Genomic DNA, 57671 nt, shown 5'->3' with positions numbered 1-57671 from the left:
CGAAAGCTTATATTGAGATAGAACTGCTTGAAAAGCATGGTTCCCAATTAAGGGAACCCTATGTAAAACTGATGAAGGGTACACGATATAAAGGAATTTTTGAACTGCGAGTTAAATTTGCATCGGATATCAGCAGAATATTTTATTTCACCTACCACGAAAAAACCTTTGTGCTGCTTCATGGTTTTACAAAAAAAACCGAAAAAACGCCGCAAAGAGAACTTGAACGAGCACTGCGTTATAAAGAAGATTATGAAAGAAGGTGTAAGGATGAGTAAAGCAGGAGTAAAGTTTTCCGAAGTGAAAGAGCTTTTAATGAAGGATGATGAATTTAAAGCAGAGTACGAAAAGCTAAAACCGCGTTATGATGTGATTTCCCAAATTATCGAAGCAAGAACAAGCCAGAACATTACCCAGGAAGAATTGGCGCTCCGGGTTGGAACTCAGAAATCGAATATCAGCCGCCTGGAAAGTGGAACATATAATCCATCCCTTGAGTTTCTGGCTAAAGTTGCCCGCTGTCTTGGGAAAGAGGTACAGGTCACTTTAAAATAAAGCATTGCAGGGAGCTATTCAAAAAATAATAGCACTATTGGATGATGAAGGCACTAAAAAATTAGTGCCTTTTTCTTTGCTCAAAATCAGGAAAGGATGCTTTGCTATTCAAAGAAGTTTCAGAACTTGGTTTAATGGTGTTTTTTGCAAGTGAAAATTCTTCACTTTTGCTCGAGTCGGAATTGCAAATAACAAAAAGCGTTATTTACAATTCCTCCCTGGAGTCTGCCCGTGCGCCAAGTAAAGGGCGTATCATGAAGTGGGTGAGAATCCCACTAGAAACATCTTTGAACTAAGTAAGGATATAGGCTATATTATGTAAATGGTAGTATGAAGAGCCGGATGCGGGAAAACTGCATGTCCGGTTGTATGTCCAGCAAAGGCTGGTGTATTCAGCAGGGGAGAAACCTGCCGAGGTAAAAGTCAGAAACCTTGTAGCTAGGATAGCAGGGTTAAAGGAAACTGAGATTCTGGAGTCTATCGACAATATTATCCAAGGGATGATAGCGAGTTGCCAGGCCGTAGCGAAAGCGAACGCATAGGTGGCCTCGAAAGTGCGTAGTCCCGAAGGCTGAGCCCGCAACCGTAGGGTGAAAGCAGCATGGACAGTTGAAAACTGACTGATACAACTGTTCCACTTCGGCGGGGTGGTAGCGACAGCATGGTAACAAGGATACACTGAGCAACTGGAGAAGCCCTCCTTGCCCTAAAAAGAAATTTTTAGAAAAAGGTAGATTCTATAACCAGAAACACTGGGAAATGAATTGAAGGCAAGAGGGTGGTGGATGGGTTCGTAGGAGCAATGAACCTGGGTAATACCGGGGAAGCAAAGGAACCCTACTGTTAGCAATTCTTCCAACAAGATGGGGGGTAAGGACGAGATGATAAAGGCGTCCATAAACATACAGGACCTGAGAAGGAAGATATACATCAAGGCGAAGGCCGATAAAACCTGGAGATTTTGGGGATTGTACGTTCACGTATGTAAGATAGAAACACTCCAAGAAGCTTACAAAATGGCCAAAAATAAAAATGGAGCACCCGGAATTGATGGTATAACCTTTGACAATATTGAGGCAAGCGGGATAGAAATATTTCTGCAACAAATACAAAAGGAACTTATCTCTGGTACGTATTGGCCGACCCAGAACCGTAGAAAAGAAATTCCTAAGGATGATGGTAAATATAGGATATTGGGTATACCAACAATTCGCGATCGGGTAGTTCAGGGAGCACTCAAGCTTATACTTGAGCCAATATTCGAGGCTGATTTCCAAGAAGGGTCATATGGATACCGACCTAAGCGGAATCCCCACCAAGCAATTGACAGAGTAGCAAAAGCAGTTGTGGAAAATAAAACACGTGTTATCGATCTTGATTTAAGGTCTTATTTTGATACAGTTCGCCATGACTTATTACTCAAGAAGGTAGCAAAAAGAGTCAACGACGAAAACGTGATGCGGCTGCTGAAGCTTATACTCAAAGCTAGTGGCAAACGGGGCGTTCCTCAAGGGGGTGTTATTTCTCCGCTCTTAGCAAATTTATATCTCAATGAGGTAGATAAAATGCTTGAAAAGGCAAAAGAAGTAACACGGCATGAACAATACACATACATTGAATATGCTCGGTTTGCCGATGATAGTGCGCCACGAAGGCGTAGGGCTAGCTAAAAGCCCGTAAGCTATGCTTAACCAAAGATGAGGGAAGGCCCCTCGGAGCCGCTATGCAGGTAGAGGCTCCAAACCACCGTAAGCTGCTGTGGTCAAAAGCCATGGTGGTGAGCGTTACGGAAAAGGCGAAGCATGACTTTGTCAGGTAAGTGCCAATGGAGACGAACACCCGTGAACCGCTGATAAAGTGTCGAAAGCGTAGGGATGTCATCAAAACCGGAGGGTAGTCGTTAACCCGGGATAAATCTGGAGGAAACCTGTTTACTGTCCAGGTGGTGGCCGGCATGAAGGCGGCGTGAACGTGGCACAGGCTTTGGTTAGGAACGTGGGAACCTGCCCTCCGATGCTAAGAGAAAACTCCAAGTGGAAGACCCGCAAGGACGAAAGTATCGATGCGGAGAGCAGGGGCGGAACAGCCTGTAGTAGTGATGAAGCTCCGTAATGGGAGTGGAACGAAGGGGCTGTGTTATCCAGTTTTGAACAAAGGTCAACCATAAGGGAGGAGCCAATGAACAAAACAAAGCCGTACGAAATCTCCAAGCACGTAGTGCTGGAGGCATTTCAACGAGTGAAAGCAAATAAGGGGGCAGCCGGAATAGACGACGAAAGTCTGGAAGCATTTGAAGCAAACTTGAAGAACAACCTATATAAGATTTGGAACAGGATGTCTTCTGGTAGCTATTTTCCCCCGCCCGTTAAAGCTGTGGAAATACCCAAGAAAACCGGTGGTAAGAGAATACTCGGGGTACCCACTGTGGCAGACCGGGTAGCACAGATGGTGGCCAAAATATATTTTGAGCCGCTTGTGGAGCCACATTTCCACCCGGACTCTTATGGGTATCGGCCAGGAAAATCAGCAGTTGATGCGCTAGCTGTTACCCGGCAGCGATGCTGGAAGTATGACTGGGTGCTGGAGTTCGATATCAAAGGTCTGTTCGATAATATTAACCATGACTTATTGATGAAAGCTGTCCGCAAACATACCGATAACCCATGGGTTATACTCTACATTCAGAGATGGCTCAAAGCACCTTTTCAAATGCCAGATGGCATGCTCAAGGAACGTACAAAAGGTACTCCGCAGGGAGGCGTCATTAGTCCCGTTCTAGCTAATTTGTTCCTGCACTATGCGTATGATGTATGGATGGCACGGAATCATCCCGACAAGCCATTCGCTCGTTATGCCGATGATAGTGTAGCACACTGCCGCAGCAAGAAAGATGCGGAAAAACTTCATGACAGCTTAAAGGAGCGGTTTGCGGAATGTGAGTTAGAACTCCATCCGGACAAGACCCGCATTGTCTATTGCAAAGACGACGATCGGCGAGGTGAACATCAAGAAACCAAATTCGACTTTCTGGGCTACACCTTCCGGCCGCGCAGGTCTAAGAACAAATACGGAAAGCACTTTGTCAACTTCACCCCGGCAGCTAGTAATAAAGCGAAAAAGGCTATGCGTCAAACCATTCATGATTGGCGTGTACATCTGAAACCGGACAAGGCACTTGAAGACTTATCGCGTATGTTTAATCCGGTAATCAGAGGCTGGGTAAACTATTACGGGCGCTTTTACAAGTCGGAACTGTATTCTGTACTCAGGCACATGGACCGGGCCTTAGTCCGCTGGGTGCAACGAAAGTTTAAGAAATTCGCTACTCACAAACGGCGGGCGACTTATTGGCTCGGCAAGATTGCCAGGCGTGAACCGAAGCTGTTCATACATTGGCAAATGGGGATTTGTCCTGCGGCTGGATAATGGGAGCCGGATGAGCTAAGAGGTTCAAGTCCGGTTCTGAGAGGGCCTCGTGGTGAGATTCCCTGGGGCTACTCACCTTGTGATTCTAATTGATGCTTACCCTAAATGGAATTGGTTGGAAAAGGCTGTCTATCAGCGCTTACTTGAAGAGTTAACAAAACTTGGCGTGCAACTTAATGAAGAGAAAACCCGGATAGTAAACCTAGCCAACGGAGAAAGTTTTGGCTTCTTAGGCTTTGACTTTCGAAGGAGCCGAACTCGCAAAGGTAAATGGGGAGTACTATTTACACCAAAAATGAAAGCACGCACCAAAATATTGACCGAACTAAAAGAAACATTTCGTCGTTTTCAATCACAACCAGTGAGCAGAGTTATTGAACTCATTAACCCTGTTCTACGTGGATGGGTGAATTACTATCGAGTTGGGAACTCCGGTCGCTGCTTTGGCTATGTAAAGGACTGGATTGAGAAGAAAGTACGGCGACATCTAATGCGAGCCCGTAATCTCAAAGGCTTTGGCTGGGACAGGTGGAGTAGGAATTGGCTGTATCAGAACTTAGGTTTATACTCGGATTATAAGATACGGCACTACAAAAATCCGAAAGCGCTGCCAGCACAATAGGTCACATAACCCTTGATGTGAAGTTAGCAGGAAAGCGCAGTGCGGGAAATCTGCACGCTGCGTTTGACGAGGCGGGGGTTGGAAACGGGGCAGATGACCCGCTTGAGGGGGACACTCGCCCGAAAGGAGAGAACCGGATTGGCCTCACAAGGTCTAGAACTGCTACCGCGCCTGTCCTCGACCCTACCTGAGAGGGCCTCGGGGTGAGATTCCCTGGGGCTACTCACCGGGTTCTGATAACCGATACAAAACTAAATGCAGAAAAATGGAAGAAACAACTGTAACAGTATCTACAGGATCAACTTAAGCTTACACTGTCTGAAGATAAAACGCAAATCACCAATATTAAAAAGAAGCCCATTGAGTTTCTCGGATTTACTTACAAAGTTATTCCATCAGGAAAAGCCAGAAAGGGACACGTATCAAAGACCCGACCCAACCCTAACCGGCTGAAGCAAAAAGTATTCGAAATCCGAAAACAGATAAAACGGATTGGAAGATGTGTAAACATAGATCTGGCAATCTGTCAGATCTATAAAGTCAATAGCATAATTCGTGGACTTATTAATTACTATCAACCTGCAACGCAGCTCTGCTCGGATCTTAGTAAATACTCCTGGGTAATAAAACGCTTGGCCTTTCGGGAAATCAAGAAATATGGGGGAAGGCTTGTCCTGGCAAATGAGGTAAACAACCTGACAACAGTTCACAACATGTATGCATCTATGATCCCTGCTGTCAAATATGGTAATCAGATCATTGGAGTTACCTCATTGTAATATTGTAAATGGAGAAAAACCAAACAAAAGAACCAGGATGAAACTCCATATACCCCAGTCGGAAGGGAATTATACCGGAAACGTACCGATAAATTCCGAAGGCTGCCAAGAGATGACGAATTGCTCAGCAGTCATTTCATCAATAAAATTACACACAGTTCGAGCATCCACCCAAAGTATAATTTTGAGTACTTTCTCAACCGGGGATACGTATTAAATCGGGACAGAGGTAATTGCAAAATATGTGGTGTAAAACTTAATGGAATCACCATCGAATTCCATCATATTAATGAACGCTTACCTTTGAAACTTATAAATCGTGTACCTAATCTAGCCAGTGTCTGCAAAACATGTCACGAATTAGTTCATAGCAATGAAATTAAGCTAAATCTATCTAAGCCTATATTACGTAAACTAAACAGGATGAGAGAAAAGTTGAACAAAGTTAGCAAGTAAGGTTGATGGAGCGCCGGATGACGCGAAAGTGTCAAGTCCGGTGCGAAACGGGGGAAAAGGGCTTCCGAACGGCATAACCATTTCCGGTAATGTGCGAGGAAGACCCTTACCTATCGTTGTTTGAGTCCAATCAGGTCATGGAGCATATATTGTGACACTCCCAGAGGAAACGGGGAGAAACAGGGAACACAAAGCGTCTCCTAAAGTTTGAGAGGCTCACTTCTACTCGACCCAGTAAAAAACTGTCAAGACATGCTTACATTTCCTAGGGCCTGGCCCCGTAAATGACTACCAATTATTCTCCCCCCAAGACTCAGATGCAACACGATTTAATTTGATAATTCAAGAAAGGCCAATCATCGGAAAGGTGGTTGGCCTTTCATAATGCTTTTTATCGGAGCTTAATTTAATGGATCGCCGGAATAAAATTTCATCGCTCTGGTATGATTATGTAGTAAAATAAACATAAGGAAAATAATTTAGAAATTGGAGCAGAGCATGTTTCATGGGAAAAATATAAAAATTAGCAAAGAAACAGTTGATTTGATTAACAAATTATTTTTGTCAAAGAAATATGAACTTACTGACCATGCAATTCTTAAAATGTCCGATAGAAATATTTCTGATTTTGATGTCTATGGGTGTGGTTGTTATGGTAAAGATATTGAGTGTCAATTTCATGGTAGAGATTTTAAAGTGTTATTACATAAAATTATTAATAGTAGACAGATATATATTGTAACAACGGTTGATGAACCATTTACGGTTATTACTGTATGTTTAATGTTTGAATAAATATGGGATGATATGGGTAAATTGGGGTTTAAGAGAAAATAAACTAATTTGCTTAACAGGAGGTGTCAATTATGAAGCCTTGTACTTTTTGTGGTGGAAAAGTTATTGAAATAAAACAAGACGTCAAAAGAATAATTAGCGGAATTACTATAATCCGTAAAAATATAAAAGTAAAGAAATGTACATCATGTGGGCAGCGGTTTTATCCTGGAGGATTGATGTTGGATATTGCAGAAGAAGCACAAAAACTGCTTAAGAGACGGTTTGATCCCGCCACGGGTTGATTTCATGCTCGAAAAAATTAAAAAAAGGAAAAATGTTTTTTTAACTAAAACAAGGCCGCCATTCATCCCACCTCTAAGGTGGTGGGATGAATGGCGGCCTTGTTTTGTGTACTAATAAAATGTGCTCGTAAAAATTTAAAAGTAAGCGCTTAACTTACGGGTGCATCATAAATTAAAATCCCGAAACAACTTAGGTGCCGGGATTCTGAGACATAATACTTAATTTTTTCTGTTGCGGTAATTATCCGGAATCTTTTGTGACCAGGGCATCAAATTGAAAAGGAAATCTATGATCACCTTAACCCGATCCCACAAAGTGTTGAACATTTGGCCGGTATATTAGGGAGTAATCCGTCAGCATTACTAAGAATCCTCTGTACCATGGAGTTAGAAGGAAAAATAGGGTTGCTTGCTGGTGGAATGGTGAGGAGAACAGTAATTTTTTCAAATAGATCGGACCCAATAATAGAATAGGATAAAGTTGCGGAGGTAATTATCCACTTTTACAACAAAAGGATTTCATAATGCTATGACCATTTACTGGCAGTCTGTGATATAATAATTACGAAGGGAGTGATCCCATGACGGAAAGTGGCCAACCTAACCTAAAACATCCACACCATCCCCATGACAAGGGTTATAAGCAACTTCTCAGCAATAAAAAGATATTTCTGGAATTAATCAAAACCTTTGTGCAAGAGGATTGGGTGAACGAAATAGAAGAAGATGGGTTGCTCCTGGTTGATAAGTCATTCGTGCTGGAAGATTTCAGTGAAAAAGAGGCAGATGTGGTGTATCGGCTCCGGACGAAGGAAAAGGATGTCATATTCTACGTACTGCTGGAGTTACAATCTACTGTAGATTTTCTGATGCCCTTTCGTTTACTACAGTACATGGTGCAGATATGGAGAGAAACGTACAATAACACACAGAAAGAAGAAAGGGATCGTAAAGACTTTAGGCTGCCGGCTATAGTACCGGCGGTATTGTACAATGGCAAGAACAACTGGACGGCAAAGATGAATTTCAGGGAAATGCTGTCTGACTATCAAATATTCGGTGGGCGGGTATTGGACTTTAGTTACATATTGTTTGATGTCAACAGATACAAAGATGAGGAACTGTACGAAATGGCAAACCTGATAGCCAGCGTATTTGTTCTGGACCAGACAATGAACCATAAGGAATTAATTAGACGCCTGAGGAAATTAATCATGGTATTGAGAAAACTAACTCAGGATGAATTCAGGCAAATTATGATTTGGCTCAAAAATGTCATCAAGCCGAGAATGCCGGTCCATTTGCATAAGGAAGTTGACCGTATTATGGAGGAAGCCAACCAGTTGGAGGTGGAATTTATGATTATGAACCTCGAGGTAACACTAGATGAGATGCAGCAGCAGGCGAAAAAAGAGGGTATAAAAGAGGGGATTAAGGAAGGCATAAAAGAAGGCGAGTTGAAAAAGGCTTTGGAAACAGCAAGGGCGGCCTTGAAAGAAGGTATATCGGTTGATGTTATATGTAAAATAACTGCACTGGATAAAGAAATTGTACAGAAAATTAAAAACGAGTTGCATTGAGAATAGTACATTCCTTGGGATTAATAAAACCAAAGCCAAAGCTAATGCCGTGGCGTACGAGCGACTCATTGTCAAGAAAAAGGGAGCAACCGTGAAGTTGAAGGAGTTGTTTAACACACGCGCAGCGGAGTTTCTGCTCGAAAAAATTTAAAAAGAGAAAATCGTTCTTTTTTAATTTTTAACAGAGGCCTGGCCCTAGTAAAATAGTTCCAATTGCTGACTCTCATTCATAAGGGTCAGGCCCTTGTTAAATAATGACAGTTTGTTGTGGCTTTATTAGCAAACCCGTATCACTTTAACAGCGATACGGGTTTCTTTTAGAATTTTATTAACTGTTCATACTCTTTAGGATTAGCCTATATCCTGCCAGCCCAGGCTTAAGTGATAACGACGGATTTGAGCGGTATCCTTCTCTTCCGCTCCGGTATGATGCAGTATAATGTGAGTGTGTTTCATTATATATTGCTTCCTTCCACCAGCCGCCTGGCCTCCTCGTAGTCAACTTCACCCTGCCTGGCCACCACTACAGTCAGTAGGGAGATTGACTTTTGCAGATCCTTAATCACCGGTTCCAGGCGCACTAAAAGGTATCCCGCCACAACCATGGGAAAGCCGTAATTGGCTGCCAGTTTGACTACTTCGTCCATTCTGATGCTTCACCCCCGGATTATATCGTACAAAAAACTATGGTCAGGAGCCTGCAACTGTGATACTATCTAATCAGCTAATATTTTGGCGGGGATGTGTGGTTAACATCCCCTTTTTTTATGAACCGGCGATGATTTCTGTGGTAGTGGTATCAATAACAGCAGCACTGTCAATGGAAACCAGATCGCCGCCGGAAGTAGTAAAAACTTTCTTAGTGATAACGGTATTCATAGCAGCCTCTACCTCTGACTGGGTGAGGTTATCTCTGGGATTGTCCAGGCTGATAGAGACACGGTTGCCGGCTGCGTTGAGAAAAGTCATTCTGAGCGTTTGGGTCATTTATGTTTCACCTCCTCTGTCATAGATTGCCGGTTAAACTAATTACACTTGACTTGCTCTTACTGGTTAACTAACTCGGAATTGTCCGCACGGTTGACTGCTGTAAGTGTGTACTCCTGCAGTCCTGCCATAGTCTGGGCGGTATCAAAAACATCCTGGTCGGCGGCACCTGCTTTGATATTGTTCAAGCTTTTGTTCCGGTATACCGGCTTACCTGTACCGTCAACTCCGGTTTGAAACTGCATCTTCAGTACGGAATTGCCGGGAACTTTGCTAACTGCCATCTATTATCCCTCCTTTCTGCATATAGTTTGGATAAAACCTGACCGTTGACCGTTTATTCATCGGTTCTGTCCGGCCTTGGCTTAATACTAACTCTTTTCTGCCATGATATCAATATGTTTGGTCCCGTTTGGTGAACAGGTGTTCCATAATGCAATTAACTGCGTTTTAAAGTACAATAAGATTAAACTTTTTGTTTAGTCATTTGCTTTTCAAACCCATTATTTATGCAGTTTTAATGACCTTGCTTTGTTCGGCTCAGCAGAAATCCAGCCAATGCTTTTTAATGTTTTCATATGCCTGTGCACTGATCCGCTGGAGGTCCCGAGTATTCCTGCAAGTTCTCTGACGGATGGAGAATAACCGTTTTTTTCATAGAATTCTTTGAGATTGCGGTAAACCTGACCGCTTGTAACTTTATTAGCCACTTAATCACCTCAGATTCTAAAATTTTTGTAACGTTATACTGGTTTGTTAATATTAAATTACTAACTTGTTGACTATATAGTACTATTTTGTCCCGCATCGGTCAACTAAATTTTATTGTTGACTTAATGATACCAAAAGGGCAGCTTCAAAATTAGAATTTAGCCATTTCAATAAAATCATATTGGAACTTGTGTTTAGCCCGCGTTTCAAGTTTAGTATAAACATAAGGGGCAGACCCACATAAAAGATTTATTTGATAGTAAAAGGCAGGCAACCTTCACCTGCCTTAATGTTTTTAAACAAGATAACTTTTACCGGGATTAGGCCGGGGGAGAAGCTGTTTGAAGAATTGCTGACGGCAGAAGAGGGTTCTTCACCAGACAAAGGAGCAGGAATAGAAGCCCTCTGCCAAACATCCCCCTGTAAAGATACCAAAACGGTCCGGCCAGTAAAGCGTTGATGCTCCAGCCCGATTTCTGAACCATGATTTTTTTCATCTACGTTCCCCCCGATAGGACGCCATACAATCCGGTGATTCGATACGCACGCCTTCTCATTGCCTCATAAGCCCTGCCCTTTTATGCAGGCTTTTCATTTTTGGCGATGTCCTCTCCAGATACCGAATGGACGTGGCTTATCATATGCATCATGTGCCTGCGCTTGAAAAACAGGCATTTAAGACCCCGCAGCACACAGCAGCTTTGTCAATAACCCCGCAAACTTTCGTTACGATGCCCGTGATACCTTCGCTCACCATTGTAATATCTTCTGTGAGGCGGTTCATCAGCTCCCCGCTGTGGTATCCGCAGGTTGCGGCGTAATCCTTCTGCATGATTTTCCCCAGCACTCTCCGCGGTTCAATTATATGTAAATAACAGCAAGCAGGATAGTCAATTGAGTGCTATATTTACGGTGATTATTGCTATCTTGTAAACAAAAAAAGGCCTCCGAAACCATTACGGTCGGAAGCCACTTTATTCATTTTTTATTTTTGGGTCATCGTTGCCCGATATTGGGAGGGAGTTATTCCTAACTTATCCTTAAATTTTTTTGCCGATTTTCCATTATAGTCCACACCGCACTCGTCAAAGACCTTGGTTATGGACAGATTGATGGGGAAAGCGCTTCACGATCTCCATAAACAGCTCTTTATTTTCATACAGCGACTGAAAGGGACATGGGTCTTCGTGCTTTCTTTGTTCATATAAGTCATATGTCTTTAGATACCGCCGGTTCCTTTTCTTCTTGAATTGGGCTCTTTTTCCTTCTTCTATCCTCTGGCTTAACGGCATCCTTAGGAATAAGCCACAGGTTGCCCTTTTTCACCGTACCGTCTATTCTGCCCTCGGTACAGTACAGCGTCACAATCCTGATTCCAAGCCCCCATTTTTCACCGGCTTCCTTAACGGTCATAAAATCCACGCCTCACATCATCCTAAAATATAAATATTTCCATTATTATATTATGCTGCTAAATTAAGCATATTGCAAGGATTAGCCGAAAGCTATACCTTACAGTACTTAGGAAAGCAGAAGAGATTCGATAAAATTCCAAATCCCAGACCGGAAACTGCCATGTCCGGCGTACATTCCCTAAGGACTGATCCTAGTAAAAAAGTACTAATTATTCTTTCCCAAAGACTTAGATGCAGTATGGTTTAATTTGATAATTCATTAAAGGCCAATCATCGAAAAGGTGGTTGGCCTTTAATAATATTACCGGAATTCTGATTTTGAATTTGTCCATGAAAAGCGGATCCTTACTCTATTGGAAAGGATTTGCCATAAAATGCGCTATTTATCATATTTTTTTTCATCCTGTTTATCAGTAAAATCATTCTTAGAATCTACTGTATTGAAGTCATTTTTAAGAAACTCAAGCAGTTTAATTTTATTCTTCAATTCTAAGGGTTTACCGGAAACGGTAACTATTATTGTGTTATTTTCCAGTACATCTAATATCTCCAAGTACTTGCCATTAAGTTTTTGTGAAGTTATTTCTTTAATTAGATTTTTAATTATAGACAATTGAGAAGAGTTAAGTTTTTGAGATTCCTTTATTATAGATTTTATATCGTCCGGTATATTTTTATAGGGCACAGTAGATTCATTGAAATAATTATTATTACAGATTGTTTCCAATGTGTTTTCGGTAAAAAAATCAACCAGAGTGATATTGAGCGCGCTGCAAATCCGTTCAAGGGTTTCCAGTGGCGGAGTCTTTATATTTCTTTCCAATTCACTTAAATAAACTCTTGATATTCCGACTTTTATAGCCAGTTGTGTAATGTTGATATTAGAATTCTTTCTTAATTCTCTAATACGTATTCCTATATTCATTGTTACCCCTTTTAAATGTAAACCAATAGTTTGCCTTAAATAATATTTTAAAATTTTTAAATAGTCAATCCAGAAGGTGACGTTGATTGAAAATTCAATGAAAATATCTTTATTCGTAATCATTTAGCTTACAAAAGAACTTGCTAAACGCAAGTTAATTGTTTACAATATTATTAGGAGGTGATTAATATATGTTTACAATAAGAAAGTTAAGAATTAAATACGGTGTTACACAAGAAAAGTTAGCCCAAAAGGTTGGTATTTCTAGGATTTACTTATCTGAACTAGAAAATGGACGCAAGAAAAATCCTTCAACTACGTTATTGGAGAAAATAGCCAAAAATTTTGATGTTAGGGTATCGGAACTATATGAATAAAGAAAAGAGCAATGCTATGCCTAAAAGTTGATAATTCAACACTTATTGATGGTGCACCTTGAGGAAAAATGTAGATAATTTGATGAAAACGAGGTGTTCCGTAATGACTAATTATTTAGATGAGATAGGAGGTCTGGGATATGGGAATATATATGCGACTTGATATAATACCTGAGTATATTAATCCTGATGAGTGGAAGGAAGTATATTTGGAGTCTTTGCAGCTTTTGAAAGCTTATCCTTTTGTAAGATTAATTGAGGAAAGCGTAAATGGGATACCTAGATTAATTTATTGTAACAATCCGGAAGAAAATCTGGATGATGAATATCAACGGCATTGGCGGGTGAGTGGAGATTCTGAAACTAAAAAGACAGGGGAAACATTTGATTTATATTATGATTTAAACCGGTATTTAAGGAGTACTAATTCTGTTAATGCTATGGATAAGGATATTATATTTGAAAAGTTAAAGGAAGAAAATGCGGTACGAACAGCTTTTGATAGTAAAACTCAAGGTCATGATTATCATACATATATCCTAGCTATTGCCATGCTAATAGAGAGTAGATTTCCTTATGCGGCAGTGGTTGGCGGTGATTTTGATATATTACAGGCTGAAATTGCTAAAAAATGGGCGAATAATATACTTGCTAAACCTATTGATATACCCGTTCGGGTAGATGCGGAAAAACTTGTGCAAAGACTTTCCATTCAATTGAGCGGGGTTGAGGCTATAGAAGCCTTTAATAATTTGTACCTGCCCGGTCATGATAATGCTAGGATGCACCAGGTCATTGTGGATGAATATGGTATTGGGCCGATTAAAAAATGGTTTACACAACAATTGTTGGGATATAATTCTCCATGTCAATTGGGAGCTATAAGTTTATTCATTGAATGGTTAAACACGACGCAAGATTTTGCTGGTCTATGTGAAATTATATGTGGTATGGAGAATAATAATGAACAAATCTTCGGTACTATTGAATTTATAAAGGCAATTTGCAGTACTTGGGTTTTAATACCGCCTGAATGGTATAAATTTATGAATGTTCTAAAATACCCACAGGGTGTAACTTTATCAATTGCAGGACAGTTTGGAGGCATATTCCTTGATATGTATTTTAGTGGCAGGCATATTGAGTTTTATATGAGCAGGGAAAAGATAGTAGAAGTATTGATACGTTATTTTGATGTGTGCCCGGAAGTCATTGAACAAATAATTAATGAAAGAGTTGAGGAAATTAAGCAAGCACTTAGTGGTTTACGTGAGAAACTAAGTCCAATCTTTGAGTCCTTAGAAATTGAAGAGGATATAATTGATGATGAAGAGTTATATTTGTACTACTCGAAGGAGACTGTATTGCCGGATAATAAAAAGATATATTTAACTGCTCTTGCTCGCAAACTAGAGAATACTTTAAATGAATCGAAAAATGTCATAGCTGTAGAACTATTAGCTGATATGCATAAAGGCATTGAAATAATGGCTTACAGTCACGGAATAGCACTAACCGAAGAAGCTTGGAACAGAATTGATCACGAGCAGAATGAAGATGTTTTAAAGCTCCTCTTTTCCTTTTTGGTTATTTCATCCGATTCCAAGTCATTTTACAATTTAAGAAAAGCTGTTTTGGAGAATAATTTACTATGCCATAAGATTTCTGAGCTAATAAAAGATCGCGAGTTGGTAAAAAAAGCAGAAGAATAGCTGGGTTTACTCGAAAAAATTTGGAAAGAAAAAGACGTTCTTTCCAAATTGTTATCTGGATCTGTTTTCTTTAATAAAATGTTAAATTATACTAATATCACCTATAATCTCGCTCCAGTCAATATATGAAAATAGCCACTGTTCCTTAGATTTAGTGCCATACAAAAAGATACAAAAAGTTAATCATCCTTCGTGCTGGTTGATTCTTTTTAGTACGTAATATTTTTTATCTGAATAATGAGCAGAATACAATTCTATATAGGTGGCTTGAAGGTGCTACTCATATCTATTATCGGAACAAGTATAGTTTAAGTTCCTTATAGAAGTTTTCTCTAGTACCGGCCATGATAATAACTACCATATTGCCATCTTCTAATTTAGAGATCCTATAGGCCAGTTCATAGTTGGTGTGGTTGTGATAGAGGTCAAGAGAGTATAACCCACTTAAGTCACCGGTTTTAACTTATCCAATAGTGGGGTCTTTCCTAATGTTTGACACTGCTTCTTTAAAAACTTTTTGTTTAGTCATTTGCTCTACAAACCCATTATTTATGCATTTTTAATGACCTTGCTTTATTCGGCTCAGCAGAAATCCAGCCAATGCTTTTTAATGTTTTCATATGCCTGTGCACTGACCCGCTGGCGGTTTTTGGGTCTTTTATAATATTATTTTGAAAATTAATTTAATAATTAATTTTATTATGTTAGAATTAGTTGAGGAAATAAATGTAAGGGTGATAACATGGAAAAGGTTGAACAGCTTCTTGGGGCTGAAAAGTGTGTGGCGCTGAGAAATTTTATTAAGGAACAAAAAGATGTTGTAGCTCTGTATTTATTCGGTTCTATTTTAACAGAGTATTATGGGTCGCATAGTGATCTTGACCTGGGAATTGTTTTTTTCACCAGTGATGTTAAACTTGAGCGGGAGCTGGAGTTGGATGTGCAGATCTCAGATATACTGGGTACCGAAAAGGTAGATTTGATTAATTTAAATAAGACTCCGGTACAATTAAGCTTTCAAGCTATCTCTAAAGGCGTGTTGATTCAGGAAAACGATTATATAGAATTAAGTAATTTTCTAGAGAAAACAATGAAGTTTTATGGTGACTATTGTATAGATCTCGAATACTATTACAGTGAGTACAGGAAATCATTAAGGGAGGCCTTTCTTAATGGTTGATATTAATGTGCTGATAAGCAAGGTTAATTATATTGAAAGTCACTAAGACTTTTCAGGAGTATAAGCCGAGTATTGTAGTAAACCTGGCAGCTCAAGCAGAAGTGCGATATTCCCTTGAGAATCCTGATGCATATATACAGAGTAATGTCATGGGTTTTTTTAACATTCTTGAAGCCTGCAGATATAACCCTGTGGATCACCTCGTTTACGCTTCATCAAGTTCAGTCTATGGACCTAATAAAAAGGTCCCTTTTGAAGAATCGGATTTCGTAGATCGTCCGGTTTCGCTCTATGCGGCTCCTTACTCACTGCTATTATAGTATTTTCAGGGATTTTATTAAAAAGCCTTTGATGCTAAGTGCCAATTTTTAGATCCTAAAATCCCGCCTAAATTATACCTACGCGGGCTCCTTGACGGCAAAAGCTTTATAAGTCGTTTTTTGCTCCTTGGTTAGAGGGAATAAGATATGCTGACCGTTGATGCTCGAAAAAATTTAAAAAGAGAAAAACTTTCCCTCCAAATTTTTACTGGGACCAGTCTCTGGTAAAAGACTGGTAAATAGGCATGACATTGTTTAGGGTCTGACTCCAAGGAAAATATGCAAATACCACTATTTCTTATGATTAGTGCCATAGAAAAAGGACAAAAAGAGTTAACCAGCATTCATGTTGGTTAACTCTTTTTAGTACGCACGCAATTTTTATTATAGGAAAACCAATGTACTGATCCCGGTTTTTGAAAGGTATTTTAATATTAGCGTTGAGACTATATTCTGCTATGAAAGTATTTATGCACATTACTATAATCAAAAAACTTTTATATATCGCTGCATTTACATCCCCGTCTATCTACCCGGCATCTCCTGAGTTCCGTAAACTCATACTGTGTAAAAGCTTATCTAAGCAGTGTGTCCAGTAGAAAAAATTATTTAATATTTTTACTATCTAATTGCAGGCCAATTTCTTTTAGTTGCTTTAGCAAAGCACGGTTATTCTGTTCAATCATTACAGCAACAGTTTGTATAATAGCTTTGCTAAGTGCGATTTTTTCCGATGACTCATAACTATATCTAATAAACTGTTCGTTTTGCATAACTTCATCGATAACCTTGTTAATAATAGCCTTATGCCCGGTATTACCACACTCTATAAGATCTTTTACAGTTAAACCGATATAATCCATACTCCGTATACCTCCTTCTAATTCATTATTAGATTTGCCGGGTATGATACTTATTGCGTTTCTGAAGTTGCAAACTGAAAAAACAATTTAACACGACCTTTTAACAAACATTAAACATTTAACTGTTGGAATGCAAATTACACCTACTTTCCATCAAACGTTTCTTCAGTCAACAACGAGCTTTATGATCACTGTTAACGGCAGTATAGCTGACAGCAGGAGTATTGCTATAGTTAGTAAGAAGCATTCCGGTAAATGAGTAGAAAGCATCAGAGTATATAGCTAATCTTATGTTTAATTAATATATGATATTCGTGATTTTACAAAAACCGCGTTCTGGCTTCAAATACGCAGTAATTAACCATTACATACAAGAATCAATATATCCATATCCCTTATTAATAGGCAATTATACATAGATCATCAAATTTTTTATGATTCATTACAGGAAAATTATAATTGTTAACGAATTTATTTATACATCATTACTACTCAAAATTTAATATCTATCATCATAGCTTTTTTTTTGTGTAAATAAGTATTACTTTCACAACTAAAAACTGCATCTGGTACAAAACAAATATGAGTGGGTAGTAATCAATGCTTTTAGTTGGGTTAGGGTAGGGTTCCTTTAGCCAATTTCTTCAGGCAGTTATAAAATAAACTTGAAACAGTGCTAACGGTAACTACAAGAACAATTACTTGGGTTTTGAATATTTGAAGCACATGACTTCGATTATAGGGCAAACTCGGTGATACAATACAAACACTGTGAAAGTTGTTCAGTCCAGCCAGTAAATGAACCCTGGCTAAACAACTCTATTTTTACCTACAAAAAAGCAGATATTTTAGAAATAGTTGTAAAATGAATGGAGGTAGGTTAATGGCAAGTCATAACCCTTTTGAGATGGTACAAAAACAGTTAGCCCAATGTGCAAAAATTACCAATATGGCCCCTAATATTTACCAGATTCTGCAGCGACCCATGCGTGAGCTACATGTATCTATACCTGTTCGCATGGATGATGGCTCTATTAAGGTATTCCAGGGCTTCAGAGTAATGTATAACGATGCCCTCGGCCCGGCTAAAGGTGGCATCCGATTCCATCCGGAAGAGACCATAGATACTGTCCGGGCACTGGCCGGCTGGATGACCTTCAAATGCGCCCTAGCCGATATACCCCTCGGGGGAGGCAAAGGAGGGGTTATATGTAATCCCAGAGAACTGTCTCAAGGTGAATTAGAACGCTTAAGCCGTGGTTATATTGCTCAAGTTTGGCCGTTTATCGGTCCGGAAAAAGATGTACCCGCGCCAGATGTCTACACAAACCCACAGATAATGGCTTGGATGATGGATGAATACTCCAAATTTGCCGGCAAGCATCAGTTTGGAGTAATTACTGGAAAACCACTCAGAATCGGTGGTTCCGCCGGACGTGGTGACGCTACTGCAAGAGGCGGCATGTATGTTATTCGCGAGGCTGCCGGTGAATGCGGTGTAGACCTTGCGAATGCCACTGTCGCTATTCAGGGCTATGGCAATGCCGGGTATTTCGCAGCTAGTCTTGCCTCATCTCTATACGGCTGTAAGATAGTAGCCGTCAGTGACAGTAAGGGAGGCATATACAACAAAGACGGACTGGATCCCCAATTAGTCTATAACCATAAGACTGAAAGCGGTTCGGTAATTGATTTCAGTTATGCCGATAACATTTCCAATGAGGAGTTATTGGAACTAAATGTAGATATACTCATTCCTTCCGCATTAGAAAACGTTATCACCGAAAATAATGCTCCGAACATCAAGGCAAAGATTATCGCAGAACTCGCCAATGGCCCGACTACCCCGGAAGCAGATGATATCCTATATGAAAAAGGGGTTCATGTGCTTCCGGATTTCTTGTGCAACTCCGGCGGGGTAACAGTTTCTTACTTTGAAATGGTACAAAACCTATACATGTATTATTGGGATGAAAAACAAGTACAGGAGCGTTTGGACAAAAAATTGACTCCTGCTTATCACTCAGTATTAAACGCCTCCAAAGAATGTAAAGTTAACATGAGACAAGCTGCTTATGTCGTTGCTGTCAACAGGGTTGTTGAGGCTATGAAACTCCGCGGTTGGGTTTAAGGTAAAAGATCTACTCAACTCGTTACTTTCAATAGTTTATACCGAGTGAAAATACTTATATTATATTAACAAATATTTTTCAAGTAGCCGGGGCATAAAGACCCCGGCTTTACTCTTGTTGCAACTACAAAATGCTATACCATCACAGGCTATAAATAACAGTCTCTGACCCCTTCTGCACTTTTAAGTAATTCCAAAAGAACCTGTGTAGAGAAAGGCAAAAGACGCCCATATATAAAGCTACTGAAAGAGCTCTATATGTGGACGCCTTTGTCCAAAGTATTAACTTACTTTTTGTGTATACTAGTATATCATCTTTAACTAAGAAGTCAACACCGATAAAGGAAAAATACTGTATACTGGCGGCTAGGTTTTTATGTGCCGGGTAGAATATCTCACGCTAACACGAGGCTTTAAACTGCTAATAATTTCTTAGGTACTCATCAATCTCCCACGGATGCACCGTAGCATTATATCGCTCGCATTCCACTTCCTTAGCTTCCAGAAAACGATTCCAGATATACTCACCCAGAGCATCTTTAATCACTTCATTAGTGCTCAGAGCATCCAGAGCTTCATCAAGATTATGAGGTAAGCCGTGAGTTCTGATTAATTTACCTAAGCCCCCGTTTAATTGATTTTCTTCCAGTGCAGCAGGGGGCTTAATTTTATTCTTAATCCCCTCCAGACCGGCTTTTAACATTACAGCCATGGCTAGGTAAGGGTTGCACGTTCCGTCAGGACTTCGCAACACAATCATAGTACCACTTTCCCGCTGCGCCGGTACTCGAATCATAGTGTTGCGGTTTTGCTCAGACCAGGCGACAAGGGCCGGGGCCAACTTTCCGAGGGTTAGTCTTTTGTAGGAATTAATCAGAGGATTGGTTATTGATGTAAAGGCCCTGGCATGTTCAATCAAACCACCGATATAGTAATAAGCAGTTTTGCTTAACTGCAAACAGTTGGTATGTGAAGGTGCGTAAAAGACATTTTCGTCATCCTTCCACAAAGAGTGATGCAAGTGCAAACCTGAGCCGTTTAAAGTTGCCAGTGGTTTCGGCATAAACGTAGCATGCAGCCCATGGCGCTGGGCAATGGTACGCACCACAAACCTAAAAGTAGCCAGGTTGTCTGCCATAATCAGCGCATCTTCTTCTTTCAGAGCAATCTCATGCTGTCCAGCTGATATTTCATGGTGCGAAGAACCTATTTCAAAACCCATACTTTCCAGAATCAGCACCATATCCCGCCGGGCGTTTTCCCCCAGATCCACCGGAGTTAAATCGCAGTACCCGGCCTGATCATGGGTATCTGTGGTAGGTCTTCCCTGCTCGTCAGTACGAAACAGGAAGAACTCTATTTCAGCCGCAGACTGCAGCCAGTAACCCATTTGTTTCGCCTGTTTTATTACTCTTTTTAAAGCGGCCCGCGGACATCCCTCAAATGGATCCCCCTTGGCATTATAAACATCACAAATTAACCGGGCCACCGCACCGTCACGGGGTCGCCAGGGAAATATTTTAAAGGTATAGGGGTCAGGACGCAAATAAATATCAGACTCCCTGTTATGAGCGAAGCCTTCTATTACCGCACTGTCAAACATAACTCCGTTATTTAGGGCTCGCTCCAATTCCTCTATAGTAATGGCAATATTCTTAAAAGCGCCAAATATATCCGTAAATTGCAACCGGATAAACTTTACATCATTTTCCTTTGCTCTCTCCAAAACCTCTTTTTTTGTCAAATCACCCAAGTAAATCACCTCTTTCTGTGTGAAAATAATAAACGCCCAGAAACAAACTCAGTCGGGATAAGTCTGCATATGGGCATTTTTGCACCCATTAAATTAACTTTTAATTGTTGTAAGAACAACCTTCCACCCCACACCATTTGTCCAGGTTTTGATGCACACAATAAACTGACACTTTTATTGTTGATAATACGACATATAAACCGGAAATCCCTTTAATTTTTAGTAATTTTAATTGATTCTACTACAGAAAGTGATTTTTTTAAACCATATTAAACTTTAAAGTATTTAACAGTTTATTATTCTCTTCATATAGAAATCTGCAACATCCTATGGCCGATATATTTGAAAAAAAATAGAATATTATGGAATTTAGGTCGCCACTCGAATACTTTACCCCGTAGTCAACTTCACCCTTGCTGACTACTACAATGGTCAGCAATGAGATTGACTTTTGTAGATCCTTAATTACCTCATATTCCGCAGTGTGTCATGAAAGGAATTCCCGATTTTTTGCGGATATTTATGCTGTCCGTATGCTTTTAAAAAATATACGGGAAATTATCTCTTCGCCATACATGAGGCATGTTTTCCTGTATCTATATTTACTCGGAATATTTAAAGGGGCTAAGCTAAAAGGTTTTACCTGAAAGCCGGCCCCTTTTTTCGTTTTACAAAAAGTCATATGACCTTTTCTTTGAAAGTCACTTGTATGAATCAATTCTAAACTATACAATATTTCAAATAATTATAATATTTTTAAGGAAGACCTGTAAAATTTGGTCAGCGAAATTGGAATTGAGATTCGGATGGCTCATTATCTTACATTCCGGACTCAGAAAAAACTGTTTCGTAATACATGTGTAATATACAATAACTCAAAGTTATACATTGTAAAATAAGTACTTATAAGTAATTATGTCAAAAACAGTTATATATGCCCTGCGGTTTTATGTCTTTTATGGATTATAGTATTTTTAGGATACAAGGGTCCGGAAGGTGAAAATTACCGGTTCCAGGCGCACTAAAAGGTATCTCGCCACAACTATGGGAAAGCCAAAACTAAAGTGGCTAAAATTCATGTTGCGATAGCTAGTCAGCGAAAAGATTTTCTACACAAGATCAGTTTAGACGTGGTTCAGAACCATGACATTATCATCATGGAAGCCATCGCTTTTTAGTGGAGCGTAAGCGGGGGGAGTTCACACCAGAGAATTTTCAATAAATAATTAATCTAAACTTAATTATTTTGATATAAATGCCATAGACATGACGCAGGAAAATTTGCTTCAAGGTGGAATTTATATAAATAGACAACATAAATATACAACAAATTTTTAATATTTTGCAGGATTTTAAGAGCGTATGAAGTAAATAAAACCTTAGATGAAAAGTATGGCTGTTGTTAGTATAATTTGCTGTAAAGAGAGGATTTGGTGATTTTAAATGAGGGGTAAGGCAAGATTACTGGTTCTGCTGGGCTGTGATTTTCTGTTGGTGATTATGTCTTTGCTCGTTTCACTGCTTATCCGTTTCCCCAGTTGGCCTGAATTAAGCAATGCTCTAGTTAACTACATTAATTTTGCCCCGGTTTGTGCGCTTGTTATGCTTGTCTTTTTTTATTTTTTTGGCCTTTATCAAAGAGTATGGGCCTATGCCAGCATAGGTGAGTTAGTGACCATAGTAAAAGCGGTTACAACAGGAAAACTTGTTGTCATTGCTTTGACCTATTTTATTTTTACCCCGTTACCCAGAAGTGTTGTATTAATGTCCTGGGCTTTTAGCATTATTCTTATTGGCGGCTCCAGGTTGTACTGGAGAATATATATGCAGAAGAAGAAATTTATCGTGGCCGGCTGCCCGCTGGATAAAAGGAAAACGCTTATAGTTGGTGCCGGTGATGCCGGGGTGCTGGTGGTTCGCGAACTAATGAACCATAACAGTGAGTATTTGCCGGTAGGATTTATTGATGATGATGCAAGTAAGCAGGGTATGGTTATCCTGGGCATACCGGTATTAGGGAAACGTGAAGAATTGCCGTCGATTATCGAAAAATGCAGAATAAAAGAGGTAATTATTGCTATGCCGTCAGTGTCTGGACAAGTGATAAAGGAAACTGTCGAGAAGTGTCACAATTCACGGGTAAAGTTAAAGATATTGCCGGGTGTTTACCAGTTAATCAGCGGGCAAGTGACCGTAAATCATATTCGCGATATTCAGGTGGAAGATTTATTGGGCAGAGAGCCTGTTGAGGTAGATTTAAGCGAGATTGCCGGTTATTTAACGGACAGGGTGGTTTTGGTTTCCGGTGCCGGCGGTTCGATTGGTTCAGAGCTATGCAGGCAGGTGGTCAGGTTGAAGCCTAAGCTTCTGGTTGTTTTAGGGCATGGTGAGAACAGTATACATAATATAGTTTTTGAACTTCGTGAAATGCATGGCAGCGATCTGCCTATTGAGATAGTGATTGCTGATATAAGGGACAGGCAGAAGATTAATTTGATTTTTAAGAAATATAGGCCGTCAGTGGTTTTTCATGCTGCTGCGCATAAGCATGTACCTCTGATGGAACTGCACCCTGATGAGTCAGTGAAGACGAATGTTTTGGGTACAAAGAATTTAGCAGAAGCAGCCGACAGGGTTGGAACAGATGTTTTTATTATGCTTTCAACAGATAAAGCAGTTAATCCTTCCAGTGTTATGGGGGCTACCAAGCGTTTGGCTGAGCTGATATTGCAGCAGATGAACAGTATAAGTGATACTGTTTATGCGGCTGTTCGGTTTGGCAATGTCTTGGGGAGCAATGGCAGTGTAGTGCCTATCTTTAAGCGGCAGATTGCTCAGGGAGGGCCGGTTACTGTTACTCACCCGGAAATGAAGAGGTACTTTATGACTATACCCGAGGCTGTGCAGTTGGTGATTCAGGCAGGGGCTATGGCTCAGGGTGGGGAGATATTTGTGCTGGACATGGGTGAGCCGGTGAAGATTGTGGATTTAGCTAAATGTATTATTGATTTGTCGGGCGTGGATTGTGAAATTAAATTTACCGGGATTAGGCCGGGGGAGAAGCTGTTTGAGGAATTGCTGACGGCAGAAGAGGGTTCTTCTGCTACCCGGCATAGGAGGATATTTGTGGCTAATGCGGGGAGTGTGGATTTGGAGACATTGGAGTTGGAAGTTTTTCGTTTGAGAGAGTTGGGAGAGGATGTTGTGACCGGGGATGTTTTTAAAGCATTGACGGTTCTCCTGCCAAATATAAAGATATATCGAAAAGATATGGTTGGCTAGTGGATCTGATTTTTAAAATTTAGTAATTTTAATTTCAAATTTTTACCGGGGCATAAGCGGTCAACGATTGATTGAGGAGATAAATGTAAGGGTGATGCCATGGAGAACGTCGAACAGCTTTTTGGATCTGAAAAGTGTGTGTCACAATTCTAATAACATATATTTACATTTAGTGGCGGTCTACTTGGGAAATTACTAATTGAAATTATGCAAAAAGTTTACATATGGTTATTGTTTTCTGCATGAAATAGTAGTATAATTTATGCAGATTAAATGTGGATAAGGTAGGATGATTATTATCATGAGAAAGTTTGATTACCATGCAATAGATTCGGAGCTTTATAAGCCGGATATCGTTAATCTTCTTTCTGCTATCCACGAGTATAAAGGCAAACAAGAACTCTTTATAGAGGTGCAACCTGATATTTTAGAAGCGATGCTTAAGGTTGCCAAGATTCAAAGTACCGGTGCCTCAAACCGAATTGAAGGAATTTATACTTCTGAAGCCCGGTTACATGAGTTAGTTATTGAGGAAGCGGTACCGAGGAATCGAGATGAACAGGAAATAGCCGGATATCGTGAAGTATTAAATACTATACACGAAAACTATGAGTATATTCCTCCAACCCCCAATATTATTTTACAATTACATCGAGACTTATATACTTATAGTCCAGCATCTGTAGGTGGGCGCTACAAAAATACTGATAACGTTATTGAGGAAGTAGATAACGAAGGAAACCGCAGGACACGCTTTCAGCCTTTACCTGCCTACGCTACAGTTGATGCCATGGAAGCGCTTAGTAAGGAATTTTTAAAAGCCATTGACCGTAGTGATATAGACCCACTAATACTTATTGCAAAATTCATACTGGATTTTCTCTGCATTCACCCTTTTAATGATGGTAATGGACGCATGAGCAGATTGTTGACGCTTTTATTGCTTTACCAGCAAGGCTATATTGTTGGGAAGTATATCAGTATTGAAATGATTATTGAAAATACTAAGGAAAGTTATTATGAAGCGCTTGAGCTAAGTTCCAAAGGATGGCATGACGGGAAAAGTAACTATGCTCCCTTTGTCAAATATTATCTAGGTGTTATTCTAAGTGCGTATAAAGAATTCGCAAGCAGGGTAGAAACAATTCGTAATAAAGGGCTTACGAAGTCTGAGCGTATTCGCCATATTTTTTCAAATAAAGTAGGAAAAATCACAAAGGCAGAAATCGCCACCTTATGCCCGGATGTAAGTATTACAACAATTGAGAAGGCGCTTTCAGATTTGTTAAAAGAAGAATACATCATAAAAATCGGCGCTGGCCGCAGCACAGCCTATATTCGCAATCATGAATCACGAGAGTAAACAGCCTATTATCACCTCTGTGACCAATAACAAGAACTATTACCAGATAACCATTTTCATTAATCTCATATATGGCTCGGTAATTGAACCGCATTAAATACATGATTTAAATACTCTGACTTTATTTGGGAGCAAGTGATTCGTTTTGGTATGCTGTTTAGCAAAAGGCAGGCTTTATGAGGAGCACCTGCCTTAATTTTATTTGTTCTTAGTGATTTTTTTGATATTTTCGATTAATTGTTGATCTCTTGTTTTTCTTAATAGGTAATAAAGCTTTATTTTTTTAATTATTAGTTCAAAAATAACAGAAATTAAAATCGATAATAATATTTGCAACCATAAGGATAATTTATTTAAATAAGTTGTTATGATTATGATTCCTATAAATATTTCTAAAGCTATTCTTAATAATGAGATAAATTTAACAAAATTCATTTTAAGTTATTCTCCCAAGTAATCTTATTAATTCTCGTCATCTATATGTTTTTTAATTTCATATAATGCACCCTTAACTTTTTGAATAGTTTCATAATCATTGCCTGCTGCTGATAAATAATCGCCTATTCTGTCTATTAATACGTGTTGAGGTATATGTGTGGCAATACTTAAACGCACAAAATTTTCTATTGCGGCTTGATAATCCTCTTCCTGTAAACCACGAACAATTTTTTGCACATTAGTAATTCTTTCTTCCGTCCATTTAATACCACCAATTACTATGCCTGTAGTAACAACAGTACTAATAACCGAAGGTAATCCATAAGCGGCAATTGCTGATTTTAGAGCAATAAAAGCCTTACCGGCAATAGCACCATGTCCAACAAGAAATTTGCCCATTACAACTAAACCCTTGTATAGTAAGGATAATTCTATAAGAGGCATTTTCAATCACCTCCTCTCTCAAATTTATCTTTGGCATTCATAGTTTTCATAGTTATATAATTGTACATATTGAATATATATCCTTCTGTATGATTATAAAATTTTTCGACAATATTCGCTATTGTGTCTATTCATTGATATATTACTTGTCTGCTCAATTCCATAGCTGCAAACAGATACCGGATTTCCTGAACATGCAGGGCTGTTATAGATCTCCGTAAAAGATTAACAGCTATTTTTCTAAATAAATCAGACCCAATAATATAATAGGATGGAGCTGCGTAGGCAATTATCCACTTGTGCAACAAAAGGATTTCATAATTCTATGACCATTTACTGGCAGTCTATGGTATAATAATTACAAGGGGAGAGTAAAGACTTTAGGCTGTCGGCTATTGTACCGGCAGTATTATACAATAGCAAGAACAACTAAAACATAGATGATAAACCTTGGACTCGACTTAACTTTAATCATTAAGTTCAGATGTAAATATTGATGTGCAATTGAGCGAAAGCATAAAAAAATGCAATATTATAACTATATTGGTGGATGTTAATATTATAAATCTGTGGAGGTTGGAATTAATGGTTATGCACGTGGGTCATAAATCACCGGATACCGGTAAAATATACCTTATTACCGGAGCGGCAGGTTTTATCGGATTCTTCTTGTCCAAGAGACTGCTGGAGCAAGGCTGCCGGGTAATTGGTATTGACAATATAAATGATTACTATGATGTTAAGCTTAAGTACGCCCGTTTGGAACAGCTTAAACTCTTTGAGCAGTTTACCTTTGTTGAGGGTGACATTTCAGATAAGGATGTAATAACCGGGACCTTTCAGGAGTATAGGCCTAATATTGTGGTAAACCTGGCAGCTCAAGCCGGAGTGCGGTATTCCCTGGAGAATCCTGACGCATATATCCAGAGCAATATCATAGGTTTTTTTAACATTCTTGAAGCCTGCAGATATAGCCCGGTTGATCACCTGGTTTATGCATCATCAAGTTCTGTATATGGATCTAACAAAAAAGTACCGTTTGAAGAATCGGATTTCGTAGATCACCCGGTATCACTCTATGCAGCCACGAAAAAATCAAACGAATTGATGGCTCATACTTACAGTCACCTGTATAAAATACCGTCAACAGGACTGAGGTTTTTCACAGTTTACGGTCCGATGGGCCGCCCCGATATGGCATATTTCGGTTTCACGCAGAGGTACTTTGCGGGAGAGCCTATCAGAATATTCAACAATGGCGATTTTGAAAATGATCTTTACCGGGATTTTACTTACATTGATGATATCGTAGAGGGCATTGAGCGGCTTCTATGTAAAGCCCCTGATAAGACTGTCCCGCATAAAGTCTTTAATATTGGAAACAACAGTCCTGAAAAGCTGATGGTATTTATCGAAACGCTGGAGAAGTGCTTGAGCAAGTCTGCCGGGAGAGAGATAGTATTTAATAAAATATATGAGCCTATTAAGCCCGGTGACGTACCGGCAACATATGCGGATACCGGTTTGCTGCAGGAAGCCGTGGGATTTAAACCTGAGACTTCGATAGAAGAGGGGTTGCAAAGATTTGCTGATTGGTATGTTGAGTATTATAAGATGAAGTAGGTTATGGCAATGACCTGTAAAATATTAGATGTAAAGATTGGAAAGTCTCTGTTTTTATCCTGGTTATTGGTATTGGCATGGATGTCCTTCATATTTTATTTATCCTCGCAGCCGGCACCGGTATCCAATTCGCTCAGTAAAAAGGTGGCAAAAACTGTTATTGAAGGTGTCGATAAGGTTGAGGGACGAGATGCAAAAGCTTATAAATTAAATAAAGTAAATAATTTAACCCGTGACTATGCTCATGGAGGCGTATTTGGGGTATTGAGTATTCTTGCGCTCAGTGCGCTGCGCAAAAGCGGTTTCAAAAGCCGCGCTGCATATTTGACTGCCTTTTTAATTTGTGCATGCTACGCTTGTACGGATGAGTTTCATCAAATATTTGTTTCCGGCAGGGGAGCTGAATTTCAGGATTGGCTGAAGGATTGTTTGGGTACGATATTGGGCCTTGGCTTGTACTTTTTTGTTGCGGCATTTAATAAATGGTCATAATTTTGTGTGTATCCGTCAAGTTATCCTAATATCTCTCTATATTTAGACAGATGTGTTTACTTCTTGATGAATTTAAGTTAAAATAGTAAAAATAGCCTTAGAGGGCAAATCTGGCGAAAGCCAGAGACGCAAAGCCAAGGGTCTAAGTTGCATTAAGCGATAAGATAGCCTGGTTGCAAAAGACTATACCATAAATGGTAAGATCTCCTTAAGGCCTTTTGTTATTATTTCATCTCATTAAGGAGGTTTTTTATTTTGGCCTTTAGTTTTGTTCTGTCCAGGTTTATAAGAAAAAGTACTGCCGCAAATAATGATATTAGCAATATTTTAAGTTTAAAAGAACAATTAACTAAGGTTGGCTTTAATCCCAGTGAAGTTGATTACATGATTATGATAAACAGTAATGGTTGTGCTCTTATTGATCTCGATTCAAAAAGCATTAAAACAATTGAAGATCTTTTAAAAGAACAATTGCGCTTTTCTTGTAAATGCCTGGAGCTTGCCAGAGATTAGTGAAATTAATTAGTTAATCGAAATAGGCCAATCATCGAAAGTATGGTTGGCCTTTTCGTAATATGTATTATTAGCTTGTATAATTAATGTAAATTACAGAAATAGCCTTAAAAATAGAGGAATTTGTGGTGTTAATGTAGAAATATTATTCCATCTCAGGGATTAAAACATAAGTTTTTATGAGCCTGATAAAATTTTTTGGGGGGATGCATTTGGACGAACTGAGCTTGACCGTAACACGTCATCTTATAAACCAATGAATAGGTCTTTATCATCCTACTGTTAACTATAAGAAGTAAAGGGTGCCGGGTTTTATTTTTAGTTATGCGCAGCCCCAAAGCGGTTGTTGCTTATTAAACAAAAAGGGAGGTATTGTATTTGCAATCAAGTAAGAGAGTTTTTATTATTGCGCTTGCTGTATGCTTGTTGCTTGGAGTTGCAGGCTCCGTGATGGCCGGCGAGTTATCTGATATTAGCGGGCACTGGGCTAATAATCAAATTAACAGCTGGTTAAATCAGGGTCTGGTATTCGGATATCCGGACGGAACGTTTAAACCGGATAAAGAAATGTCCAGAGCCGAATTTGTCGCACTCGTGAATAGGTCTTTTAAAATTCAAAATTCAAATGAAACCAACAGTTTTACGGATGTAAAGACAGGCGATTGGTTCAGTAAGGATGTAGAGGCGGCCAGAGTTGCCGGTTATATCTCCGGCTATGAAGACAATACTTTTAGACCTGACCGGAATATCAGCCGCCAGGAAGTTGCCGTGATAGTAACCAGGCTGCTGAAACTTGATACAGCCGGTGATTTAACAGAGTTGGACAAGTTCGCTGACAGAAGCAGCATACCGTCCTGGTCGCAGGCCGGACTGAATGCGGCGGTTAAAAACGGCATTATTAACGGTTACCCTGATAAAACTGTTCAACCCTTTAAAGCTATAACCAGGGCGGAAGCTATAGTTTGCTTGAATGCAGCCATAGCTAAGGGTTCGACGACAGTTGAGAAATCCGGGATAGAAGGAAAAGTAACCTATAAGGGCAGTGCCGTAAAAGATGCGGCAGTTAAATTATTTGATAAAGACGGTTTTCAGGTAATAAAGCAAACCACAACTGACGCAAAAGGTTTGTATAAACTTGAGGTGGATCCCGGTGTTTACGATTTGACGGCTACTACAGACAAAACTGTGGGCTATGCCAGTGATGTTTCAGCTGCTGCTGATAAAATTACCGCTCAGGATCTTACTTTAGAAGACGGAGCTATAATAACCGGTAGACTAAATAATAAAAACAATAATGCTGCGGCAAATGTGGAAATAATGTTTACAACTAATCCAACCTTTGTTGCAACTACAAATTCAAGCGGCCAATATAAGCTGGTTGTATTGCCTGATCGCCAATATGCCGTTAGAGCCATGAATCCGAGTAACGGTGAAGTAGAAGTCATTGATGATAATGTGACTGTGGGCAGCGCGGGTCAGACGCAAACCATGAGTACAATGAGAGCTTCCTTTGCAACGACCTCCTCGGGTGGAGGCGGCGGCGGGGGTGGCGGCGGTTCTTCACAAGCCGTATTAACTACCGTAAATGATATCAATAAAACGACCGTAGAGGTTTCCTTCAACCAGGCGCTAAGCGGTGTACAAGCTTCTGATTTTACTTTTAGTCCGAGTTTAAATGTTGTGTCCGCGGTATTTAAAAATGACGCTAAGCAAGTTGTTGTCTTAACTCTGGCTGAAAGGACATTAGATACTGATTACAAACTGTACTATAAAGGTACTGACACGGGTTTTATAATTAAGGTTGTGGGGATTAATATAACTGAACCTGTTGGAAGTACACCGGTTCCCATAAACATGGGCAATCATCCGGCTGAAGTTACTTTGACCGCTTCTGTTGGAGGGCAGTCAATACCGTTAGTTATAGATTTGCCTACCTTGGTGTCACCTACTGTAGCAATTAATCCTGTGACTATTGATCCCGGTTTGATTCCTGCCGATTCCTTGGCGCTGGATATTGTAATTAGCGGTTTAGGTGACAAAGAGGTAATTCTTACCTTGCCTGTACCTGCCGGATTGACTGATCCAGGTGCTTTTCACTGGAACGGTGAGGTGTGGGACTACAGAGAATCCACGATATCAGGTGGAAAAATAAGCTTTGCCACTAATTTATCTCCTGTTATGATATCAAATAGAGTTAAAAAGCCGGTGCTCAAAATTGAAAGTGTAACTCAGAACAGTGTTGAGATGTCCTGGACAACTACAGTAGTCAATCCGAAAGGCTTTGATCTTTATAGAGATGGTGCAAAAATAAATGCGGCAATGCTTGACGGAACTGCTCGTGGTTATAATGATACAGGATTAACCCCGGGTAAGACCTATGCTTATACTATTGTGGTATATAACGCTCAGAAGTGTCAATCACCTAAAGCGGACACTGTGACAGCCACTACTTTAGCCGATCAGGGGGAAAACGCCGCTTTTGACAGCTGGCTAAACACTATTAAGTCGCAAATTCTTCTTTTAGGCGCGGCGTCAGGCAATTTGACAATTGATTTGGGTAGTGCAACTGAGCCGACAACTGTTACTATTACCAACGATTCATTGAAAACTAAATCATTAAGTGATTTACTGATGTCTGTAATAGACAAAATGGTGTCCAGAAATTATGATAATGTAGTTATAACATTACAAGGCAAGATTACGGAAATCAATGTTTCAGGAAAACCTTTAAACGAATATATAGCTGATAAGTTAGCCGGAAAACCACATAGTGCAGCTGCCATAGAATACTTTACGAAACTGGATGAAGCATCTTTTAATGCCTTGAAAACGGCACTGAAAAATGATGCCGCGTCGTATAACGAGCTTTCGGCTACTGTGCGAGAAGTAATCTCATTTTCCACGGAGGTTAATATCCCGGCTATGGAAATCAAAGGACTGACCTTAAATAAAGTAACATTTGCCAATAACCATGGCACAATTGATGTATTGCCGGGAGATACAATAAGCATTAATCAATTTAAGACTGCATTAGGTATAAATAGCTCAATAACACTGGGCAGTTTAAGCGGCTCAGTTGTTACCCTCGAATTCAAGGGAGCCAGTGGCACTGTATACGATTACGAATTTAATCTAAATTAAATCCATGGTAGAATCAAGAAAACTACGCGGTACTGACAAAAAAGCCAATCACTTTAAGTGATTGGCTTTTTTGAATTGAGATTTTAATTTAAATTAATAACGATTTTTAATTGAACGTTTGACGTATTGCCGTCATTATCCGTTAATTTACCCGCCAGAGTGACATCCCCGTCACTTACTGCATCATGCAAAAGACCAAGGGTGGCAGAGGCATTGGTTAACAAATCAATTGTATCTAAATTGTTTGTACCTGCTGTTAATTGCTGCGGTCCCTGGAGTGATGCCAGAAAAGCCGGTGAGGTTACTGTAAGCTTAGAAGCTTCAGAAACAGTGATGCTTCCACCGGTAATCAATGCATTTTCACTGCCTGTCAAAACGATTGTGCCTTTTCCGTCAGTTATGCTGCCGACTGTAAAAGTTTTAGTTTGATCGGCATCTTTTATTGTGATAGACGCGCTGGAAATACTGGGGTAGTCATCGCTGCCGGTGCTTCCGCCGCCTCCTCCTCCGCCCCCGCCACCTGAAGAGGCTGTTGCAAAGGAAACCGACAATGAGCTCATTGTTTGTTTCTGAGCGGAACTGCCAATATCTACATTTTCTCTGATTACTTCCGCAGTATGATTATTCGGATTTATAGCTCTAATTGTATATTTGCGACCGGAGAGTAAAACCAGCGTATATTCACCGTTTTGATCCGTGGTTGCAACAAAGGTTGGGTTGGTTGTAAACATTATTTCAATATTTGCCGCGGCTTTATTATTTTTGTCATTTAATTTGCCTGTTACTATGGCTGCATCTTCTAAGACAAGTTCGTTGGAGGTGATGGTATCGGCGGCAACTGTCACATCACTGGCATAGGCCACTGTTTTATCTGTAGTGGCGGTTAAATCGTAAACACCCGGATCTGCCTCCAACTTATACGCACCCTGGGCATCAGTTGTTGTTTTCTTGATCACTTGATAGCCGTCTTTATTAAATAATTTAATTGCCGCGCCTTTTACCGCACTGCCTTTATAGGTTACTTTTCCTTCTATAGCCGGTTTTACGGTCACAACCGGTGGCGTTTTTTCCTCACCTTTAGCCGCACTCAGGCAAACTATTGCTTCCGCCCTGGTAATGGCTTTAAAGGGTTGTACAGTTTGGTCAGGGTAACCTTTGATAATTCCTTTCTTGACTACTGCGTTCAGGCCGGCTTGCGACCAGGACGGGATGCTCTTGCTGTCAGTGAACTTGTCCAACTCTGTTAAATCACCGGCTGTATCAAGTTTTAGCAGCCTGGTTACTATTGCGGCAACTTCCTGGCGGCTGATTTTTTGGTCAGGTTTAAAGGTGTTGTCTTCATAACCTGCTATATAGGCGGCGGCTCTGGCTGCTGCCACATCTTTACTGAACCAGTCGTTAGCCTTAACATCATTGAAAACGTTTGTTTCATTTGAACTATTAATATTAAAGGCTTTGTTCACCAGTACTACAAATTCGGCTCTGGATATTTCTTTGTCCGGTTTGAAGGTGCCGTCGGGATATCCTGACGCCAGGCCTTGCTCAACCCAGCTTTTAATTTGATTGTTGGCCCAGTGATTGGTTATATCCGTTAAATCAGCGGCAAGGGCGGCACCAGCCAGCCCAAAGATAAGACAAACGGTTACGGTGGTTATTAGAAGCTTATTATAATATTTCATTTTCTTAAACTCTTAACTCCTTTCCGGTTATTTTTTAGACCAATAAAGCTACAAACTAATTAATCTTTATACCACCCCCAAATGGTTATAAAAATAACAAAATATAATTAAGTATATTAATAATTCATCTCTGTATAATTCGCTAAAGGATTAGCAAATCCCTGCAGCGAATACTAATTACTCAAAGAAAGGATGAGTAATGTGAAGAAGTGGCTGAAAATGGTTTTACTGGTGCTTGCGGTAGATTTGTTTTTCTACTTGGTGTCGTCATATATTCCTCCTGAAAAGTTAGCTGAGGAAAAGCCCGAAGTGCAAGTCATTCGTACCAAAGAGCAGGCTGCCGTTTTTTTATTAAACAGGTTTCCTGCAGGCGAATTAAAAGAGTTTGCCCGTAAATATAAAAGCGGCATACCGCAAGAAAGGGAAGAAGTTAAGGCTTTGCTGAAGCGGAAAATGACAGAGGAAGAGTACAAAGCCATAGTCAATGTCTTGCAGGAGGAACAGAAAAAATCTATGCGGGATTGATTGTACCGGACATATGGGGATTAAGGTGTCAGCAGTGCCTATGGGTGATTTAACTTAAATATTATTTGTGCTACAATGAAAGTTAGTTAGATAAATTATGATGCGGGGTAGGTGAGCGAGTATGAAGAAGTGGTTATTAATACTGACCGTGCTGCTTGTTGTGGGACTGGCTGGTTACAAGTTTGTTATGAGTTTCGCTGCTGATAAGATGATTGATGGAATAGAAAACAGTATGCTGGCAAAAGAAGATATTGAGAAGTTAAAGATGAACCCGGAAATAGAAAAACAGATGGAGGCAATACAGAACAACAGTTTACCTTCTTTAGCAGAAAATCAGAATGGTGCTGCAGAGGACAATCAGAACCTGCAAAACAATAATTCCGCTGCCGGTCAGACTCCCGGCAAAGGCAATCTGATGTTTGCCGATAAGGACGAGGCCTTGAAGTTTGTTCTTACTAAATTTACCATGGGAGAATTGACGTCTCTTGCGCAAAAGGCACAAGGCGGTTTAACCGGTCAAGAAAAAGCGGAGATAAAATCCGTATTAATGCAGCGGCTTACACCGGGAGAGTTCCAGGCTCTTAAGGCTATGGCTTTAAAGGAACTCGCGAAAAGAAAGATGTAATCAGCAGGTCATCGATAGATTGGTTGCTGTTTTTTTACAGAGGGCTTTGCCGGATAAAAAGATTTTCTTTTAGGATCGGTATCAGTACACAGGCCTCGCCCCTGGTAATGGCATCACTGCTTGCTTTCTTTAAGATCTCGGCCGGAAGTTTTTCCTTTTCTATTAGAGCCAGAATATCTTCCGTGATTAATGGATTTGCCGGGCGGACAGAATTATCACCATAGGGTTTGATCAGGCCGTTATGAAGGGCTTTTTCAATGCCTGCGGCGGCCCACTCCGGGATTTCGGCGTAATCCATATAGCTGGTTAAGGAAATATTTTGTTCATTATTTTTAGAGATTATAAGACTTTTATCCATAATAACCGCAAAAGCTGCGCGTGTAATCGGCTCATCCGGCTTAAAACTGCCGTCCGGGTAGCCGCTGACATAACCGTTTGTTATAGCCGTGTCGATATATTTTTTAGCCCAGTGGTGTTCATAATCAACACTTTTTTGACTATCGGTTTGTTGCATTTTGCCGCTTCTGAGTATGGCAATGGGATCTGAAGTCATCATGCCTATAATTACTCCCAGCAGAATCAGTGTGATAATTTGAGCCAATCTTTTCATAAAAAACACCTCTGTATTATATTAACATTTGGCAAATCAATTGGCAATAATATGCAACAAAATATACAATAAATATTTGTGCCTCTTGCTATTGAACCGGCAGCAGCTTGCTGCCGGTTTTGCTGTCTAACAAACATGGTTGACATAATTTTTGCCATTTGTTAGAATATAATTGATTTTTTTGTCCTTCTGCTTTTGTTGTGGGGGGCTTTATTAGTTTTGATGGGTAGTGAAAAATGAATATGTTGGGAGGTTTCAAATATGGCTAAACACCTGTTTACTTCTGAATCTGTTACTGAGGGGCATCCTGATAAGGTAGCGGATCAGATATCAGATGCTATATTGGACTCAATCATCGCCAATGATCCTAATGCCAGGGTAGCCTGTGAGACACTGGTTACTACCGGTCTGGTTCTTGTGGCGGGAGAGATTACCACCAAATGTTATGTGGACATCCCCAAAGTTGTCAGGGAAACCGTTCTGGGTATAGGGTATACCAGGGCTAAATATGGTTTTGACGGTGACACCTGTGCGGTTTTAACTTCTATAGATGAGCAGTCTCCTGACATAGCCCAGGGGGTGGACAATTCCCTGGAGACCAGAAGCGGGGCTGCGGTTGACGCGGAAATAGAGAAAATCGGTGCCGGCGATCAGGGTCTTATGTTCGGTTTTGCTATCAATGAGACGCCCGAGCTGATGCCTCTGCCTATTTCTTTGGCCCATCGCCTGGCCAGAAAGTTGTCGGAAGCGCGCAAGAGCGAGGAGATTGATTATTTGCGTCCGGACGGCAAAGTTCAGGTTACCGTGGAGTATGAGGACGGCAAGCCGCTGCGCCTGGATACAGTGCTGGTTTCTGCGCAGCATCACCCGGAAATAGGCCCGGATACGATCAGGCAAGATATTATTGATAAGGTGATTAAGCCGGTTGTGCCCTCTGAATTGCTGGATGAAAAGACACGGTACCTGGTTAATCCCACAGGGCGTTTTGTGATTGGCGGTCCTCAAGGCGACGCCGGTTTAACCGGCCGCAAGATAATTGTTGATACTTATGGCGGTATGGCCCGGCACGGCGGGGGAGCTTTTTCCGGCAAGGATCCCACTAAGGTGGATCGCTCCGCCTGTTATGCCGCCCGTTACGTAGCTAAAAATATCGTGGCAGCCGGTTTGGCTGACAAGTGTGAGGTGCAGCTGGCTTATGCTATCGGTGTGGCCCAACCGGTGTCTGTAGCGGTAGACACGGGTTGTACCGGCAAAATTCCTGAAGATCGTCTGGTCGAATTGATTAAAGCTAATTTTGACCTGCGCCCGGCCGGCATTATCAAGACACTGGATTTGCGTCGTCCTATATACAAAAATACTGCCGCCTACGGCCATTTTGGCCGGACCGATGTTGATTTGCCCTGGGAAAGAACTGATAAAGCGGCTATTTTGCGCTCTCAGTCCGGTTTGTAGTTAATGGGATCAAGTTGCCGGTTTTCCGGTGAATAATATCCATTTATCCCGTACCGCTGTCAGGGTGGTGCGGGTTTGTTTTCAGCGGCCCTATGGGGCGGCTTTTTTTTATGCCTAAAGGGTTTATAAATATTTCACCTTCCCATTGCAGATTGCATAATTTGCAATACGGGGAGGTGAAGGATTTTATGCATATAGCAAAAATAACACTGGTCTTGTTTGCGGCATTTCTGTCCTACTGGGCCATAAGAGGTATGTGTGTCTATAGAAAAAGTATTCTGATGAAGACTCCTGTGAAGTTGGTTGTGCTGGTTAAAGATCAGGAGGAAGGAATAGAGTTTTTTATCAGGAGAATTATGGCCGCCAGGCATCGTCATCTGGGCGCAGTGGAATTGCAAGTGATAGATACGGGTTCTCAGGATGATACTGTGCAAATTCTTAAACGCATGTCGGCTATGTTTAATTTTCAGATGAATATAATATCGGATGAAAATAAAAGCTGTTGCCCGCAAGTAGCTGAAGATAAGGATGGCAAAGTTTTTTATTTGGATATCAGAGGCATGAGCAGCCGCCAGCTTGCACGGATGCCATTATTTCAACAATTATTGACTCAAAGGGAGAGGTAATAATTGCCCGCGTGTCGAACTGTATATTGCGGGGGTGATGACGGTGAAGATGAAGAGAGGCCTAGCCCATATATTTTATACCTGGCTGGTAATTGGCTGTGCGGGATACTTTTTAAAAACTTATTTTTATAAAATTAACCAGGATTTGATTAATGAATTATTGATTATGCTGTTTCTGGGTATTTTAGCCGAATGTGTTGCGGTGACTTTTCCTCAGGGGCAGCTTTCCGCGGGGTTTGCCGTAGTCTTGGCTGCTTTTGTTATATATGGAGGTCCCACTGCCGTGTGGATTAGTTTTCTGGCTATACTGGTTGGCCAGGGCATTGCTAACCGGGGCAACCCGGTTCGGGCTATTTTGTTTAATGCCTCTATGTATGTTTTGGCTGCGGTAGGGTCGGCTGAAGTTTATAGCTTTCTGGGCGGCAGGCAGGGCGGTTTGAGCTATGAGAATGCCGCGCCCCTGTTGGCCTTTATTTGTACTTTTTTTCTCATTAATAACTTGCTTCTGTATATCTACCAGCGACCTTTCCGGCACAATCATCTTATTCTAAATATGGCTGATACTCTGCAGTGGGACGGGTTTACTTATCTTTTGGCTGTGCCTTTTGGGATATTGATAGCCTTGTTGTACAAAAATATAGGCATCTACGGCTCTTCACTGTTTTTTTTGCCCGTGCTGGTCATGCAGTTGATTTTAAGGATATATGTTAACCTGGCTCTGGCTAACCGGGAATTGACGGCACTGTATGAGGTAGCCCGCCGTCTGGGCGGCCGGGAGTCTCTGGAGGAAATGCTGGGTATTATTTTGGCCCAGGCCCGCCGGGTAATACCTTTTCATACCGGGGTTATCTATGTTTGGTCCGGGGAAAGAAAGCAGTTTTTGCCCGGGGCTGTGATTAGTCCCCAGGCAGAATTGATCAGGCGGCAGGCTTTGGACGGTGGGGAGGGAATCCTCGGGCAGCTGGCCGAAACAGGCAGGCCGAAAATTATTTTTGAAGGACGGGCCGGCTATCGTTTGAAGGCTGAGCAAGGCTGGGTGCAGAACCAGCGCTCCCTGCTGGTCATTCCCCTTTTGACAGAAGGTGAGGCGGTGGGTATTATCGCCCTGGGGGACAAGCGCCAGAATGCTTTTGATGAGGGCAATATGCAGCTGATGATGATTATGAGCGGTCAGGTTAAAGTAGCCATTACTCAAACCTCAATGCATAAGAGATTGAAGTCCATGGCATCCAGGGATCCGCTGACCGGGCTTTATAACCGCAGGTATTTTTTCTTGCTGGCTCAGGCTGAATTTGAACGGGCCTTGCGGGAAAAGAAAGAATTTGTTTTAATGCTTGTTGATGTGGATAATTTTAATAATATTAATAACAGGTACGGTCATGCGGCGGGAGACGCTGTTTTATCACAGTTGGGCCAGCTGCTGTCGAGGTATTCGGAGGAGAATGCGATTATCGGTCGATGCGAGGGAGAGGAGTTTGCTCTTGTATTAACCGCGGCAGGTGAGCAGCTCAGCCGACAGGTGGCGGACAGACTCAGGCGGGAGGTTATGGGTTATAGCTTTGCTGCGGGGGAGGATAACTTTGTCAGGCTGACCTTGAGTATAGGACTGGCTGTGTTTCCCCGTGACGGCGGTGATCTGGGTGATCTATTTAAAAAAGCCGGGCAGGCGGTCAAGAAAGCAAAAAAGAACGGTAAAAACAGGATTGTTGATTTTGCCAAGTTAGAGGGCTACAAAGATGCTACGTAAATTAATCGAAGGTTTAACCGATCTGCTGCTGCCCCACCCTCCTGTTTGTGTTCTGTGCGGTGTCAGGCGTAAGCAGGTGGCAAGCCTGTGCCCGCTTTGCCGGAATATGATCGAGAGTTACCGGTGTGAGCCTGTCTGCAAGTTATGTGGACGTTATTTGTTGCCTTATCCCGGGGCGGAGGATATTTTCTCCGATCGATGTCCCGAGTGTTCCTCCGGCGGCAGCTGGCCTTTTGCCGCCGCAAGGTCGGCAGGTGCGTATGAAGGGCTGCTAAAGGAAGCGGTACGGCAGCTTAAATATTATAACGCCAGATGGATGGTTGGGCCGTTGGCCGGTTTGCTGGCCGAGCTGTACTCCGGAGAGGAGTGTTTTGCAGGTGCGGAGATTATCGTGGCTGTGCCCATGACCGTGAAGAAACAGCGGCAGAGAGGTTATAACCAGGCGGAACTGCTGGCTCAAGAACTTGGTAAAATTATAAAACTACCCGTGCAGTCTGCTGTGGTTAAAGTAATTGATACCCCGTCACAGGTCGGTCTTAGCCGTTCGGAAAGGGAAGCCAATCTCAGCGGGGTTTTTAATTTGGCCGGCTCCGATTTAAGAGGTAAAAAAATTGTCGTCGTTGATGACATTTTCACGACAGGCAGCACTCTTGCCGCCGTAGCCAGGACGCTGACAGTTGGAGGAGCCGGGGAGATAGTGGGATTGACGCTGGCTGCCGGCAGGTATAAATAAAAGGTGCGACAGAGGTTTATTATAATTTGACCTTCATGGATTAATATGAAAATAGGATTTGTTCTATTAGTATAAGTTGAAGCATAAAGAATAATCGTTGGGAAAGGTTTCCGAAAGGAAGGGGTATCCTGATGGTTTTTCTTTATGCTTTTTTAGGTATGCTGTGCTGGGGATTGGCCCCGCTTTTTGGCAAACTGGGCCTGTTTAGAATAGATCCTGTAACCGCTCTTTGCATTCGCACTCTGATGGCTGCCACTCTGGTGCTGGGTTGGCTGGTAGGTTTCTGGAAATACAACCAGTTCTTTAGCCAGGTTTTTGCCGTACCCCCTTTGTTCTGGGCTTTTATTGCTATTGAGGCGGTTTTAGCTACCCTGGTAGGTGACTTGGCTTATTTTGCCGCCTTAAAGTGGGGCAATATTAACTATGTTACTCTGATTATGGCCTGCTCGCCTCTGGTGACTATGTTCTTAAGCTATATTTTCCTCAGTGAGCCTGTTACCGGTGCTCAATTAATAGGGGCGGTTTTTATCATTACCGGGCTTATTTTTATATCTTTAAGCAATTAGAAAGAAGGTAGCAAATCCCTGTTTTTTTGCATATATAGAAAAGTGAATCTATATGCAAAAACGAGGTGGAAATTGTTTGGGCGAGACGCAAAAACCCATAATAAATGCTTTGAAAAAATATATAAATGATGGGGTTATCAGGTTTCACATGCCCGGTCATAAAGGAAGAGCGGATAACACAAGCTGCCTGAAAGGTTTTCTGGGCGGTAAAGTGCTGGCTGCCGATGTGACTAATGTTCCCGGCATGGATGATCTGCACCAGACACAGGGCGTGATTAAAGAATCGCAGTCTATTGCCGCCTCAGTCTATGGGGCGGATAAAACATATTTTTTGATCAACGGCAGTTCCTGTGGTTTGCAAGCTCTGGTAATAACGGTTTGCGGCCCGGGGGATAAAATCCTGGTGCCCAGAAATATGCACAGGTCTATATTAAGCGGTATTATATTAAGCGGTGCCGTACCTGTCTTTTATAGCCCGGAATATGACAGTGACTGGCAAATCTCTTTGGGTACCGATCCGGAAATTATCAGCAATTGCCTCCAAACGCATCCGGATATCAAGGCTGTTCTGGTAGTCAACCCTACCTACCAAGGCATCACTTCGGATATTGCTTCCATCGCTGAAATTGTGCATGCCCGCAATATCCCTTTACTGGTGGATGAGGCACATGGCCCGCACTTTATTTTTCATGAAAGACTGCCGGAAACTTCTCTGTCTGCCGGTGCTGACGCGGTTGTACAGGGAACCCACAAGTTATTGTCGGCCTTTACCCAGGCTTCCATGCTGCACCTGAAGGGTAAACGCGTGAACATGGAGAGATTGGAAGCAACTCTGAGACTGCTGCAGAGTACCAGCACGTCTTATCTTTTGTTGGCCTCCCTCGAAGCTGCTGTAGCACAAATGGCGCAATACGGCGGGCAGCTAATAGAAAAATCGCTGCATCTGTCTCAATTATTGAGAGACGGAGTTGCTGCCGTTGACGGGTTGTCTGCCTTTGGTTTTGAGATAACCGGCAAAAGAGGCGTTTACGGTCTGGATCAGACCAAGGTGACCGTTTCAGTCAAGCGGCTCAGGCTCACCGGTCTGGCGGCAGAAAAATTACTGAGGGAAAAACACAGTATTCAGGTAGAGATGTCCGATATGCGGAACCTGCTTTTTATCGTATCCTTTGGCAACAGTCAGGAAGATATAGAGCGCCTTATTAATGCTTTAAAAGACTTGAGCCAGGGTTATGCCGGATTGTCTGCCGGCGGGAAAACAACTGAGCGGGACAGCTTGATTATACCGTCAACACCGGAAAGTGTGCTTACTCCCGCGGAAGCCTTTCGCTCCGCTGTTATAGCGCTGCCCCTTGAGGAGTCTGTGGGACGGGTCTGCAATGAGGTGATTGCCTGTTACCCGCCCGGTATTCCCGTTATTTGCCCGGGAGAGAGGGTGAGCCGTGAGATAGTGGATTACCTGGTTGTAATGAGAAATCTGGGCATGCATTTTCAAGGCTGTTGCGATGCTGAGCTAAAAACTATACGTGTGGTAAAGTAGCCGCTCCTTGGCACATCTCCGAGTTTACTGAACTTTTTTAAGGTTTGGTGCCAATAAAAGATTCGAAAAACATTGGGGCAATTCTTAGAGACATTAAGAAATCATGAGATTAGCCGTCATCCTCATGAGCACTGGGAGGACCGTACTCAATTACACGGGGGCTGGGTTTATAATAGCTGATACCTTTGCTCTTTTCAGTGATCTCGCCCCCGGCTCCTATTATAGTGACCCAGGATTTTACCGTTAACCCGTTTTGCCCGGGATTAACTATATTTTCTTGACCCGGCGGCAGTGAAGAATTGTATCTTCTCTCCGTCCACATTTTATTATGACTGATAATCTTGTGGTGCCAAACTACAGCCGGTGCCCTTTTTTGCCCGTAAAAAGCCATATAAAGCGTGTCGCCTTCTTTTTGTGCCCAGATAAGAATAGGCCGGCCGCTGTCATTAAAAAAGGAAAAGTCTCTGCAGCCGTAGTAAACAGTGGCGTCCTGGCCCGGCGGGACATAGGGCACAGTCATGGAATGAGGGCTGCGTGAAATAACCTTCAAATCACAGAAAGTCACTACATTATAGAGCATAGAAGCAATCTTGCATACTCCGCCACCCACAGTGGTAATCAGCTGGTTGCCGGAATAGGTTGGGCCTGCCTTATAGCCTTTAGACTCGATGTAGGGTCCGAGGGTGTGATTTTGAGAAAAAACTTCCTCTGCCTGCACCACTGTGCCTGCCAGCTGCTGTGCTGCCAATCCGATATTATATCCTTCAGCCATAATCGGGTCAGGCAAGGAGGCTCTGTAGGCCGCCATCAAAACCGGTGTTTGGTATTTTTTTACGGATTCCTGAAACGAGCTGTTTTCCAGCCAGGGGAGCGGGCCGTCATAGGCTTTGTCCATACCCTCAAACCCCTCAAAAAAATCCTCTTCCTCTTGTGTCGATGGCTTTTTAGCGGCATCTTCATTGGTTTTTTTCACCTGTGCTGTCTCAGCAACCGGAAAAAGTCCCGGAAACTTTGTTGTTCCCGGATTTATTCCCCTTGACGTGCGCGTAATTTGCAAAATGCCGGAACTAATGAGGCAGGCCAAGCAAATTAAAAGAAAAAACAGTAATTTGCATTTCTTCATTAAACCAATCCCCCGCTCTACAATTTGAAGCAAAAAATGCTTTATTAGTATGCTCAAACCACACCGTTTTAGCAAGTAAAAAGCCTAACAATTTAATCATTCAAATCCCTTACTTACCAGCAGGAAAATATCTAATTATAACGAAAATTATCAGAGTATAAGCTGGATGATGAAGAAAAAGACAGGCTATGCTCATTATTTGCTCTGAACAGGGCTCAATAAAGGAGGAAATGCTTTTTTGATGAAGCAAAAAATTAGTTATTTCGCTTTGGTTTTGGCGGGCCTTATTATGCTGGCAGCAATTTTTTATTCGTTAAATTCCGGTATATCGGCTCAGGCCTCTTCCGGAGCCGAACGGTATACTGTAAAAGCCGGGGACTCACTCTTTATTATTGCCGGTAAATACGGCATCCCGGTTGCGGCTTTAAAGCAAGCCAACGGTTTGAAGTCAGACTGGCTGGCAGCCGGTCAGGTCTTAATCATTCCCCTTAACTCATCAACCGGTCAGTCTAAAGCCAAATCGCTTAAAGCAATATTGGCCGAGAGAGGGATAACTGATCCTTGGAGCACCTTGAAGATTGTAATAAATAAAACGAATCATAGCCTTTCCATAGTTTACAAAAATACCTGGCTAAAGACTTATCCTGTGGATATCGGTTCCGGCGGCCTGGCTGATAAGCAGGTTCAGGGCGATCTTAAAACACCGGAAGGCACTTTCTATATAGCTGAGAAGTCCGTCCTTTCACCTGCCGACTATTATCTTGGAACCAGATGGATGAGACTCAGTTACCCCAATGCGGAGGATGCCGGCAGGGGAGTTCGTCAGGGTTTAATCAATTCTCAGACCGGGGATTCCATCGTAAATGCTATTAATGCAGGTAAAATACCGCCCCAGCGTACAGCTTTAGGCGGTGGTGTAGGAATCCACGGGGGAGACATCCCATCCTTCGGCAAGGACTGGACCTGGGGTTGTATAGGCCTGTCCAACGGGGATGTGGAAGATTTTTATGATTATGTCAGTGTGGGGACTACCGTGATTATAACTAAATAATTAGAAAAATATAAATAAGACGTAAGCAAGTAGCATGCCTCTAAGATGAGCTAATCTAACACGTTTTTTCAAAAAACAACAAAATAATCACAACCTCAGCTGTTGTATTTAAAGTTATTAACAGGGTTATCCACAATATCCACAGGCAATATTCCACAAGAAAAATTATTTTTTAACAACTGGGCATATAAGAAGAATATTTTAGTCACTTACTTAGTGGTAAGCCTTGACAGTACTATGGCTATGTGCTAACATAGGTGTACGTGATTATGAGTTCACGGGATTTTATTGTAGGAGGAATGTTTTAGAATGTTAGGTAAGGTTAAATGGTTTAGCGCAGAAAAAGGGTACGGTTTTATTGAGAGAGAAGACGGCGGTGACGTTTTCGTACACTTCTCAGCTATTCAGTCCGAGGGCTTTAAAACCTTGGAAGAAGGCCAAGAAGTAGAATTTGACATTGTTGAAGGTGCTCGTGGGCCGCAAGCGGCAAACGTCATGAAAGTATAACATTGTACCCGAAGCCCTGGTTATATACTGGGGCTTTAATAAATTATTTATATATAAAATGAGATTACAGGTTTTTATATATTTAGGGCAATACTAACTATATACAGAGGTAGAGGAGTTGGTATGAATGGATGTACAGGTAAGAGGCAGAAATATTCAGGTAACTCCGGCTCTTAAAGACTATGTGGAAAAAAGACTGAGCAAGATGGACAAGTTTGCAGACAACTATCATTTTGGTGAGGCCCAGGTTACCATGAAGGTGGAGAAAGAGTCGCATCGCGTGGAAGTAACCATTCCCGTAAACGGAATGATCCTGCGTGGCGAAGAAACTACCGGTGATATGTACAGCTCAATTGACTTAGTGGTGGAGAAGCTGGAAAAGCAAATCAACCGCTTTAAGGGCAAGTTGTCCAGACGGGGCCGGGCTTTAAATGGTGTGCCGTATGTCAGTGAGACACAGGCTGCCGTTGATGATGATGCGCCGAAAATACTGCGCAACAAGCGCTTTAACATGAAGCCCATGTCAGTGGAAGAAGCTGTTTTGCAGATGAATCTGCTGGGACATTCCTTTTTTGTATTTTCCAATGCTGATAGTGACCGGGCGAATGTTGTTTACAAGCGCAAGGATGGAAATTACGGCTTGATTGAGCCGGAGGCATAGTTTTATTTGTTTTTGCAAGCCGTAGGATTTAGTTCCTGCGGCTTGCAACTTTTACGGGGTAGTGCTAAAATTAAACAGCGGTTAAATACTATTTTTTACAGAATTTTTCTGCACAACTTCTATATTAGTTGAATTTGCCGCATAATTTCGGTGCCTGCGGGCGAAAGGTGGCCAGTAATGTTAAGGTTTATTCGTGATTGGTTTGATGATAATGCCAGAGAAGTGAAAAAATTGCAGCGCGAGATAGATAAAATAAATGCTCTGGAAGCCGGCCTGACGGGGCTTGCTGATCAAGAGCTGCAGAATATGACGATAGTTTTCAGGGATCGCCTGGAGCGAGGCGAAGATTTAAATAACTTGCTGCCGGAGGCTTTTGCCTTGGTGCGCGAGGCCTCCAGGCGGGTGCTGGGCATGAGGCATTTTGATGTTCAGCTGATCGGCGGGATGGTGCTGCACCAGGGCCGCATAGCTGAGATGAAGACCGGTGAAGGTAAAACTCTGGTGGCAACTCTGCCGGTATATTTAAATGCTCTCACCGGTCAAGGCGTACACGTGGTCACGGTTAACGATTATTTGGCCCGTCGTGACAGTGAGTGGATGGGACACATTTACAAGTTTTTGGGACTTTCCGTGGGTCTCATTGTGCACGGTCTGGATCAATACGAGCGCAAGACGGCTTATGGTTCTGATATTACTTACGGTACTAATAATGAGTTTGGTTTTGATTACTTGAGGGATAATATGGCTGTTCACCCGGAGCACCTGGCGCAGCGGCAATTAAATTATGCCATTGTGGACGAGGTGGACAGCATTTTAATTGACGAGGCCCGCACACCGCTGATTATCTCGGGCCAGGCAGATAAAGCCACAGATCACTATTATACTTTTGCCAAACTGGTGCCCAGGCTGACAGTGGAAAAAGACTATACTGTAGATGAGAAGGCGCATACAGTGGCCCTGACCGAAGAGGGCGTGGCGCATGCGGAAAAGCTTTTGGGTGTGGGCAATCTTTTCGATGATTCCAATATGCAGCTCAATCATTATTTGAACCAGGCCTTAAAAGCTCACGCGCTGATGAAGAAGGACCGTGATTACGTGGTCAAAGAGGGTCAGGTAATTATTGTCGATGAGTTTACCGGTCGTTTGATGTTCGGCCGCCGCTACAGCGACGGGCTGCACCAATCCATAGAGGCCAAGGAAGGAGTGCATATCGAGAGGGAATCACAGACACTGGCTACTATTACTTTTCAGAATTATTTCCGCATGTATAACAAGCTGGCCGGTATGACCGGTACTGCGGCTACTGAAGAAGAGGAATTCCGCAAGATTTACGGGTTGGATGTGGTGGTTGTTCCCACCAATAAGGACAATATCAGAAAAGATATGCCGGATGTGGTGTATAAGACTGAGAATGCTAAATTCAACGCGGCGGTTGAGGATATCGCCGCGCGTCATGCCAACGGCCAGCCTATACTGGTGGGCACTATTTCTATCGAGAAATCAGAAGTTTTAAGCGCCATGCTGAAGAGAAAAGGTGTTCCCCACCAGGTTTTAAATGCCAAGTTTCATGAGAAAGAAGCGGAAATCGTAGCTCAGGCCGGGCGTTTTGGAGCAGTAACTATTGCTACCAATATGGCTGGCCGGGGTACTGATATTTTGCTGGGGGGCAACCCGGAGTTTTTATCCCAGGCGGAAATCCGTTCCAAGGGACTTAGTCTTGAAGAGCAGAAGCAGGAATGTGCTGAAATTCTGGAAAAGTATAGGCGGCTGACGGAAGAAGAGCGCAACCGTGTGCTCGATCTGGGCGGTCTGCATATAATGGGTACGGAGAGACATGAAAGCCGGAGAATTGACAACCAGCTGCGGGGCCGCGGCGGTCGTCAGGGAGATCCTGGCTCCAGCCAGTTTTTCAGTTCCCTGGAAGATGATTTAATGAGGCTTTTTGGTGCGGAGAATATCTCAGGCCTTATGGATAAGCTGGGTTTGGAAGAAGATGTGCCCATTGAGCATGTTTTGATCACCAAGTCTATCGAAACCGCCCAGAAACGCGTGGAAAGCCGCAACTTCGATGCCCGTAAGCATGTGCTGCAGTATGATGATGTGATGAACCAGCAAAGGGAGCTTATTTACAAGCAGCGGCGGGAAGTGCTGGCCGGTGAAAATATGCAGGAAAACGTTCGCCAGATGATTGAAAAAGTTGTTGATAATGTGCTGAACGTATATGCTGCGGAAGGTGTTTACCAGGAGGAATGGGATCTGGCGGGCCTGTTGGAGCAGGCGGAACAGCTTTTCCTGCCTGATCATAATCTGACTGTCGGGGAGTTGGAAGACCGAGGCAAGAAAGATCTAAGAGATTTTATTCTGGAGAAAGCCCTGGATATTTATAATGCCAAGGAAGCCGAGCTGGGTTATGAGACCATGCGTGAATTGGAACGGGTGGTTATTCTCAAGATTGTGGATGAGAAATGGATGGATCACCTGGATGCCATGGATCAGCTGCGGGAAGGCGTGGGCCTGCGGGCCTACGGTCAGAAGGATCCCCTGGTAGAGTATAAGTTTGAAGGCTATGAAATGTTTCAGAATATGATTGACTCTATTCAGGAAGATGTTGTGCGTTATGTTTACAGGGTTGTTTTGGTGCAGCCGCCTGAACAAAAGGCGGTGCAGGTGACTGAGAACCGCTATGAAGACGGCCCGAAGCAACCTGTAAGAAAAGAGGATAAGGTGGGTCGCAATGATCAGTGTCCCTGCGGCAGCGGCAAGAAATATAAGAAGTGCTGCGGCCGGGGCAAATAAAGAAGGGAAGTGTGTCATGTACACAGAGATTAAAAAGACGCTGGAGGAATTATCCGGTCGTGTGGCAGATTTGAGGGTTTCTCTTTGACATTGCCGGTAAAGAGTCGGAGATAGAAAAATTAGATAAGCTGATGATGGCGCCCGGTTTTTGGGATGATCAGGCCCAGGCTCAAAAAATTTCCCGGCAGCAGGCAGTGCTCAAGGATTCGGTAAGCCTTTATGGTGAGTTGAGGCAGTCACTGGAGGATCTGGAGGTGCTGGCTGAGCTGGCTCAGGAAGAGGACGACGACATTGCCTTGCGGGAAACCGCTAAGGATCTCAAACAACTTGAGCTCCGGGTTTCTGAGTTGGAGCTTGATGTATTGCTCAGCGGCGAGTATGACAGGGGAAACGCCATTATTTCATTGCATGCCGGGGCCGGCGGCACTGAGGCTCAGGATTGGGTGGAAATGCTGCTGCGCATGTTTACCCGCTGGGCGGAAGATCACCGGTACCGGGTCATTGTTTTGGATATGCTGTCCGGTGATGAGGCCGGCATAAAGAGCGTTACGGTTGAGATTGTCGGTCCCAATGCTTTCGGTTATTTAAAGTCGGAAAAAGGGGTGCACCGGCTGGTGCGCATTTCACCGTTTGACACGGCGGGCCGCAGGCACACCTCTTTTGCTTCGGTGGAGGTTTTGCCGGAGGTGGATGAGGATGTGGATATTGAAATAAAAACTGAGGATTTAAAAATAGATACTTTTCGGGCCGGTGGGGCCGGTGGGCAGCATGTGAACAAAACTGACTCGGCTGTGCGCATTACTCATTTGCCCACCGGGATCGTGGTTTCCTGTCAGAATGAGAGATCGCAGTTATCCAACCGCAATTCGGCTATGAAACTATTGAAGGCAAAGCTGGCGGAATTGGAACTGCAGAAAAAAGAGGCTGAGATGGCTTCTTTGCGGGGCGACCACCAGGAAATTGCCTGGGGCAGCCAGATTCGTTCTTATGTGTTTCATCCTTATAGTTTGGTTAAGGATCACCGTACCGGGGCGGAAACGGGCAATATTGAGGCTGTGATGAATGGGGAACTGGATAAATTTATGGCGGCTTTTTTGCTTTGGCAGGTTCGGAAATAGAGGGCAACCTCTATTTTTTTTTGGTAATATGTCGAGTTTAGGCAGGAATTTGGGATTTGTGCTCGAATGGTTAGTAGGTTGCCATAACTTGCACGCATAATGTGATCGGCTTTTTCACAGGGGGCGCTTTGGTTATTCCGACTTTGTTTAGGCCTGCGCTGGGATAACCAAAGCACCCCTTACGGACCTATGTTTAGCTGTTTTTTTTGAGCGTATGTGGAGATGGGTTTTGGCATTACCGGGGCACTTTGGTTATTCCGACTTCGTTTAGGGCTGCGCGCAGGACGTCTCTAAGACTTACTATGGACCGAACTAAGAGCCCCTCGATGTGCGCGTTGGTTTGCTTAAACTTAGTAATGTTTATTGCTGCTTTTGGTTTTGGATTTTAGATCTGTTGCTGTGCACTGCCGGTGCTCTAAGTTCGGTTACCCATAGTAAGCCTAAGAGCCGTTAGCCTGCGCTCCGCCATGCACTGCGCTGGAATAACCAAAGCACCCCCTATGTACCTATGTTTAGTCTGGTTTTTTTAGGGATTGAATGAAAATTTGATAGAGATGCTTTTTGGGGGTATGATACACTTATTGGTGCTGTTGTTTGGGAGTTGAAAAAATGAAGCGTGTTTATGAATTCCTGGGGGTTACTGTCGGAGTTATTCTGACGGCCCTGGGTTTGGATATGTTTTTGATTCCCAATAAGATTGCTGCCGGAGGGGTAAGCGGTATAGCTACTATTCTGCATTTTCTGTTTAATCTTCCGGTGGGTATGGTTATGCTGGTTTTGAATGTGCCTCTTTTTTTATTGGGCATATACCGGCTGGGGTTGGGGTTTGGCTTTCGCTCGTTATATGGAACGATTGCCACGTCAGTTTTTATTGATTTGCTGGCCCCGCTGGTGCCGGTGCCTACGCATGATGTTATGCTGGCCGGTCTTTACGGGGGGGTCTTGACCGGGTTGGGTGTCGGTCTGGTCTTTCGCCATAAGGGTACTACCGGGGGGACTGATTTGCTGGCTGCCATAATTCGCACTTACACCGGGATTAATATCGGGCAGCTGCTGTTTCTGGTGGATGCAGGGGTGGTGCTGGCGGCGGGTATTGTTTTTGACTCGGCGGAACTGGCTCTTTACGCTTTGATTACTATTTTTCTGACCTCCTGGCTGATTGACCTGGTGCAGGAAGGGATTAGTTATGCCCGGGCTTTTATTATTATATCGGATAAAGCCGAAGAAATTGCTGAATTGATTTTGAACAGGATGGACCGGGGCGTTACCGCATTGCAGGGCAAGGGACTCTATACCGGTATTGATCGCCCGGTGCTGTTGTCGGTGGTAAACCGGTCCGAAGTGAGTCAGTTGAAGGAGATTGTGTATGCGGCGGATGCTAATGCCTTTGTTATTTTAACCAATGTGCATGAGGTTTTAGGCGAGGGGTTTAAGGAAATATACATAGAAAAAAGGACTGGCCGCAAAGGCAGGAAGAAATGAATGGCAAATTAAACACATGGAGGTCTTGAAATGGATGGCGAATTGTTGAAAAAACTCCAGGATAAGGCTAAGAAAATCCGCTGCCATATAGTGCGCATGATTGGCAAGGCCGGGTCAGGGCATCCGGGTGGTTCCTTGTCCGCAGCCGATATAGTGACTGCTCTGTATTTTCATGCTATGCAGGTTGACCCGCAGCAGCCGCATTTGCCGGACCGGGATCGTTTTGTTTTGTCTAAGGGACATGCCGCTCCGGTGGTTTATGCCGCGCTGGCCGAGCGGGGATTTTTCCCGGAGGAAAAGCTGTTGACTTTGCGTGAACTGGGCAGCAGTCTGCAGGGTCATCCTGATATGCGCAAGCTGCCCGGCGTGGATATGTCTACAGGTTCGCTGGGCCAGGGGCTCTCTGTCGCTAACGGTATGGCGCTGGCGGCTAAACTGGACGGTAAGAAGTACCGCATCTATGCTTTGCTGGGTGACGGTGAAACCCAGGAGGGTATGATCTGGGAAGCGGCTATGGCTGCCGCTCATTATAAGCTGGACAACCTGACGGCTTTTTTGGATCATAACGGCTTGCAGATAGACGGGCCGACCAGGGAGGTTATGTCGCCTGAGCCGCTGGCGGATAAATGGAAGGCTTTTGGCTGGCATGTGCAGGTTGTCGACGGGCATGATTTCAGCCAGATTATCGGTGCTCTGGAAAAGGCGCGGTCTGTTGAAGGACAACCGTCTATGATTATTGCTGAAACTGTTAAGGGCAAAGGGGTGTCCTTTATGGAGAACCAGGCGGGCTGGCACGGAGCGGCGCCCAAGCCGGAAGAGGCGGATAAGGCTTTGGCGGAACTGGCTTAATCATGCGGTTATTAAGGAGGTTTTTATAAGATGTCTAAGAAGATTGCCACGCGGGAGGCTTATGGTGAAGCGTTGCTGCAGTTGGGGCGTGAGAACCTGAATGTTGTGGTTTTGGATGCGGATTTGTCTAAATCCACCAAGACCTATGATTTCGGCAAGCATTTTCCCGAGAGGTTTTTTAATATGGGTATTGCTGAGCAAAATATGATGGGTACGGCGGCGGGCCTGGCTGCTTCAGGCAAAATAGCCTTTGCCAGTACTTTTGCTGTTTTTGCGGCGGGCAGGGCTTTTGAGCAAATTAGAAATTCAATTGCTTATCCCAGGCTGAATGTTAAAATCGGCGCCAGTCATGCCGGGATTACTGTCGGCGAGGACGGCGGGTCCCACCAGGCAGTTGAGGATATCGCCATTATGCGGGCAATACCGAATATGACTGTTTTTGTGCCGGCTGACGCAGTGGAAACAAACGCTGCCGTGCGGGTGGCGGCGGCTATAGACGGGCCTGTTTATATTCGCCTGGGGCGATTGGGTGTGCCGGTTATACACGGTGATGCTTTTGAGTTTAAGCCGGGGCGGGCGGTGAGCCTGCGTGAGGGAAGGGATTTAACACTGGTTGCCACGGGAATTATGGTGGCCGCGGCGCTGGAAGCGGCAGAGCAATTAGCCGCCGAGGGTATAGAAGCGGCAGTGTTGGATGTGCATACTATTAAGCCTCTGGATGAGGAAGCTGTAATCAGGGCTGCTAAGTCTACCGGAGCCATAGTGACTGCCGAGGAGCACAGTATTATCGGTGGTCTGGGCAGTGCGGTGGCTGAAGTGTTGGCGGAAAACTGCCAGGTCCCGCTGAAACGGGTGGGTATTAAGGACAGCTTTGGCGAATCAGGTAAGCCCGCCGAGTTGTTGGAAAAGTATGGCTTGACAGCAAAGCATTTGATCGGTGCTGCTAAAGAGGTATTAAAAAGAAAAGCCTAATAATGCAAAAGTCATCAGCATGGCGACGACATACCGGATTTATTCTGATATGCGCCATGCATTTTTGTTGTAACGAGAAGGATTTTCAATTATAATGTAGAATTTATATTAGTTGAAGTAAATATTGCTCTTTTGATGAAAATATGTAGAAAGTGGTGTGTCGATGATCCATTTTTATAATGTCACCAAAGTCTATCCCAATCATGTAAAGGCCATTTCGGACATCACCCTACACATAAGCAAGGGAGAGTTTATTTTTCTTGTAGGTCCCAGCGGGGCTGGCAAATCGACCATTTGCAAGCTGCTTTTCTGTGAAGAAGCAGCCAGCGGGGGACAGATTATCTTCAGGGGAAAGAGTTTAAGCCGTATGAAACGCAGGGAAGTTCCCTATCACCGCCGCACTATTGGTATGGTATTTCAGGATTTCCGTCTCTTGCCTCAAAAAACAGCTTGGGAAAACGTGGCTTTTGCCCTGGAAGTTACCGGGGCACCGCGCAGGGATATTAAAAGGCTGGTGCCGCCGGTGCTTGAACTGGTGGGTTTGCTGCATAAAGCAGATGCTTTTCCCGCCCAGTTGTCCGGAGGAGAGCAGCAAAGAATTGGCATTGCGCGGGCTATAGTCAATAATCCTCTTTTAATTTTAGCCGATGAACCTACAGGCAACCTGGACCCCGATACTTCCTGGGATTTGATGAAGCTTTTTCAGGATATCAATAACCGGGGCACAACTATCATAATGTCTACTCATGATAAACAAATTGTGGATACTTTGCGCAAGCGGGTTATTGCTTTAGCAAACGGTAAAATAGCGCGTGATGAGGAAAGAGGGGAATATGGTTTATGCGATTCAGCACCATAGGTTACTACTTCAGGGAGACCTTTTCTTCTCTGGTGCGCAACAGTTGGCTTTCTCTGGCTTCTATGGGCACTGTTACTATTTCTCTTTTAATTCTGGGCAGTTCCTTGCTATTAATTCTAAATGCCAACCAGCTGGCGGGTTCTGTAGAATCAACCGTAGAAATCAGTGTTTTTTTGAAGGATAATGTTTCTTCCGACCAGATTAAAAATTTGGAAAAAGGGATCGGTGATTTGCAGGGTGTGTCCGGCGTGCAGTATGTGTCCAAGGACCAGGCGCTGGAAGATATGAAAAAGAATCTAAAGGATAAGGCCGATATTCTGGATGGTCTGGATAAGAAGAACAACCCTTTGCCGGACGGTTTCAGGATTAAGACAGAAAATGCCGGCCAGGTAGCTGAAATCTCCAAACAATTAGAAAAAATGCCCGGTATAGATGATGTTCGCTATGGTCAGGGTTTTGTGGAAAAATTGCTGGCGATTACTAAATGGGTGCGCCTGGCGGGATTGGTGACTATGGTTCTTTTATCAGGTGCCTCGGTCTTTTTAATAGCTACTACTATCAGGCTCTCAGTATTTGCCCGTCGTAAGGAAATCGGGATTATGAAGGTTATAGGCGCGACCAACTGGTTCGTTCGCTTCCCGTTTATTATGGAGGGCATAATTTTAGGATTGCTGGGGGCAGGACTGGCTTTAACAGTTCTCCACTTTGTTTATTATGAACTGGTGAAACAGATGCAGCTTACTTTGCCTTTTGTTAATTTGGTCACAGACAAACAGCAGCTTTTGCCTTATTTGGCCAGTCTACTGGGTTTTGGTCTGGTTATTGGCTCGGTAGGCAGCATGATTTCTATGAGAAAATTTTTAAAAGTATAGTAACGGGGGGTATAACGGTGAGGTTGGTCAAAAAGGTAATTGCTTGGGGCCTGACTGTTGTGCTGTTGGGTGCGGCTATTGGTACTGCCGGTGCTAAAACGCTGGAACAACAGCTGAAGGATACCCGTGCGCAGATACAGCAGACACAGAAGGGTGTCAATGAAAATAAATCAGATATCAAGAACTTTACCTCTCAATTAGCATCAATCAACCAGTCTATCAACCAGGTTAGCGTTGAAATCAGGGAGTTGGAAGGTAAATTAGGTGTTACCCAGAACAAGCTGCAGGGTATCATTAACGAGCTTAGAAAGGTAGAGGCCAGGCTTGCGGAGACACAAGAGGTTTTTAATACAAGGATTAAGAATATATATGTAAACGGGAATGTCAGCTATCTGGCTGTTCTTCTTGACTCCCAGGATTTCGGTGATTTTGTAAATCGCTATGAAATGTTAAAACGAGTGGCGGCCCGTGACGCGGCTATAGTTGAGCAGGTCGAAAATGATCGCAAGCTTATTGTCAGCCAGAAGGCGGAAGTGGAAAAAGAGCGCAATCGCATTTATGAGCTAAAGAGGCGGCAGGAAGACGCGAAGCATGCTTTGACTGCCCGTCAGGCTGAACGGGAGACGCTTCTGATCGAGGCCAATAAGGATTTGGCTAAGAAAGAAGCGGAAATGGATGCTCTGGAGGCTAAAGAACAGGAAATCATAAGGCAGATTGCCATTAGGAGCGCGCAGCAGAATAAAGATATTAAGAAATATACCGGTCAGTTTATTTGGCCTGTGTCCGGCTATACCAGTATATCTTCTCCTTTCGGTTATCGCAAGCACCCGGTTTTAGGTACTGCGAAATTTCATTCCGGTATAGATATTCCCGCGCCAAACGGAACCAGTGTAATGGCGGCTCAGAGTGGAACTGTTATTCAAGTGGGCAGCATGACCGGTTACGGCAATATAGTGATGATTAACCACGGGGGCGGATTAATCACTCTGTACGCTCACTTATCGCGACAGCTTGTAAGCAGCGGCCAGCAGGTTACCCGGGGACAAGTTATAGCCAAGGTAGGCAGCACCGGAATGTCTACAGGCCCGCACCTGCATTTTGAAGTAAGACTCAACGGTTCCGCAGTCAACCCGATGGGGTATTTGTAAAATGAAGAGGCTGTTCCCGGGTCTTTGACGTGACTTTCGGGAGCAGCCTTTGTTTAGTTTCATCTCCGAAATCGGAAGCATTTTCTTTGAGCTATTTTTGCCTCGGTTGTAATTTCTCCCACCTTAGTGTAGTATAATAAAGTATGTGAAAAATCCTAATAGGGTAGGTGACGTTGCATAGTGAGGCGGAGATTTGGTACCGGGCCAAGATGGTCAATAGTTGTTGTTGGCCTGGCGGTGTTGTTATTTGCCGGTGTTGTATTTGCCGGTGGGATAATAGCGGTAAACTATAAACATATGGGAAACCTGGTGAGGGTAATATCACTGGTGCGTTCTCAATATTTACACCCGGTTGAAACGTCTGATTTAATTGACGGCGCGATTAAGGGTTTGGTTGATTCCTTGCATGATGAGTATTCAGTCTACTTGGAACCTAAGACCTATGCGCAGCTCCAGGCGCAAATCAGGGGTTCCTTCGGAGGTTTAGGTATTTTAGTCGGTGTTAAGGATGATTATTTGACAGTAGTGCGGGTTTATGACAACACTCCCGCGGCCAAAAAAGGGATTAAAGCCGGAGATAAGATTGTAAAAATCGGTGATCAGGACGCGCAAGGAATACATTTGGATAGTGCGGTGGAATTAATGCGAGGGGCGGTTGGTTCGAAAATTAAATTGACAGTAAAAAGAGAGCATGAGCCTGAATTGCTGGAAATTAATCTGGTCAGGGAAGAAATCAGTGTTCCTACTGTGGAAGGCAAGGTTATAGAGGGTACCGATATAGGTTATATGGTGCTTAGCCAGTTTTCTGAGAAAACTCCTGATGAGTTGGATAAGGTATTGTCTGATTTAGAGAGAGAGGATATCAAGGGAATTATTTTGGACCTGCGGGACAACCCGGGTGGCGAATTGGTTTCGGCTACCAAGGTGGCTAATTATTTTTTGCCGGCCGGTCCCATTGTTTATGTAGACTACCGGGTGGGCAAGGATCAGACTTTTACTGCGGACGGGCATAGAGTGAAACTTCCGCTGGTGGTACTGGTGAATGGCAACAGCGCCAGCGCAGCGGAAATTTTGTCAGGGGCAATAAAGGATACCGGCGCGGGAACTCTTGTCGGAGAAAAGACCTTCGGTAAAGGTATTGTGCAGACGGTATTTCCCCTGGATAACGAGGCGGGCCTGAAGCTGACCACGGCCAGGTATCTGACTCCTAAAAAGAAGGATATTCATAAAAAAGGAATCGAGCCTGATGTAGAGGTTAAGCAGAAACCAAATGCCCAGCCTGATTTGCAGTTTGAAAAAGCTATAGAAATTATGAAGCAGAAGATATCATAAATATTCTTATTTTTCTTGGCGTTGTTATTGCTTCTTTAAACAGGCAGGTGGCGGGTTATGTCTTTGTTGGGTCAGCTTTTGCCCTTGATTTTACATGGAATAAGCCGGGCAGTAATGGATGATCTGTTTTGGGTGGTTGTACTCTTGATTGCCTTTCAGTACCGGAGAACAAACAAAGAAAAAGAAAGAATTGCGGGGATGGAAACAAAAACTCTTTCTTTGAAAAATATTTTTAACAGCAGCGGTTTTATCCGTGATACTCTGGCAGCAACAGGTTTTGGCCTGCTGGGGGGGTTGCTGGGCAGCCTTTTGATGGTTTATATCGGGCTCACTCTCTCCGGTTCGGGGTTGCTCTATTTGTGGCCGCTGGCTATTTTACTTATGCTGATTGATGCCAGATTTCTTTGCTTTGCTTATGCCGGCGGCATTTTGGCTTTGAGCAGCTTGCTTTTGGGTTTTCCCCGGATAAATATACCCCAGTTAATTGCTCTGGTAGCCGTACTGCATATGGTGGAAAGCGTGCTTATTCTGGCCAGCGGCCACTTGGGCGCTTCTCCTGTGTATATCAAAAACCGGGTGGGGCGAATTGTGGGGGGGTTCACTCTTCAGAAGTTTTGGCCTATTCCTCTGG

General features: G+C 42.8%; 57 protein-coding genes, 4 pseudogenes and 1 riboswitch (2 of these 62 only partly in view). Of the genes and pseudogenes, 45 read left to right on the top strand and 16 right to left on the bottom strand.

Annotation, left to right across the window (positions count from 1 at the left end; all coding sequences use genetic code 11):
- From DTOX_RS19485 to DTOX_RS19450, 11 genes are all read left to right on the top strand, one after another.
- Window positions 1-278 carry the 3' portion of a type II toxin-antitoxin system RelE/ParE family toxin gene (locus DTOX_RS19485; RefSeq protein ID WP_015759384.1) on the top strand. Its footprint begins 88 nt before the window's first position, so only the last 278 of its 366 coding nucleotides appear in the window; its start codon lies off the left edge, out of view; the stop codon is at window positions 276-278.
- Complete coding sequence (locus tag DTOX_RS19480; RefSeq protein WP_015759383.1) at window positions 271-555, top strand: helix-turn-helix transcriptional regulator; 285 nt, start codon at window positions 271-273, stop codon at window positions 553-555. Before DTOX_RS19485 ends, DTOX_RS19480 begins: the two co-directional genes overlap by 8 nt.
- Window positions 556-1436: 881 nt before the next feature.
- Window positions 1437-2225 carry a reverse transcriptase domain-containing protein gene (locus tag DTOX_RS19475; protein ID WP_242652481.1) on the top strand — a complete coding sequence of 263 codons (789 nt, stop codon included), beginning with the start codon at window positions 1437-1439 and terminating at the stop codon, window positions 2223-2225.
- 301 nt (window positions 2226-2526) lie between these two features.
- Window positions 2527-2667, top strand: a complete 141-nt coding sequence (locus tag DTOX_RS23300) for a hypothetical protein (protein WP_015759380.1) — start codon at window positions 2527-2529, stop codon at window positions 2665-2667.
- A 66-nt stretch (window positions 2668-2733) separates the two neighbouring features.
- On the top strand, window positions 2734-3981 hold the full coding sequence (ltrA, locus tag DTOX_RS19470) for a group II intron reverse transcriptase/maturase (protein WP_015759379.1): 1248 nt from the start codon (window positions 2734-2736) through the stop codon (window positions 3979-3981).
- 52 nt (window positions 3982-4033) lie between these two features.
- Window positions 4034-4603, top strand: coding sequence for a group II intron maturase-specific domain-containing protein (locus tag DTOX_RS19465; RefSeq protein WP_242652480.1), 570 nt, complete (start codon window positions 4034-4036; stop codon window positions 4601-4603).
- An 899-nt stretch (window positions 4604-5502) separates the two neighbouring features.
- On the top strand, window positions 5503-5838 hold the full coding sequence (locus DTOX_RS25485; RefSeq protein ID WP_157863020.1) for an HNH endonuclease: 336 nt from the start codon (window positions 5503-5505) through the stop codon (window positions 5836-5838).
- 498 nt (window positions 5839-6336) lie between these two features.
- Entirely contained in the window at window positions 6337-6633 is a 297-nt protein-coding gene (locus DTOX_RS19460) for a DUF4258 domain-containing protein (protein ID WP_015759378.1), read from the top strand.
- A gap of 71 nt (window positions 6634-6704) precedes the next feature.
- On the top strand, window positions 6705-6917 hold the full coding sequence (locus tag DTOX_RS19455; RefSeq protein WP_015759377.1) for a YgiT-type zinc finger protein: 213 nt from the start codon (window positions 6705-6707) through the stop codon (window positions 6915-6917).
- A 273-nt stretch (window positions 6918-7190) separates the two neighbouring features.
- Complete coding sequence (locus tag DTOX_RS25480; RefSeq protein ID WP_157863149.1) at window positions 7191-7391, top strand: DprA-like winged helix domain-containing protein; 201 nt, start codon at window positions 7191-7193, stop codon at window positions 7389-7391.
- Window positions 7392-7498: 107 nt separating this feature from the next.
- Window positions 7499-8497, top strand: coding sequence for an Rpn family recombination-promoting nuclease/putative transposase (locus DTOX_RS19450; protein WP_015759376.1), 999 nt, complete (start codon window positions 7499-7501; stop codon window positions 8495-8497).
- 455 nt (window positions 8498-8952) lie between these two features.
- Here the strand turns inward: DTOX_RS19450 and DTOX_RS19440 are convergent, their stop codons facing one another.
- The 4 genes from DTOX_RS19440 to DTOX_RS19425 form a co-directional block, all read right to left on the bottom strand.
- On the bottom strand, window positions 8953-9144 hold the full coding sequence (locus DTOX_RS19440) for a YvrJ family protein (RefSeq protein ID WP_015759374.1): 192 nt from the start codon (window positions 9142-9144) through the stop codon (window positions 8953-8955).
- Between the two features lie 118 nt (window positions 9145-9262).
- Window positions 9263-9484, bottom strand: a complete 222-nt coding sequence (locus tag DTOX_RS19435; RefSeq protein ID WP_015759373.1) for a DUF2922 domain-containing protein — start codon at window positions 9482-9484, stop codon at window positions 9263-9265.
- Between the two features lie 59 nt (window positions 9485-9543).
- Window positions 9544-9768: a DUF1659 domain-containing protein gene (locus DTOX_RS19430; RefSeq protein WP_015759372.1), complete on the bottom strand. Its 225-nt coding sequence runs from the start codon at window positions 9766-9768 to the stop codon at window positions 9544-9546.
- 219 nt (window positions 9769-9987) lie between these two features.
- Complete coding sequence (locus DTOX_RS19425) at window positions 9988-10194, bottom strand: LexA family protein (protein ID WP_015759371.1); 207 nt, start codon at window positions 10192-10194, stop codon at window positions 9988-9990.
- A gap of 302 nt (window positions 10195-10496) precedes the next feature.
- On the opposite strand from DTOX_RS19425, the pseudogene DTOX_RS25475 reads away from it, so the two are divergent.
- Window positions 10497-10580 (top strand): annotated as a pseudogene (locus DTOX_RS25475) (polysaccharide biosynthesis protein); the annotation flags it as partial.
- Window positions 10581-10841: 261 nt separating this feature from the next.
- Here the strand turns inward: DTOX_RS25475 and DTOX_RS19415 are convergent.
- From DTOX_RS19415 to DTOX_RS21760, 3 genes are all read right to left on the bottom strand, one after another.
- Window positions 10842-11027, bottom strand: a complete 186-nt coding sequence (locus DTOX_RS19415; RefSeq protein WP_015759370.1) for a hypothetical protein — start codon at window positions 11025-11027, stop codon at window positions 10842-10844.
- A 377-nt stretch (window positions 11028-11404) separates the two neighbouring features.
- Window positions 11405-11608 (bottom strand): transposase, encoded by a 204-nt coding sequence (locus DTOX_RS19410; RefSeq protein ID WP_015759369.1) that lies wholly within the window; start codon window positions 11606-11608, stop codon window positions 11405-11407.
- A 381-nt stretch (window positions 11609-11989) separates the two neighbouring features.
- Entirely contained in the window at window positions 11990-12535 is a 546-nt protein-coding gene (locus DTOX_RS21760; protein WP_015759368.1) for a helix-turn-helix domain-containing protein, read from the bottom strand.
- Between the two features lie 191 nt (window positions 12536-12726).
- Between DTOX_RS21760 and DTOX_RS19400 the strand changes: the two genes are divergently transcribed.
- Both DTOX_RS19400 and DTOX_RS19395 read left to right on the top strand, forming a co-directional pair.
- Window positions 12727-12912: a helix-turn-helix domain-containing protein gene (locus DTOX_RS19400; protein WP_015759367.1), complete on the top strand. Its 186-nt coding sequence runs from the start codon at window positions 12727-12729 to the stop codon at window positions 12910-12912.
- Between the two features lie 140 nt (window positions 12913-13052).
- Window positions 13053-14624, top strand: coding sequence for a hypothetical protein (locus tag DTOX_RS19395; RefSeq protein ID WP_015759366.1), 1572 nt, complete (start codon window positions 13053-13055; stop codon window positions 14622-14624).
- Window positions 14625-14913: 289 nt separating this feature from the next.
- On the opposite strand, the pseudogene DTOX_RS24570 reads toward DTOX_RS19395, so the two are convergent.
- Window positions 14914-15072: pseudogene (locus DTOX_RS24570) on the bottom strand (type II toxin-antitoxin system RelE/ParE family toxin); the annotation flags it as partial.
- Window positions 15073-15366: 294 nt separating this feature from the next.
- On the opposite strand from DTOX_RS24570, the gene mntA reads away from it, so the two are divergent.
- Both mntA and DTOX_RS19385 read left to right on the top strand, forming a co-directional pair.
- Window positions 15367-15804 (top strand): type VII toxin-antitoxin system MntA family adenylyltransferase antitoxin, encoded by a 438-nt coding sequence (gene mntA / locus DTOX_RS19390; protein WP_015759365.1) that lies wholly within the window; start codon window positions 15367-15369, stop codon window positions 15802-15804.
- 38 nt (window positions 15805-15842) lie between these two features.
- Window positions 15843-16103: pseudogene (locus DTOX_RS19385) on the top strand (NAD-dependent epimerase/dehydratase family protein); the annotation flags it as partial.
- A 626-nt stretch (window positions 16104-16729) separates the two neighbouring features.
- Here the strand turns inward: DTOX_RS19385 and DTOX_RS19380 are convergent.
- Window positions 16730-16987: a hypothetical protein gene (locus tag DTOX_RS19380; RefSeq protein WP_015759364.1), complete on the bottom strand. Its 258-nt coding sequence runs from the start codon at window positions 16985-16987 to the stop codon at window positions 16730-16732.
- 883 nt (window positions 16988-17870) lie between these two features.
- Between DTOX_RS19380 and DTOX_RS19375 the strand changes: the two genes are divergently transcribed.
- Window positions 17871-19118, top strand: coding sequence for a Glu/Leu/Phe/Val family dehydrogenase (locus DTOX_RS19375; protein WP_015759363.1), 1248 nt, complete (start codon window positions 17871-17873; stop codon window positions 19116-19118).
- A 421-nt stretch (window positions 19119-19539) separates the two neighbouring features.
- Here DTOX_RS19375 and glnA read toward each other — a convergent pair whose 3' ends face one another.
- A complete protein-coding gene (gene glnA / locus DTOX_RS19370) occupies window positions 19540-20871 on the bottom strand; it encodes a type I glutamate--ammonia ligase (protein WP_015759362.1) in 1332 nt (443 codons plus the stop codon).
- A gap of 974 nt (window positions 20872-21845) precedes the next feature.
- Entirely contained in the window at window positions 21846-21950 is a 105-nt protein-coding gene (locus DTOX_RS25470; RefSeq protein ID WP_157863019.1) for a YvrJ family protein, read from the bottom strand.
- Here DTOX_RS25470 and DTOX_RS25170 point away from each other — a divergent pair.
- The 3 genes and pseudogenes from DTOX_RS25170 to DTOX_RS19360 all read left to right on the top strand — a co-directional run.
- Window positions 21912-22049 (top strand): annotated as a pseudogene (locus DTOX_RS25170) (RNA-guided endonuclease InsQ/TnpB family protein); the annotation flags it as partial. The gene DTOX_RS25470 and the pseudogene DTOX_RS25170 sit on opposite strands and share 39 nt — an antisense overlap.
- A gap of 265 nt (window positions 22050-22314) precedes the next feature.
- Window positions 22315-24153 (top strand): polysaccharide biosynthesis protein, encoded by a 1839-nt coding sequence (locus DTOX_RS19365; RefSeq protein WP_015759361.1) that lies wholly within the window; start codon window positions 22315-22317, stop codon window positions 24151-24153.
- Between the two features lie 301 nt (window positions 24154-24454).
- The gene (locus DTOX_RS19360) at window positions 24455-25516 is read left to right on the top strand and encodes a Fic family protein (protein ID WP_015759360.1); all 1062 of its coding nucleotides are present in this window, start codon (window positions 24455-24457) and stop codon (window positions 25514-25516) included.
- 198 nt (window positions 25517-25714) lie between these two features.
- Here DTOX_RS19360 and DTOX_RS19355 read toward each other — a convergent pair whose 3' ends face one another.
- Window positions 25715-25951, bottom strand: coding sequence for a hypothetical protein (locus tag DTOX_RS19355; protein WP_015759359.1), 237 nt, complete (start codon window positions 25949-25951; stop codon window positions 25715-25717).
- Between the two features lie 27 nt (window positions 25952-25978).
- Entirely contained in the window at window positions 25979-26398 is a 420-nt protein-coding gene (locus DTOX_RS19350; protein WP_015759358.1) for a hypothetical protein, read from the bottom strand.
- A gap of 585 nt (window positions 26399-26983) precedes the next feature.
- Between DTOX_RS19350 and DTOX_RS19345 the strand changes: the two genes are divergently transcribed.
- From DTOX_RS19345 to DTOX_RS21755, 4 genes are all read left to right on the top strand, one after another.
- A complete protein-coding gene (locus DTOX_RS19345; protein ID WP_015759357.1) occupies window positions 26984-28021 on the top strand; it encodes an SDR family NAD(P)-dependent oxidoreductase in 1038 nt (345 codons plus the stop codon).
- 3 nt (window positions 28022-28024) lie between these two features.
- Window positions 28025-28513, top strand: a complete 489-nt coding sequence (locus DTOX_RS19340) for a VanZ family protein (RefSeq protein WP_052292974.1) — start codon at window positions 28025-28027, stop codon at window positions 28511-28513.
- A gap of 93 nt (window positions 28514-28606) precedes the next feature.
- Window positions 28607-28694, top strand: a riboswitch (cyclic di-GMP riboswitch).
- A 74-nt stretch (window positions 28695-28768) separates the two neighbouring features.
- On the top strand, window positions 28769-29026 hold the full coding sequence (locus tag DTOX_RS19335; RefSeq protein WP_015759355.1) for a hypothetical protein: 258 nt from the start codon (window positions 28769-28771) through the stop codon (window positions 29024-29026).
- 378 nt (window positions 29027-29404) lie between these two features.
- Window positions 29405-32167: an S-layer homology domain-containing protein gene (locus DTOX_RS21755; protein ID WP_015759354.1), complete on the top strand. Its 2763-nt coding sequence runs from the start codon at window positions 29405-29407 to the stop codon at window positions 32165-32167.
- 83 nt (window positions 32168-32250) lie between these two features.
- On the opposite strand, the gene DTOX_RS21750 is transcribed toward DTOX_RS21755, so the two are convergent.
- The gene (locus DTOX_RS21750) at window positions 32251-33846 is read right to left on the bottom strand and encodes an S-layer homology domain-containing protein (protein WP_015759353.1); all 1596 of its coding nucleotides are present in this window, start codon (window positions 33844-33846) and stop codon (window positions 32251-32253) included.
- A 201-nt stretch (window positions 33847-34047) separates the two neighbouring features.
- Here DTOX_RS21750 and DTOX_RS19320 point away from each other — a divergent pair, with 201 nt between their 5' ends.
- Both DTOX_RS19320 and DTOX_RS19315 read left to right on the top strand, forming a co-directional pair.
- A complete protein-coding gene (locus DTOX_RS19320) occupies window positions 34048-34371 on the top strand; it encodes a hypothetical protein (RefSeq protein WP_015759352.1) in 324 nt (107 codons plus the stop codon).
- Window positions 34372-34492: 121 nt separating this feature from the next.
- Complete coding sequence (locus DTOX_RS19315) at window positions 34493-34996, top strand: hypothetical protein (protein WP_015759351.1); 504 nt, start codon at window positions 34493-34495, stop codon at window positions 34994-34996.
- Window positions 34997-35030: 34 nt separating this feature from the next.
- Here the strand turns inward: DTOX_RS19315 and DTOX_RS19310 are convergent, their stop codons facing one another.
- Window positions 35031-35606 (bottom strand): S-layer homology domain-containing protein, encoded by a 576-nt coding sequence (locus DTOX_RS19310; protein WP_015759350.1) that lies wholly within the window; start codon window positions 35604-35606, stop codon window positions 35031-35033.
- 261 nt (window positions 35607-35867) lie between these two features.
- Here DTOX_RS19310 and metK point away from each other — a divergent pair, with 261 nt between their 5' ends.
- The 6 genes from metK (at window position 35868) to DTOX_RS19280 (ending at window position 42270) form a co-directional block, all read left to right on the top strand.
- Entirely contained in the window at window positions 35868-37058 is a 1191-nt protein-coding gene (gene metK / locus DTOX_RS19305; RefSeq protein WP_015759349.1) for a methionine adenosyltransferase, read from the top strand.
- Window positions 37059-37246: 188 nt separating this feature from the next.
- Window positions 37247-37684: a glycosyltransferase family 2 protein gene (locus DTOX_RS19300; RefSeq protein WP_157863018.1), complete on the top strand. Its 438-nt coding sequence runs from the start codon at window positions 37247-37249 to the stop codon at window positions 37682-37684.
- Window positions 37685-37733: 49 nt separating this feature from the next.
- Window positions 37734-39431, top strand: a complete 1698-nt coding sequence (locus DTOX_RS19295; RefSeq protein WP_242652635.1) for a GGDEF domain-containing protein — start codon at window positions 37734-37736, stop codon at window positions 39429-39431.
- Window positions 39421-40164 carry a ComF family protein gene (locus tag DTOX_RS19290; protein ID WP_015759346.1) on the top strand — a complete coding sequence of 248 codons (744 nt, stop codon included), beginning with the start codon at window positions 39421-39423 and terminating at the stop codon, window positions 40162-40164. Before DTOX_RS19295 ends, DTOX_RS19290 begins: the two co-directional genes overlap by 11 nt.
- Before the next feature lie 131 nt (window positions 40165-40295).
- The gene (locus tag DTOX_RS19285; protein WP_015759345.1) at window positions 40296-40730 is read left to right on the top strand and encodes an EamA family transporter; all 435 of its coding nucleotides are present in this window, start codon (window positions 40296-40298) and stop codon (window positions 40728-40730) included.
- Window positions 40731-40806: 76 nt separating this feature from the next.
- Complete coding sequence (locus DTOX_RS19280; protein WP_015759344.1) at window positions 40807-42270, top strand: aminotransferase class I/II-fold pyridoxal phosphate-dependent enzyme; 1464 nt, start codon at window positions 40807-40809, stop codon at window positions 42268-42270.
- A gap of 109 nt (window positions 42271-42379) precedes the next feature.
- On the opposite strand, the gene DTOX_RS19275 is transcribed toward DTOX_RS19280, so the two are convergent.
- Window positions 42380-43393: a VanW family protein gene (locus DTOX_RS19275; protein WP_015759343.1), complete on the bottom strand. Its 1014-nt coding sequence runs from the start codon at window positions 43391-43393 to the stop codon at window positions 42380-42382.
- Between the two features lie 241 nt (window positions 43394-43634).
- Between DTOX_RS19275 and DTOX_RS21745 the strand changes: the two genes are divergently transcribed.
- The 13 genes from DTOX_RS21745 to DTOX_RS19210 form a co-directional block, all read left to right on the top strand.
- A complete protein-coding gene (locus tag DTOX_RS21745; RefSeq protein WP_052292973.1) occupies window positions 43635-44444 on the top strand; it encodes a L,D-transpeptidase family protein in 810 nt (269 codons plus the stop codon).
- A 309-nt stretch (window positions 44445-44753) separates the two neighbouring features.
- Window positions 44754-44951 carry a cold shock domain-containing protein gene (locus DTOX_RS19265; protein WP_015759341.1) on the top strand — a complete coding sequence of 66 codons (198 nt, stop codon included), beginning with the start codon at window positions 44754-44756 and terminating at the stop codon, window positions 44949-44951.
- Window positions 44952-45078: 127 nt separating this feature from the next.
- The gene (gene hpf, locus DTOX_RS19260) at window positions 45079-45612 is read left to right on the top strand and encodes a ribosome hibernation-promoting factor, HPF/YfiA family (protein ID WP_015759340.1); all 534 of its coding nucleotides are present in this window, start codon (window positions 45079-45081) and stop codon (window positions 45610-45612) included.
- Window positions 45613-45789: 177 nt separating this feature from the next.
- The gene (secA, locus tag DTOX_RS19255; RefSeq protein ID WP_015759339.1) at window positions 45790-48408 is read left to right on the top strand and encodes a preprotein translocase subunit SecA; all 2619 of its coding nucleotides are present in this window, start codon (window positions 45790-45792) and stop codon (window positions 48406-48408) included.
- A 16-nt stretch (window positions 48409-48424) separates the two neighbouring features.
- Window positions 48425-49526, top strand: a protein-coding gene (gene prfB, locus DTOX_RS19250; RefSeq protein WP_015759338.1) for a peptide chain release factor 2 whose coding sequence is annotated in 2 segments (ribosomal slippage) — window positions 48425-48493 and window positions 48495-49526 — 1101 coding nt in all. Because the reading frame shifts where the segments join, the coding sequence is not laid out codon by codon here.
- 609 nt (window positions 49527-50135) lie between these two features.
- Window positions 50136-51008, top strand: coding sequence for a YitT family protein (locus DTOX_RS19245; RefSeq protein ID WP_015759337.1), 873 nt, complete (start codon window positions 50136-50138; stop codon window positions 51006-51008).
- Between the two features lie 30 nt (window positions 51009-51038).
- Entirely contained in the window at window positions 51039-51857 is an 819-nt protein-coding gene (locus tag DTOX_RS19240) for a transketolase (protein ID WP_015759336.1), read from the top strand.
- A 30-nt stretch (window positions 51858-51887) separates the two neighbouring features.
- On the top strand, window positions 51888-52829 hold the full coding sequence (locus tag DTOX_RS19235) for a transketolase family protein (protein ID WP_015759335.1): 942 nt from the start codon (window positions 51888-51890) through the stop codon (window positions 52827-52829).
- Between the two features lie 163 nt (window positions 52830-52992).
- Window positions 52993-53688: a cell division ATP-binding protein FtsE gene (gene ftsE, locus DTOX_RS19230; protein ID WP_015759334.1), complete on the top strand. Its 696-nt coding sequence runs from the start codon at window positions 52993-52995 to the stop codon at window positions 53686-53688.
- The gene (gene ftsX / locus DTOX_RS19225) at window positions 53670-54560 is read left to right on the top strand and encodes a permease-like cell division protein FtsX (RefSeq protein WP_015759333.1); all 891 of its coding nucleotides are present in this window, start codon (window positions 53670-53672) and stop codon (window positions 54558-54560) included. Before ftsE ends, ftsX begins: the two co-directional genes overlap by 19 nt.
- Window positions 54561-54577: 17 nt before the next feature.
- Window positions 54578-55708, top strand: coding sequence for a murein hydrolase activator EnvC family protein (locus DTOX_RS19220; RefSeq protein ID WP_015759332.1), 1131 nt, complete (start codon window positions 54578-54580; stop codon window positions 55706-55708).
- 180 nt (window positions 55709-55888) lie between these two features.
- Window positions 55889-57040 carry a S41 family peptidase gene (locus DTOX_RS19215; RefSeq protein ID WP_015759331.1) on the top strand — a complete coding sequence of 384 codons (1152 nt, stop codon included), beginning with the start codon at window positions 55889-55891 and terminating at the stop codon, window positions 57038-57040.
- A 57-nt stretch (window positions 57041-57097) separates the two neighbouring features.
- Window positions 57098-57671: the 5' portion of a PDZ domain-containing protein gene (locus tag DTOX_RS19210; RefSeq protein ID WP_015759330.1), read on the top strand. It continues 698 nt past the right edge of the window; 574 of the gene's 1272 nt are visible here — the first part of the coding sequence; it begins with the start codon at window positions 57098-57100; its stop codon lies off the right edge, out of view.

Origin of the sequence: Desulfofarcimen acetoxidans DSM 771 (genome assembly GCF_000024205.1) — a bacterium.
GTDB classification, from domain to species: domain Bacteria; phylum Bacillota; class Desulfotomaculia; order Desulfotomaculales; family Desulfofarciminaceae; genus Desulfofarcimen; species Desulfofarcimen acetoxidans.
Note: the sequence above shows the minus strand (reverse complement) of the source record. Positions and strands in the feature narration are given on the sequence as shown.

What these genes read in the sequence shown, in the direction of transcription:
- DTOX_RS19480 (WP_015759383.1), top strand. Translation starts at nt 271, where the DNA reads ATGAGTAAAGCAGGAGTAAAGTTTTCCGAAGTGAAAGAGCTTTTAATG.
- DTOX_RS19475 (WP_242652481.1), top strand. Translation starts at nt 1,437, where the DNA reads ATGATAAAGGCGTCCATAAACATACAGGACCTGAGAAGGAAGATATAC.
- ltrA (WP_015759379.1), top strand. Translation starts at nt 2,734, where the DNA reads ATGAACAAAACAAAGCCGTACGAAATCTCCAAGCACGTAGTGCTGGAG.
- DTOX_RS19460 (WP_015759378.1), top strand. Translation starts at nt 6,337, where the DNA reads ATGTTTCATGGGAAAAATATAAAAATTAGCAAAGAAACAGTTGATTTG.
- DTOX_RS19455 (WP_015759377.1), top strand. Translation starts at nt 6,705, where the DNA reads ATGAAGCCTTGTACTTTTTGTGGTGGAAAAGTTATTGAAATAAAACAA.
- DTOX_RS19450 (WP_015759376.1), top strand. Translation starts at nt 7,499, where the DNA reads ATGACGGAAAGTGGCCAACCTAACCTAAAACATCCACACCATCCCCAT.
- DTOX_RS19440 (WP_015759374.1), bottom strand. Translation starts at nt 9,144, where the DNA reads ATGGACGAAGTAGTCAAACTGGCAGCCAATTACGGCTTTCCCATGGTT.
- DTOX_RS19435 (WP_015759373.1), bottom strand. Translation starts at nt 9,484, where the DNA reads ATGACCCAAACGCTCAGAATGACTTTTCTCAACGCAGCCGGCAACCGT.
- DTOX_RS19430 (WP_015759372.1), bottom strand. Translation starts at nt 9,768, where the DNA reads ATGGCAGTTAGCAAAGTTCCCGGCAATTCCGTACTGAAGATGCAGTTT.
- DTOX_RS19415 (WP_015759370.1), bottom strand. Translation starts at nt 11,027, where the DNA reads ATGCAGAAGGATTACGCCGCAACCTGCGGATACCACAGCGGGGAGCTG.
- DTOX_RS19410 (WP_015759369.1), bottom strand. Translation starts at nt 11,608, where the DNA reads ATGACCGTTAAGGAAGCCGGTGAAAAATGGGGGCTTGGAATCAGGATT.
- DTOX_RS21760 (WP_015759368.1), bottom strand. Translation starts at nt 12,535, where the DNA reads ATGAATATAGGAATACGTATTAGAGAATTAAGAAAGAATTCTAATATC.
- DTOX_RS19400 (WP_015759367.1), top strand. Translation starts at nt 12,727, where the DNA reads ATGTTTACAATAAGAAAGTTAAGAATTAAATACGGTGTTACACAAGAA.
- DTOX_RS19395 (WP_015759366.1), top strand. Translation starts at nt 13,053, where the DNA reads ATGGGAATATATATGCGACTTGATATAATACCTGAGTATATTAATCCT.
- mntA (WP_015759365.1), top strand. Translation starts at nt 15,367, where the DNA reads ATGGAAAAGGTTGAACAGCTTCTTGGGGCTGAAAAGTGTGTGGCGCTG.
- DTOX_RS19380 (WP_015759364.1), bottom strand. Translation starts at nt 16,987, where the DNA reads ATGGATTATATCGGTTTAACTGTAAAAGATCTTATAGAGTGTGGTAAT.
- DTOX_RS19375 (WP_015759363.1), top strand. Translation starts at nt 17,871, where the DNA reads ATGGCAAGTCATAACCCTTTTGAGATGGTACAAAAACAGTTAGCCCAA.
- DTOX_RS25470 (WP_157863019.1), bottom strand. Translation starts at nt 21,950, where the DNA reads ATGAATTTTAGCCACTTTAGTTTTGGCTTTCCCATAGTTGTGGCGAGA.
- DTOX_RS19365 (WP_015759361.1), top strand. Translation starts at nt 22,315, where the DNA reads ATGAGGGGTAAGGCAAGATTACTGGTTCTGCTGGGCTGTGATTTTCTG.
- DTOX_RS19360 (WP_015759360.1), top strand. Translation starts at nt 24,455, where the DNA reads ATGAGAAAGTTTGATTACCATGCAATAGATTCGGAGCTTTATAAGCCG.
- DTOX_RS19355 (WP_015759359.1), bottom strand. Translation starts at nt 25,951, where the DNA reads ATGAATTTTGTTAAATTTATCTCATTATTAAGAATAGCTTTAGAAATA.
- DTOX_RS19350 (WP_015759358.1), bottom strand. Translation starts at nt 26,398, where the DNA reads ATGCCTCTTATAGAATTATCCTTACTATACAAGGGTTTAGTTGTAATG.
- DTOX_RS19345 (WP_015759357.1), top strand. Translation starts at nt 26,984, where the DNA reads ATGGTTATGCACGTGGGTCATAAATCACCGGATACCGGTAAAATATAC.
- DTOX_RS19340 (WP_052292974.1), top strand. Translation starts at nt 28,025, where the DNA reads ATGGCAATGACCTGTAAAATATTAGATGTAAAGATTGGAAAGTCTCTG.
- DTOX_RS21750 (WP_015759353.1), bottom strand. Translation starts at nt 33,846, where the DNA reads ATGAAATATTATAATAAGCTTCTAATAACCACCGTAACCGTTTGTCTT.
- DTOX_RS19315 (WP_015759351.1), top strand. Translation starts at nt 34,493, where the DNA reads ATGAAGAAGTGGTTATTAATACTGACCGTGCTGCTTGTTGTGGGACTG.
- DTOX_RS19310 (WP_015759350.1), bottom strand. Translation starts at nt 35,606, where the DNA reads ATGAAAAGATTGGCTCAAATTATCACACTGATTCTGCTGGGAGTAATT.
- metK (WP_015759349.1), top strand. Translation starts at nt 35,868, where the DNA reads ATGGCTAAACACCTGTTTACTTCTGAATCTGTTACTGAGGGGCATCCT.
- DTOX_RS19300 (WP_157863018.1), top strand. Translation starts at nt 37,247, where the DNA reads ATGCATATAGCAAAAATAACACTGGTCTTGTTTGCGGCATTTCTGTCC.
- DTOX_RS19295 (WP_242652635.1), top strand. Translation starts at nt 37,734, where the DNA reads ATGAAGAGAGGCCTAGCCCATATATTTTATACCTGGCTGGTAATTGGC.
- DTOX_RS19290 (WP_015759346.1), top strand. Translation starts at nt 39,421, where the DNA reads ATGCTACGTAAATTAATCGAAGGTTTAACCGATCTGCTGCTGCCCCAC.
- DTOX_RS19285 (WP_015759345.1), top strand. Translation starts at nt 40,296, where the DNA reads ATGGTTTTTCTTTATGCTTTTTTAGGTATGCTGTGCTGGGGATTGGCC.
- DTOX_RS19275 (WP_015759343.1), bottom strand. Translation starts at nt 43,393, where the DNA reads ATGAAGAAATGCAAATTACTGTTTTTTCTTTTAATTTGCTTGGCCTGC.
- DTOX_RS21745 (WP_052292973.1), top strand. Translation starts at nt 43,635, where the DNA reads ATGAAGCAAAAAATTAGTTATTTCGCTTTGGTTTTGGCGGGCCTTATT.
- DTOX_RS19265 (WP_015759341.1), top strand. Translation starts at nt 44,754, where the DNA reads ATGTTAGGTAAGGTTAAATGGTTTAGCGCAGAAAAAGGGTACGGTTTT.
- hpf (WP_015759340.1), top strand. Translation starts at nt 45,079, where the DNA reads ATGGATGTACAGGTAAGAGGCAGAAATATTCAGGTAACTCCGGCTCTT.
- secA (WP_015759339.1), top strand. Translation starts at nt 45,790, where the DNA reads ATGTTAAGGTTTATTCGTGATTGGTTTGATGATAATGCCAGAGAAGTG.
- DTOX_RS19245 (WP_015759337.1), top strand. Translation starts at nt 50,136, where the DNA reads ATGAAGCGTGTTTATGAATTCCTGGGGGTTACTGTCGGAGTTATTCTG.
- DTOX_RS19240 (WP_015759336.1), top strand. Translation starts at nt 51,039, where the DNA reads ATGGATGGCGAATTGTTGAAAAAACTCCAGGATAAGGCTAAGAAAATC.
- DTOX_RS19235 (WP_015759335.1), top strand. Translation starts at nt 51,888, where the DNA reads ATGTCTAAGAAGATTGCCACGCGGGAGGCTTATGGTGAAGCGTTGCTG.
- ftsE (WP_015759334.1), top strand. Translation starts at nt 52,993, where the DNA reads ATGATCCATTTTTATAATGTCACCAAAGTCTATCCCAATCATGTAAAG.
- ftsX (WP_015759333.1), top strand. Translation starts at nt 53,670, where the DNA reads ATGCGATTCAGCACCATAGGTTACTACTTCAGGGAGACCTTTTCTTCT.